The sequence below is a fragment of the Enterobacter cloacae complex sp. HYC042_NIDB genome (assembly GCF_056673315.1).
The window spans coordinates 3200077-3257747 of sequence record NZ_CP109650.1 but is presented as its reverse complement, the minus strand read 5'-3'; the positions used below and the strand labels follow the sequence as shown (position 1 = coordinate 3257747).

At 51.8% G+C, this 57671-nt stretch carries 52 protein-coding genes, 2 tRNA genes and 1 other annotated feature (2 of these 55 only partly in view); of the genes, 37 read left to right on the top strand and 17 right to left on the bottom strand.

What is annotated here, in order from left to right; genetic code table 11:
• The 25 genes from wcaI to ugd all read left to right on the top strand — a co-directional run.
• Positions 1-283: the 3' portion of a colanic acid biosynthesis fucosyltransferase WcaI gene (gene wcaI / locus OKF39_RS15665; RefSeq protein WP_479983127.1), read on the top strand. It extends 941 nt beyond the left edge of the window; 283 of the gene's 1224 nt are visible here — the last part of the coding sequence; its start codon lies beyond the left edge, outside the window; it ends in the stop codon at positions 281-283.
• Between the two features lie 3 nt (positions 284-286).
• Positions 287-1723, top strand: a complete 1437-nt coding sequence (gene cpsB / locus OKF39_RS15660) for a mannose-1-phosphate guanyltransferase (RefSeq protein ID WP_479983126.1) — start codon at positions 287-289, stop codon at positions 1721-1723.
• Between the two features lie 109 nt (positions 1724-1832).
• The gene (cpsG, locus tag OKF39_RS15655; RefSeq protein ID WP_041909126.1) at positions 1833-3203 is read left to right on the top strand and encodes a colanic acid biosynthesis phosphomannomutase CpsG; all 1371 of its coding nucleotides are present in this window, start codon (positions 1833-1835) and stop codon (positions 3201-3203) included.
• A 46-nt stretch (positions 3204-3249) separates the two neighbouring features.
• A complete protein-coding gene (gene wcaJ / locus OKF39_RS15650; protein WP_041909129.1) occupies positions 3250-4644 on the top strand; it encodes an undecaprenyl-phosphate glucose phosphotransferase in 1395 nt (464 codons plus the stop codon).
• A 1-nt stretch (position 4645) separates the two neighbouring features.
• Positions 4646-6124: a colanic acid undecaprenyl disphosphate flippase WzxC gene (gene wzxC / locus OKF39_RS15645; protein ID WP_479983125.1), complete on the top strand. Its 1479-nt coding sequence runs from the start codon at positions 4646-4648 to the stop codon at positions 6122-6124.
• 17 nt (positions 6125-6141) lie between these two features.
• On the top strand, positions 6142-7422 hold the full coding sequence (gene wcaK / locus OKF39_RS15640; RefSeq protein ID WP_063942178.1) for a colanic acid biosynthesis pyruvyl transferase WcaK: 1281 nt from the start codon (positions 6142-6144) through the stop codon (positions 7420-7422).
• Positions 7419-8639 carry a colanic acid biosynthesis glycosyltransferase WcaL gene (gene wcaL / locus OKF39_RS15635; protein WP_479983124.1) on the top strand — a complete coding sequence of 407 codons (1221 nt, stop codon included), beginning with the start codon at positions 7419-7421 and terminating at the stop codon, positions 8637-8639. Before wcaK ends, wcaL begins: the two co-directional genes overlap by 4 nt.
• Before the next feature lie 12 nt (positions 8640-8651).
• Positions 8652-10043: a colanic acid biosynthesis protein WcaM gene (wcaM, locus tag OKF39_RS15630; protein WP_049137378.1), complete on the top strand. Its 1392-nt coding sequence runs from the start codon at positions 8652-8654 to the stop codon at positions 10041-10043.
• Positions 10044-10219: 176 nt separating this feature from the next.
• Entirely contained in the window at positions 10220-11116 is an 897-nt protein-coding gene (galF, locus tag OKF39_RS15625; RefSeq protein ID WP_048957548.1) for a GalU regulator GalF, read from the top strand.
• Positions 11117-11468: 352 nt separating this feature from the next.
• Complete coding sequence (gene rfbB / locus OKF39_RS15620; protein ID WP_479983123.1) at positions 11469-12551, top strand: dTDP-glucose 4,6-dehydratase; 1083 nt, start codon at positions 11469-11471, stop codon at positions 12549-12551.
• A gap of 51 nt (positions 12552-12602) precedes the next feature.
• Positions 12603-13547 (top strand): NAD-dependent epimerase/dehydratase family protein, encoded by a 945-nt coding sequence (locus OKF39_RS15615; protein WP_047367926.1) that lies wholly within the window; start codon positions 12603-12605, stop codon positions 13545-13547.
• Positions 13547-14581, top strand: a complete 1035-nt coding sequence (locus OKF39_RS15610) for an MraY family glycosyltransferase (RefSeq protein ID WP_193066419.1) — start codon at positions 13547-13549, stop codon at positions 14579-14581. The genes OKF39_RS15615 and OKF39_RS15610 overlap by 1 nt, the downstream gene beginning before the upstream one ends.
• The gene (locus OKF39_RS15605; RefSeq protein WP_479983122.1) at positions 14582-15142 is read left to right on the top strand and encodes a PglD-related sugar-binding protein; all 561 of its coding nucleotides are present in this window, start codon (positions 14582-14584) and stop codon (positions 15140-15142) included. It abuts the gene before it with no gap.
• Between the two features lie 38 nt (positions 15143-15180).
• Positions 15181-17067 carry a nucleoside-diphosphate sugar epimerase/dehydratase gene (locus OKF39_RS15600; RefSeq protein WP_047363176.1) on the top strand — a complete coding sequence of 629 codons (1887 nt, stop codon included), beginning with the start codon at positions 15181-15183 and terminating at the stop codon, positions 17065-17067.
• 81 nt (positions 17068-17148) lie between these two features.
• Positions 17149-17688 (top strand): dTDP-4-dehydrorhamnose 3,5-epimerase, encoded by a 540-nt coding sequence (gene rfbC, locus OKF39_RS15595; RefSeq protein ID WP_028013780.1) that lies wholly within the window; start codon positions 17149-17151, stop codon positions 17686-17688.
• Positions 17685-18503 (top strand): NAD-dependent epimerase/dehydratase family protein, encoded by an 819-nt coding sequence (locus OKF39_RS15590; RefSeq protein WP_479983121.1) that lies wholly within the window; start codon positions 17685-17687, stop codon positions 18501-18503. The genes rfbC and OKF39_RS15590 overlap by 4 nt, the downstream gene beginning before the upstream one ends.
• Positions 18496-19755, top strand: a complete 1260-nt coding sequence (wzx, locus tag OKF39_RS15585) for an O45 family O-antigen flippase (protein WP_479983120.1) — start codon at positions 18496-18498, stop codon at positions 19753-19755. The genes OKF39_RS15590 and wzx overlap by 8 nt, the downstream gene beginning before the upstream one ends.
• Positions 19742-20716, top strand: coding sequence for a glycosyltransferase family 2 protein (locus OKF39_RS15580; protein WP_028013777.1), 975 nt, complete (start codon positions 19742-19744; stop codon positions 20714-20716). Before wzx ends, OKF39_RS15580 begins: the two co-directional genes overlap by 14 nt.
• Position 20717: 1 nt before the next feature.
• Positions 20718-21866, top strand: a complete 1149-nt coding sequence (locus tag OKF39_RS15575) for an O-antigen polymerase (RefSeq protein ID WP_479983119.1) — start codon at positions 20718-20720, stop codon at positions 21864-21866.
• A complete protein-coding gene (locus OKF39_RS15570; RefSeq protein ID WP_047363182.1) occupies positions 21859-22395 on the top strand; it encodes a serine O-acetyltransferase in 537 nt (178 codons plus the stop codon). The genes OKF39_RS15575 and OKF39_RS15570 overlap by 8 nt, the downstream gene beginning before the upstream one ends.
• Position 22396: 1 nt before the next feature.
• Positions 22397-23407, top strand: a complete 1011-nt coding sequence (locus tag OKF39_RS15565) for a WaaS/CpsH family glycosyltransferase (RefSeq protein ID WP_049137382.1) — start codon at positions 22397-22399, stop codon at positions 23405-23407.
• A 48-nt stretch (positions 23408-23455) separates the two neighbouring features.
• The gene (gene rfbA, locus OKF39_RS15560) at positions 23456-24328 is read left to right on the top strand and encodes a glucose-1-phosphate thymidylyltransferase RfbA (RefSeq protein ID WP_028013773.1); all 873 of its coding nucleotides are present in this window, start codon (positions 23456-23458) and stop codon (positions 24326-24328) included.
• A 57-nt stretch (positions 24329-24385) separates the two neighbouring features.
• Complete coding sequence (locus tag OKF39_RS15555; RefSeq protein ID WP_248214619.1) at positions 24386-25852, top strand: glycoside hydrolase family 1 protein; 1467 nt, start codon at positions 24386-24388, stop codon at positions 25850-25852.
• A 148-nt stretch (positions 25853-26000) separates the two neighbouring features.
• Positions 26001-27407 (top strand): NADP-dependent phosphogluconate dehydrogenase, encoded by a 1407-nt coding sequence (gene gndA / locus OKF39_RS15550; RefSeq protein WP_028013772.1) that lies wholly within the window; start codon positions 26001-26003, stop codon positions 27405-27407.
• 225 nt (positions 27408-27632) lie between these two features.
• Positions 27633-28799, top strand: a complete 1167-nt coding sequence (gene ugd, locus OKF39_RS15545; RefSeq protein WP_048961289.1) for a UDP-glucose 6-dehydrogenase — start codon at positions 27633-27635, stop codon at positions 28797-28799.
• A 51-nt stretch (positions 28800-28850) separates the two neighbouring features.
• On the opposite strand, the gene OKF39_RS15540 is transcribed toward ugd, so the two are convergent.
• The gene (locus OKF39_RS15540) at positions 28851-29855 is read right to left on the bottom strand and encodes an NAD-dependent epimerase (protein WP_047367916.1); all 1005 of its coding nucleotides are present in this window, start codon (positions 29853-29855) and stop codon (positions 28851-28853) included.
• Between the two features lie 191 nt (positions 29856-30046).
• On the opposite strand from OKF39_RS15540, the gene wzzB reads away from it, so the two are divergent.
• Entirely contained in the window at positions 30047-31027 is a 981-nt protein-coding gene (gene wzzB / locus OKF39_RS15535; protein ID WP_047367915.1) for an LPS O-antigen chain length determinant protein WzzB, read from the top strand.
• 41 nt (positions 31028-31068) lie between these two features.
• On the opposite strand, the gene hisIE is transcribed toward wzzB, so the two are convergent.
• From hisIE to hisL, 9 genes are all read right to left on the bottom strand, one after another.
• On the bottom strand, positions 31069-31680 hold the full coding sequence (hisIE, locus tag OKF39_RS15530; protein WP_479983118.1) for a bifunctional phosphoribosyl-AMP cyclohydrolase/phosphoribosyl-ATP diphosphatase HisIE: 612 nt from the start codon (positions 31678-31680) through the stop codon (positions 31069-31071).
• Positions 31674-32450 carry an imidazole glycerol phosphate synthase subunit HisF gene (gene hisF / locus OKF39_RS15525; RefSeq protein WP_045260395.1) on the bottom strand — a complete coding sequence of 259 codons (777 nt, stop codon included), beginning with the start codon at positions 32448-32450 and terminating at the stop codon, positions 31674-31676. The genes hisIE and hisF overlap by 7 nt, the downstream gene beginning before the upstream one ends.
• Complete coding sequence (hisA, locus tag OKF39_RS15520) at positions 32432-33169, bottom strand: 1-(5-phosphoribosyl)-5-[(5-phosphoribosylamino)methylideneamino]imidazole-4-carboxamide isomerase (RefSeq protein ID WP_063942195.1); 738 nt, start codon at positions 33167-33169, stop codon at positions 32432-32434. Before hisA ends, hisF begins: the two co-directional genes overlap by 19 nt.
• Positions 33169-33759: an imidazole glycerol phosphate synthase subunit HisH gene (hisH, locus tag OKF39_RS15515; protein ID WP_028013765.1), complete on the bottom strand. Its 591-nt coding sequence runs from the start codon at positions 33757-33759 to the stop codon at positions 33169-33171. The genes hisA and hisH overlap by 1 nt, the downstream gene beginning before the upstream one ends.
• The gene (gene hisB, locus OKF39_RS15510; protein WP_028013764.1) at positions 33759-34826 is read right to left on the bottom strand and encodes a bifunctional histidinol-phosphatase/imidazoleglycerol-phosphate dehydratase HisB; all 1068 of its coding nucleotides are present in this window, start codon (positions 34824-34826) and stop codon (positions 33759-33761) included. The genes hisH and hisB overlap by 1 nt, the downstream gene beginning before the upstream one ends.
• Positions 34823-35884 carry a histidinol-phosphate transaminase gene (hisC, locus tag OKF39_RS15505; RefSeq protein ID WP_028013763.1) on the bottom strand — a complete coding sequence of 354 codons (1062 nt, stop codon included), beginning with the start codon at positions 35882-35884 and terminating at the stop codon, positions 34823-34825. Before hisC ends, hisB begins: the two co-directional genes overlap by 4 nt.
• Positions 35881-37185: a histidinol dehydrogenase gene (gene hisD, locus OKF39_RS15500; RefSeq protein ID WP_479983117.1), complete on the bottom strand. Its 1305-nt coding sequence runs from the start codon at positions 37183-37185 to the stop codon at positions 35881-35883. Before hisD ends, hisC begins: the two co-directional genes overlap by 4 nt.
• 5 nt (positions 37186-37190) lie before the next feature.
• Positions 37191-38090, bottom strand: a complete 900-nt coding sequence (hisG, locus tag OKF39_RS15495) for an ATP phosphoribosyltransferase (RefSeq protein ID WP_000886595.1) — start codon at positions 38088-38090, stop codon at positions 37191-37193.
• Positions 38091-38135: 45 nt separating this feature from the next.
• Positions 38136-38259, bottom strand: a sequence feature (His leader region).
• On the bottom strand, positions 38235-38285 hold the full coding sequence (gene hisL, locus OKF39_RS15490) for a his operon leader peptide (RefSeq protein ID WP_001364200.1): 51 nt from the start codon (positions 38283-38285) through the stop codon (positions 38235-38237). Its footprint overlaps the feature before it by 25 nt.
• Positions 38286-38460: 175 nt before the next feature.
• Between hisL and OKF39_RS15485 the strand changes: the two genes are divergently transcribed.
• The 4 genes from OKF39_RS15485 to plaP all read left to right on the top strand — a co-directional run bounded on the left by OKF39_RS15485 (position 38461) and on the right by plaP (position 41886).
• Positions 38461-39285 carry an SDR family oxidoreductase gene (locus tag OKF39_RS15485; RefSeq protein ID WP_028013761.1) on the top strand — a complete coding sequence of 275 codons (825 nt, stop codon included), beginning with the start codon at positions 38461-38463 and terminating at the stop codon, positions 39283-39285.
• Positions 39286-39326: 41 nt separating this feature from the next.
• A complete protein-coding gene (locus OKF39_RS15480) occupies positions 39327-40256 on the top strand; it encodes a LysR substrate-binding domain-containing protein (protein ID WP_049137393.1) in 930 nt (309 codons plus the stop codon).
• A gap of 219 nt (positions 40257-40475) precedes the next feature.
• Positions 40476-40538: a membrane protein YoeI gene (gene yoeI, locus OKF39_RS15475; protein WP_099458931.1), complete on the top strand. Its 63-nt coding sequence runs from the start codon at positions 40476-40478 to the stop codon at positions 40536-40538.
• A complete protein-coding gene (plaP, locus tag OKF39_RS15470; RefSeq protein WP_028013759.1) occupies positions 40528-41886 on the top strand; it encodes a putrescine/proton symporter PlaP in 1359 nt (452 codons plus the stop codon). The genes yoeI and plaP overlap by 11 nt, the downstream gene beginning before the upstream one ends.
• A gap of 59 nt (positions 41887-41945) precedes the next feature.
• Here plaP and sbcB read toward each other — a convergent pair whose 3' ends face one another.
• Positions 41946-43382, bottom strand: coding sequence for an exodeoxyribonuclease I (gene sbcB / locus OKF39_RS15465; protein ID WP_407712863.1), 1437 nt, complete (start codon positions 43380-43382; stop codon positions 41946-41948).
• Positions 43383-43580: 198 nt separating this feature from the next.
• On the opposite strand from sbcB, the gene dacD reads away from it, so the two are divergent.
• From dacD to OKF39_RS15445, 4 genes are all read left to right on the top strand, one after another.
• Entirely contained in the window at positions 43581-44747 is a 1167-nt protein-coding gene (dacD, locus tag OKF39_RS15460; protein ID WP_028013757.1) for a serine-type D-Ala-D-Ala carboxypeptidase DacD, read from the top strand.
• A 119-nt stretch (positions 44748-44866) separates the two neighbouring features.
• Entirely contained in the window at positions 44867-45340 is a 474-nt protein-coding gene (gene sbmC / locus OKF39_RS15455) for a DNA gyrase inhibitor SbmC (RefSeq protein ID WP_028013756.1), read from the top strand.
• A gap of 92 nt (positions 45341-45432) precedes the next feature.
• Positions 45433-46491, top strand: a complete 1059-nt coding sequence (locus tag OKF39_RS15450) for an FUSC family protein (RefSeq protein WP_028013755.1) — start codon at positions 45433-45435, stop codon at positions 46489-46491.
• A 159-nt stretch (positions 46492-46650) separates the two neighbouring features.
• The gene (locus tag OKF39_RS15445) at positions 46651-46986 is read left to right on the top strand and encodes a DUF496 family protein (protein WP_028013754.1); all 336 of its coding nucleotides are present in this window, start codon (positions 46651-46653) and stop codon (positions 46984-46986) included.
• A 164-nt stretch (positions 46987-47150) separates the two neighbouring features.
• On the opposite strand, the gene OKF39_RS15440 is transcribed toward OKF39_RS15445, so the two are convergent.
• A tRNA-Asn gene (locus OKF39_RS15440) sits at positions 47151-47226 on the bottom strand.
• 161 nt (positions 47227-47387) lie between these two features.
• Between OKF39_RS15440 and emmdR the strand changes: the two genes are divergently transcribed.
• Entirely contained in the window at positions 47388-48842 is a 1455-nt protein-coding gene (gene emmdR, locus OKF39_RS15435; RefSeq protein WP_120787280.1) for a multidrug efflux MATE transporter EmmdR, read from the top strand.
• Between the two features lie 103 nt (positions 48843-48945).
• A tRNA-Asn gene (locus tag OKF39_RS15430) sits at positions 48946-49021 on the top strand.
• 142 nt (positions 49022-49163) lie between these two features.
• Here the strand turns inward: OKF39_RS15430 and OKF39_RS15425 are convergent.
• The 3 genes from OKF39_RS15425 to shiA all read right to left on the bottom strand — a co-directional run bounded on the left by OKF39_RS15425 (position 49164) and on the right by shiA (position 53793).
• On the bottom strand, positions 49164-50930 hold the full coding sequence (locus tag OKF39_RS15425; protein ID WP_479983116.1) for an aminopeptidase P family protein: 1767 nt from the start codon (positions 50928-50930) through the stop codon (positions 49164-49166).
• Positions 50931-50948: 18 nt separating this feature from the next.
• Complete coding sequence (locus tag OKF39_RS15420) at positions 50949-52403, bottom strand: AMP nucleosidase (protein WP_041909184.1); 1455 nt, start codon at positions 52401-52403, stop codon at positions 50949-50951.
• Between the two features lie 73 nt (positions 52404-52476).
• Positions 52477-53793, bottom strand: coding sequence for a shikimate transporter (gene shiA / locus OKF39_RS15415; protein ID WP_236298847.1), 1317 nt, complete (start codon positions 53791-53793; stop codon positions 52477-52479).
• A gap of 255 nt (positions 53794-54048) precedes the next feature.
• Here shiA and pagP point away from each other — a divergent pair, with 255 nt between their 5' ends.
• Positions 54049-54624: a lipid IV(A) palmitoyltransferase PagP gene (pagP, locus tag OKF39_RS15410; RefSeq protein ID WP_041909188.1), complete on the top strand. Its 576-nt coding sequence runs from the start codon at positions 54049-54051 to the stop codon at positions 54622-54624.
• On the opposite strand, the gene OKF39_RS15405 is transcribed toward pagP, so the two are convergent.
• The gene (locus OKF39_RS15405; RefSeq protein WP_045629806.1) at positions 54621-55586 is read right to left on the bottom strand and encodes an acyltransferase; all 966 of its coding nucleotides are present in this window, start codon (positions 55584-55586) and stop codon (positions 54621-54623) included. The genes pagP and OKF39_RS15405 overlap by 4 nt on opposite strands.
• Positions 55583-57671 carry the 3' portion of an efflux RND transporter permease subunit gene (locus tag OKF39_RS15400; RefSeq protein WP_479983115.1) on the bottom strand. The gene runs 974 nt beyond the window's last position, so the window shows 2089 of its 3063 coding nt (coding positions 975-3063); its start codon lies off the right edge, out of view; its stop codon occupies positions 55583-55585. The genes OKF39_RS15405 and OKF39_RS15400 overlap by 4 nt, the downstream gene beginning before the upstream one ends.

Here is a 57671-nt window from a genome sequence, read left to right as displayed (position 1 = left end):
CGGCGCGGCGGATGCGGTGCTGCCGTCCAAGCTGACCAACATTCTGGCAGTGGGCGGTAACGCGGTGATTACGGCCGAAGCCGAAACTGAATTAGGCCAGCTGTGTGACGCCTATCCGGGGATTGCCGTGTGCGTGGAGCCGGAATCCGTTCCCGCGCTGGTCACCGGCATTGAACAGGCACTCGCCATGCCAAAAGTGAACACGGTGGCACGTGAATATGCCGAACGCACGCTCGAGAAAGAGAACGTGCTGAGCCAATTTATTGCAGATATACGGGGATAAATCATGAGTCAAACCACTTTGTATCCGGTTGTGATGGCTGGTGGCTCTGGTAGCCGGTTGTGGCCGCTGTCCCGCGTGCTCTATCCAAAACAGTTCCTCTGCCTGAAAGGGGATCTCACCATGCTGCAGACGACGGTAAACCGTCTGCACGGCGTGGAGTGTGAAAGCCCGGTGGTGATTTGTAACGAACAGCACCGCTTTATCGTTGCCGAGCAGCTGCGCCAGCTGAACAAGCTCACGGAAAACATCATCCTGGAGCCTGCCGGACGTAATACCGCGCCCGCGATCGCCCTGGCGGCGCTGGCGGCAAAACGCAGCAGCCCTGACTGTGACCCGCTGATGCTGGTCCTGGCGGCAGATCACGTTATCCAGCAGGAAGACGCATTCCGCGACGCGGTGCGTGCCGCGATCCCTTACGCCGAGAGCGGCAAGCTGGTGACCTTCGGCATCGTGCCGGATCTGCCGGAAACCGGCTACGGTTACATCCGTCGCGGCAGCGTAACTCCGGGTGAGGGCGATAGCGTGGCGTTTGACGTGGCGCAGTTTGTCGAAAAACCGAATCTCGAAACCGCGCAGGCCTATGTCGCCAGCGGTGAATATTACTGGAACAGCGGGATGTTCCTGTTCCGCGCCGGACGCTATCTCGAAGAACTGCGCAAATACCGCCCGGATATTCTGAACGCCTGCGAAAAAGCGATGGCGGTGGTGGACCCGGATCTCGACTTTATCCGCGTGGATGAAGAGGCGTTCCTCGCCTGTCCGGAAGAGTCTATCGACTACGCCGTGATGGAACGCACGGCTGACGCGGTGGTAGTACCGATGGATGCAGGCTGGAGCGACGTTGGCTCCTGGTCCTCCCTGTGGGAGATCAGCGCCCATACCCCGGAGGGTAACGTCCATCACGGCGATGTGATTAGCCACAAAACTGAAAACAGCTACGTTTACGCCGAGTCTGGCCTCGTCACCACCGTCGGGGTGAAGGATCTGGTGGTTGTCCAGACCAAAGACGCGGTGCTGATTGCCGACCGTAATGCCGTGCAGGACGTTAAAAAAGTGGTTGAGAAGATCAAGGCCGATGGCCGTCACGAACACCACATTCACCGTGAAGTGTACCGTCCGTGGGGCAAATATGACTCCATCGACGCGGGTGACCGCTATCAGGTGAAGCGCATCACCGTGAAGCCGGGCGAGGGGCTGTCGGTGCAGATGCACCATCACCGCGCTGAACACTGGGTGGTGGTGGCGGGTACGGCCAAAGTGACCATCGACGACGAAGTGAAGCTGCTGGGTGAAAACGAGTCCATTTATATTCCGCTGGGCGCCACGCACTGTCTGGAAAACCCGGGAAAAATTCCTCTCGACTTAATTGAGGTGCGCTCCGGCTCGTATCTGGAAGAGGACGATATTGTGCGCTTCCAGGATCGCTACGGGCGCGTGTAGCACGCAGCATCATGCCCGGCGGCGCTGCGCCTGCCGGGCCTACGAATGACAAAAATAAATTTGGCCATTAAGTGGTCAGGGCCAACTGTTGCCTGAAAAAGGGGTCATCATGGAAAAATTAACCTGTTTTAAAGCCTACGATATTCGCGGCAAGCTGGGCGAAGAGCTGAATGAAGACATCGCGTGGCGCATCGGTCGCGCGTACGGCGAATATTTAAAACCTAAGACCATCGTGCTGGGCGGCGACGTGCGTCTGACCAGCGAATCCCTGAAGCTGGCGCTGGCAAAAGGGCTGCAGGACGCGGGCGTGGACGTGCTGGACATCGGCCTGTCCGGTACCGAAGAGATCTATTTTGCCACCTTCCACCTCGGCGTGGACGGCGGTATCGAAGTGACGGCCAGCCACAACCCGATGGACTACAACGGCATGAAGCTGGTGCGCAAGGGCGCGCGCCCGATTAGCGGCGACACCGGCCTGCGCGACGTGCAGCGCCTCGCGGAAGCCAACGACTTCCCGCCGGTGAACGACGCGAAGCGCGGCAGCTACAAGCAGATTAACCTGCAGAAAGAGTACATCGACCACCTGCTGGGCTACATCAACGTGGCGAACCTCAAGCCGCTGAAGCTGGTCATCAACTCCGGTAACGGCGCGGCAGGCCCGGTTGTCGATGCGCTGGAAGCCCGCTTTAAGGCGCTGAACGTGCCGGTGACCTTCGTCAAGGTACACAACACGCCGGACGGTAACTTCCCGAACGGTATTCCTAACCCGCTGCTGCCGGAGTGCCGCGACGACACCCGTAACGCGGTGATTGAGCACGGTGCCGATATGGGCATCGCCTTCGACGGCGACTTCGACCGCTGCTTCCTGTTCGATGAGAAAGGGCAGTTTATCGAAGGCTACTACATCGTTGGCCTGCTGGCGGAAGCGTTCCTCGAGAAAAATCCGGGCGCGAAGATCATTCACGATCCGCGTCTTTCCTGGAACACCGTCGACGTGGTGAAGGCCGCGGGCGGCGAGCCGGTGATGTCTAAAACCGGCCATGCCTTCATCAAAGAGCGCATGCGCGAAGAAGACGCTATCTACGGCGGCGAGATGAGCGCCCACCACTATTTCCGTGATTTTGCCTACTGCGACAGCGGGATGATCCCGTGGCTGCTGGTGACCGAGCTGCTGTGCCTGAAGGGGCAGAGCCTGGGCGAGCTGGTGCGCGACCGCATGGCGGCCTTCCCGGCGAGCGGGGAGATCAACAGCAAGCTGGCGCAGCCGGCCGAGGCGATTGCCCGCGTTGAACAGCACTTTGCCATTCACGCGCTGGAGATTGACCGTACGGACGGCATCAGCATGGCGTTCCCGCAGTGGCGCTTTAACCTGCGTTCGTCCAACACCGAGCCGGTGGTGCGCCTGAACGTGGAATCCCGCGCTGATACGGCGCTGATGGAAGCCCGAACGAAGGACATTCTGGCGCTGTTGAATCAGTAACAATTGCCCCTCCCGGCGGGAGGGGGAACCGAATACAGGAACAACGATGACGAATCTAAAAAAACGCGAACGAGCGAGAACGAATGCATCGTTAATCTCTATGGTGCAGCGTTTTTCTGATATCACCATCATGGTCGGTGGATTGTGGGCGGTGTGTCGGATCAGCGGGCTGCCGTTCTTATATATGCATCTTCTGATGGCCCTGATTGCGCTGGTTGTGTTTCAGATGATCGGCGGGATGACCGATTTCTACCGCTCGTGGCGCGGCGTGAAAATGACCACCGAACTGATGCTGCTGCTGCAGAACTGGACTCTGAGCCTGATCTTCAGCGCCGGTCTGGTGGCGTTCAGCCATGATTTTGACAACCGCTTCGTGACCTATCTCTGCTGGTACCTGTTAACCAGCGTCGGCATGGTCGTGTGCCGTTCCCTGATCCGTTTTGGCGCGGGCTGGCTGCGTAACCGCGGCTATAACCGTCGTTTCGTGGCGGTGGCAGGCGATCTGCCCGTCGGCAGGGTGCTGCTCGACAGCTTCCGCAAAGAGCCGTGGTTAGGGTTTGAAGTGGTGGGGATTTACCACGACGCGAAGCCGGGCGGCGTGCCTGCGGACTGGGCGGGCAATTACGCGCAGCTGATTGAAGACGCGAAGGCCGGAAAAATTCATAACGTCTATATCGCCATGCAGATGAAAGACGAAACCCGCATCAAGCAGCTGATGCGCGAGCTGGCGGACACCACCTGTTCGGTGATCCTGATCCCGGACGTGTTTACCTTCAACATTCTGCATTCCCGCATTGAAGAGGTGAACGGCGTACCGGTGGTACCGCTGTACGACACGCCGCTGTCGGGTATCAACCGCGTGCTCAAGCGCGTGGAAGATATCGTACTCTCTTCCCTGATTTTACTGCTCATTTCCCCAGTGCTGTGCTGCATCGCCCTGGCGGTGAAGCTGAGCTCTCCCGGCCCGGTTATCTTCCGTCAGACCCGCTACGGCATGGACGGTAAACCGATCATGGTGTGGAAATTCCGCTCCATGAAGGTGATGGAGAACGACAAGGTGGTGACCCAGGCGACGCAGAACGATCCGCGCGTCACCCGCGTGGGGAACTTCCTGCGCCGCACTTCGCTTGACGAGCTGCCGCAGTTCATCAACGTCTTTACCGGCGGCATGTCGATTGTTGGCCCGCGTCCGCACGCGGTGGCGCATAACGAGCAGTACCGTTCGCTGATTGAGGGCTACATGCTGCGCCATAAGGTGAAGCCGGGCATCACCGGCTGGGCGCAGATCAACGGCTGGCGCGGCGAGACCGACACGCTGGAAAAAATGGAAAAACGCATCGAGTTCGATCTGGAGTACATCCGCGAGTGGAGCCTCTGGTTCGATATCAAGATTGTTTTTCTGACCATCTTCAAAGGTTTCGTGAACAAAGCGGCGTACTAAGATGAGCTTACGTGAAAAAACCATCAGCGGCGCCAAGTGGTCAGCGATGGCGACCATCGTCATCATTGGCCTCGGCCTGGTGCAGATGACGGTGCTGGCGCGCATTATCGATAACCACCAGTTCGGCCTGCTGACCGTCTCGCTGGTGATTATCGCGCTGGCCGACACGCTGTCTGACTTTGGTATCGCCAACTCGATTATCCAGCGTAAAGAGATTAGCCATCTCGAGCTGACCACGCTCTACTGGCTGAACGTGGGGCTGGGGATTTTCGTGTTTGTGCTGGTGTTCCTGCTGAGCGACACCATCGCCAGCGTGCTGCACAACCCGGATCTCGCCCCGCTGATGCGTACGTTGTCCTTTGCATTCGTAGTGATCCCGCACGGGCAGCAGTTCCGCGCGCTGATGCAGAAAGAGCTGGAGTTCAACAAGATCGGCATGATCGAGACCAGCGCGGTGCTGGCGGGCTTTACCTTTACCGTGGTGAGCGCCCATTTCTGGCCGCTGGCGATGACCGCCATCCTCGGTTACCTGGTTAACTCTGCCGTGCGTACGCTGCTGTTCGGCTACTTTGGCCGCAAGATTTATCGTCCGGGGCTGCATTTCTCTCTCGCGTCCGTCTCGTCCAACCTGCGCTTTGGCGCGTGGCTGACGGCGGACAGCATTATTAACTATGTGAACACCAACCTCTCGACGCTGGTACTGGCGCGCATCCTGGGCGCGAGCGTGGCGGGGGGCTACAACCTGGCCTATAACGTTGCGGTTGTTCCTCCTATGAAGCTGAACCCCATTATCACTCGCGTGCTGTTCCCGGCGTTCGCCAAGATTCAGGACGACACCGAGAAGCTGCGCGTCAACTTCTACAAGCTGCTTTCCGTGGTGGGGATTATCAACTTCCCGGTGCTGCTGGGGCTGATGGTGGTTTCCAGTAACTTCGTGCCGCTGGTGTTTGGCGAGAAGTGGAACGGCATTATCCCGATCCTGCAGCTGCTGTGCGTGGTGGGGCTGCTGCGCTCCGTGGGCAATCCGATTGGTTCTCTGCTGATGGCGAAGGCGCGCGTGGATATCAGCTTTAAATTCAACGTGTTCAAAACTTTCCTGTTTATTCCGGCGATTATCGTCGGCGGGCATATGGCGGGCGCCATCGGCGTCACGCTGGGCTTCCTGCTGGTGCAGATCGTCAATACCGTTCTGAGCTACTTCATCATGATCAAACCGGTGCTGGGCTCCAGCTACCGTCAGTACATCCTGAGCCTGTGGCTGCCGTTCTATCTCTCATTGCCGACCCTGGCGGTGAGCTACGGTCTGAGCATTATCCTCAGCGGGCATCTGCCGCTGGCCGCGCTGCTGGCGGTGCAGGTTGCCGCGGGCGCGCTGGCGTTTGGCGTGATGATTGTGCTGTCGCGCAACGCGCTGGTGGTAGAGATGAAGCGCCAGTTTTGCCGTAACGAAAAAATGAAAACGCTGCTTCGCGCAGGCTAGTTCTTTAAGAGGCCATTATGAAATTATTAATTCTTGGCAACCATACCTGCGGCAACCGTGGCGACAGCGCCATCCTGCGCGGTTTACTGGATGCAATTAACACCCTTAAGCCTGAGACTGAAGTGGACGTGATGAGCCGTTATCCGGTCAGCTCATCCTGGTTACTGAACCGCCCGGTGATGGGCGACCCGCTTTACAGCCAGATGAAACAGCACAATAACGCCGCGGGCGTGATGGGGCGCGTGAAGAAAGTGCTGCGCCGTCGCTACCAGCATCAGGTGCTGCTTTCCCGCGTCACCGACACCGGCAGGCTGCGCAACATCGCGATCGCGCAGGGCTTTACCGATTTCGTGCGTCTGCTTTCCGGCTATGACGCCATTATTCAGGTCGGCGGCTCGTTCTTCGTCGATCTCTACGGCGTGCCGCAGTTTGAGCATGCGCTGTGCACGTTCATGGCGAAAAAGCCGCTGTTTATGATCGGCCACAGCGTCGGGCCGTTCCAGGATCCGCAGTTCAACCAGCTCGCAAATTATGTGTTTGGCCACTGCGACGCGCTGATCCTGCGCGAATCGGTCAGCCTCGACATGATGAAGCGTAGCGAAATTGACACCTCTAAAGTAGAACACGGCGTGGATACCGCCTGGCTGGTGGATCACCAGGACGATAACTTCCAGCCGAGTTACGCGGTGCAGCACTGGCTCGACGTGACGGCGAAACAGAAGACCGTCGCGATTACCCTGCGCGAGCTGGCGCCCTTTGATAAGCGTTTAGGTACGACCCAGGCGGCGTATGAGAAAGCCTTCGCCGACGTGGTGAACCGCGTGCTGGACAGCGGGTACCAGGTGCTGGCGCTCTCAACCTGCACCGGCATCGACAGCTACAACAAAGACGACCGTATGGTGGCGCTGAACCTGCGCAACCTGGTGAACGACCCGTCCCGCTACCACGTGGTGATGGACGAGCTGAACGACCTGGAGATGGGCAAACTGCTCGCAGCCTGCGACCTGACCGTGGGTACCCGTCTGCACTCGGCAATTATCTCCATGAACTTTGGCACGCCGGCCATCGCCATTAACTATGAGCACAAGTCCGCCGGGATTATGCAGCAGCTTGGTATGCCGGAGATGGCCGTGGATATTCGTCATCTGCTGGACGGATCGCTCGGTGCAATGGTGGGGGACACCCTGGGTCAACTGCCCGCGATCAATGAACGCCTGGCGGTGGCGGTGAAAGCCGAGCGCGAGAAGGGCATTGACATGGTGAAGTCGGTACTTGACCGCGTGCGGGAGGGGAAATGAAGGTTGGTTTCTTCTTACTGAAATTTCCGCTGTCGTCTGAGACCTTTGTACTGAACCAAATTACCGCGTTTATCGATATGGGATATGACGTGGAGATCGTCGCCCTGCAAAAGGGCGACACCAAAAATACCCATGCGGCGTATGCCCAGTATGGGCTGGAGGCGAAGACCCGCTGGCTGCAGGACGAACCGGCCGGGAAGCTGAGCAAGCTACGTTACCGGGCCAGCCAGACGTTACGCGGGATCCACCGCGCGTCGACGTGGCGCGCGCTGAACGTTTCCCGCTATGGATCAGAATCTCGCAATTTAATTCTGTCGGCCATCTGCGGGCAAACGGCGCAGCCGTATCGTGCCGACGTGTTTATCGCCCACTTTGGCCCGGCGGGGGTCACCGCCGCGAAACTGCGTGAGCTTGGTGTAATTGACGGAAAAATTGCGACCATCTTCCACGGTATCGACATTTCCAGCCGTGAGGTGCTGAACCACTACACGCCGGAGTATCAGGAGCTTTTCCGCCGCGGCGACATGATGCTGCCCATCAGCGACCTGTGGGCCGGACGACTGAAAAGCATGGGCTGTCCGGGGGAGAAAATTGCCGTGTCGCGTATGGGCGTGGATTTAACGCGCTTCACTCGCCGCCCGGTTAAGGTGCCGGGAAAACCGCTGCAGATCATCTCCGTAGCCCGTCTGACCGAGAAGAAAGGTCTGCACGTGGCCATCGAAGCCTGCCGACAGCTGAAGGCGCGCGGGGTGGCGTTCCACTATCGCATTCTCGGCATTGGCCCGTGGGAACGTCGTCTGCGCACGCTTATCGAACAGTATCAGCTGGACGATGTCGTGGAGATGCCGGGCTTCAAGCCGAACCATGAGGTTAAAGCCATGCTCGATGAGGCTGACGTGTTCCTGCTGCCTTCGGTAACGGGCGCCGATGGCGATATGGAAGGCATTCCGGTGGCGCTGATGGAGGCGATGGCCGTTGGGATCCCGGTGGTATCGACGCTGCACAGCGGGATCCCGGAGCTGATCAAATCTGATCATTCCGGCTGGCTGGTGCCGGAGAATAACGCGATGGCTCTTGCGGATCGATTGGCTGCCTTCAGCGACATCGACCAGCAGGCGCTGGAGCCTGTGCTCCAGAATGCCCGACAAAAAGTTGAAACCGATTTTAACCAGCAGGTAATCAATCGCCAGTTAGCGAGCCTGCTGCAAACGCTGTAACGCCGAGGTTGTATGCTGAAAAAGATTACCCGACGCACCTTTGTCTCTTCTCTGTCTGTTCTGGCGGCCTCGCCGCTGCTGTCGTCCCGCATGGCGCGGGCGGCAAGCGGAAAGACGGTCTCCATTAATCAGTACAATAACAACGACTGGATCGCCGCTTTTAAGCAGGCGTTTAAGGACGGTGACACCGTCGTTGTCCCGGCCGGACTTACCTGCGAAAACATCAATACGGGCATTTTCATTCCCGACGGTAAAACGCTGCTGATCCGCGGAGCGTTGACCGGCAACGGACGTGGGCGTTTTGTGCTGCAGGAAGGCTGCAAAGTGATCGGTGAAGGCAGCGGGCGCACGGAGAACATCACGCTCGACATTCGCGGCTCGGACTGCGCGATCAAAGGGCTGGCAATGAGCGGATTTGGGCCGGTGACGCAGATCTACATTGGCGGCAAGAAACCTCGCGTGATGCGCAATCTGGTGATTGATAACATCAGCGTGAGCCAGGCTAACTACGCCATCCTGCGCCAGGGCTTTCACAATCAGGTTGATGGCGCCCGGATCACCAACAGCAAATTCAGCCATCTGCAGGGCGATGCGATCGAGTGGAACGTGGCCATCAATGACCGCAATATTCTGATCTCCGATCATGTGATCGATAACATCAACTGCACCAACGGCAAGATCAACTGGGGCATCGGCATCGGCCTCGCCGGCAGCACCTACGATAACGACTACCCGGAAAAGCAAACCGTGAAGAACTTCGTGGTGGCAAATATCACCGGCAGCAACTGTCGCCAGCTGGTGCACGTTGAGAACGGGAAACACTTTGTTATCCGCAATATAAAGGCCAAAAATATTACCCCCGATTTCAGTAAAAAGGCGGGTATAGACAATGCGACGGTCGCCATTTATGGCTGTGATAATTTCATTATTGATAATGTCGACATGGTCAATAGTGCCGGAATGTTAATCGGCTATGGCGTAATTAAAGGCGATTATTTGTCCATCCCGCAGAACTTCAAGCTCAACAATATTCACCTCGATAATCGCCAGCTAGCGTATAAGCTGCGCGGAATTCAAATTTCATCCGGTAATGCGACCTCCTTTGTAGCGATCACCAACGTGGAGATGAAGCGGGCGACGCTTGAGCTGCACAATAAGCCGCAGCATCTTTTCTTACGTAATATCAATGTGATGCAGGAGGCAGCTATTGGCCCCGCGCTGAAGATCAACTTCGACCTGCGTAAAGATGTGCGGGGTAAATTTATGGCCAAAGACGAAACCTTGCTGTCGCTGGCGAACATTAAAGCGGTGAATGAGAAGGGGCAGAGTTCGGTGGATATTGACCGGGTGGATCAGCAGGTAGTGAATGTGGAAAGGCTGAATTTTGCGCTTCCGCACAGATAATCGACAACTTTCTTTTTTGAGACTATTCCTGGCACAGAAGTGTGATCTATTCAGATTGCAACTACAGAAATTTGTGGGGCTAAGGCGTAACATTGCCAGAGGATTACGGCAAATCATGCTGGCGAAAACAGGTTTAAGAGCTATAATTCGTCAACCATTTTAAGGTGGAAGAAATAATGATTAATTTGAAAGCAGTCATTCCGGTAGCAGGCCTGGGCATGCATATGCTGCCCGCCACTAAAGCCATTCCTAAAGAGATGCTGCCGATCGTCGACAAACCGATGATTCAATACATCGTCGACGAGATTGTTGCTGCAGGGATCAAAGAAATCGTCCTGGTTACCCATTCGTCCAAGAATGCGGTTGAGAACCATTTCGACACCTCTTACGAACTCGAAGCGTTGCTTGAGCAGCGCGTCAAACGCCAGCTGCTGGCAGAAGTGCAGTCTATCTGTCCGCCAGGCGTAACCATTATGAACGTGCGTCAGGCACAGCCGCTGGGTCTGGGTCACTCGATTTTGTGTGCCCGTCCGGTAGTGGGTGATAACCCATTCATCGTTGTTCTTCCGGACATCATCATCGATACCGCTTCAGCCGATCCGCTGCGTTACAACCTGGCGGCAATGGTGGCTCGTTTCAATGAAACCGGCCGTAGCCAGGTGCTGGCGAAACGCATGAAGGGCGATCTTTCCGAGTACTCCGTTATCCAGACAAAAGAAGCGCTGGAGACGGAAGGGCAGGTGAGCCGCATCGTTGAGTTCATCGAAAAACCCGATCAGCCGCAGACGCTGGATTCGGATCTGATGGCGGTTGGCCGTTATGTTCTGAATGCCGATATCTGGGCGGAGCTGGAAAAAACTGAGCCAGGCGCCTGGGATCGTATCCAGTTGACCGATGCAATTGCAGCACTGGCGAAAAAACAGTCCGTTGACGCGATGCTGATGACAGGTGACAGCTACGACTGCGGTAAGAAACTGGGATACATGCAGGCGTTTGTGAACTATGGGCTGCGCAACCTGAAGGAAGGGGCGAAGTTCAGAAACCGGATTGAGAAGCTGTTGGCTAACGACTGATATTCCTTCCGCGTCCAGAACAAACGGCAGTTATCATTTTTGGTGTTGAGACATAACCAAAATGATAACTGCCGTTTTTTGTTATTAATTTTAATGATTACATAGGGTTATCTGATTCAAATCTCAGCAGCTTTGTAGCGATTTGTGCTTGTTTCTCTGGTCGTTTAGGACGACAATTAACGCCTGTTTTTGTCTGTAACCAGACAAGCAAAATCATTAATCAAACATCGCTCAGTGCACTGGTAGCTGTTAAGCCAGGGGCGGTAGCGTGCTCAATTTCTGAAACCATTATTAAACACTCAGGTTTCAGAACCCCAGTATCCAGACATATACACTAGACGGAACAGATAACGTGAAAATTCTTGTGACGGGCGGGGCTGGTTTTATCGGCTCAGCGGTTGTGCGACATATTATTAAAAATACACAGGACGATGTCGTCAATGTTGATAAGCTCACCTATGCCGGAAATCTGGAGTCGCTAACAGAAGTTAGTGATAGCAACCGATATGCCTTTGAGCATGCCGATATTTGCGACAAAGACGCCATGGATCGGATCTTTGCAAATCATAAGCCTGATGCGGTAATGCATCTGGCTGCTGAAAGCCACGTTGACCGTTCTATTACGGGCCCGGCTGCGTTTATCGAAACCAATATCGTCGGCACTTATGTGCTTCTGGAAGCCGCCCGTGCGTACTGGTCCACGCTTGATGAGCAGGCGAAGAAAGCGTTTCGTTTCCATCACATCTCTACCGACGAAGTGTATGGAGATTTGCCGCATCCTGATGAGCATCCTGCATCAACTGAGCTGCCACTCTTTACTGAAACTACCGCGTATGCGCCCAGCAGTCCGTATTCAGCGTCAAAAGCCTCCAGCGATCATCTCGTTCGTGCCTGGATGCGTACCTACGGTTTCCCGACCATCGTCACCAACTGTTCAAATAACTATGGCCCTTACCATTTCCCGGAAAAACTGATTCCGTTGGTTATCCTGAATGCATTGGACGGCAAAGCGCTGCCTATTTACGGCAAGGGCGATCAAATCCGCGACTGGCTCTATGTTGAAGACCATGCGCGTGCACTCTATACCGTGGTCACCCAAGGGAAACCGGGGGAGACGTACAACATTGGTGGACATAACGAAAAGCAAAACCTGGATGTGGTGCATACGATTTGCGATCTGCTGGATGAGATTGTGCCTAAAGAGGGGTCGTATCGCGATCAGATTACCTATGTTGCTGACCGTCCGGGCCATGACCGCCGCTATGCGATTGATGCTGAGAAAATTGGACTTGAGCTTGGCTGGAAGCCTGCGGAAACATTTGAAAGTGGGATTCGTAAAACAGTTGAATGGTATTTGGCGAACACGACATGGGTAGAAAACGTTAAAAACGGGAATTATAAGACCTGGATTGTACAAAATTATCAAAATCGTTAAGGGCTGTCCGCCTCGATATTTATATGGTTAATTAGCTGATAGGGGACGACAATGAAAATTTTAGTGACTGGGGGAACTGGATTTCTCGGTACTGCTTTAGTCAAAACGTTAAGATCAGCAGGTCACCAGGTAATTTTCACTACGCGTCGAGAAGAAAATATTGAACAGGGAATGTATAATCTTGGCGATATTTCGGCTCAAACGAATTGGACTACGCTTTTACAAGGTTGTGATACTGTCATTCATACCGCAGGAAGAGCTCATATCCTTAAAGATGATGCTGAAGATGCGCTGACAGAATTTCGTCGTGTCAACCATGATGCGACAATGAAATTAGCTAATGACGCTGCAAACTGTGGCGTAAAACATTTCATCTTCGTCAGTTCAATTGGAGTAAATGGTAATTCCACATCGGGAATCCCTTTCAGTGAATCGACACCTGCCAGACCAACGTCAGATTATGCTATTTCCAAGCTGGAAGCCGAGGAAAGCCTTCTCAAGGCATTTTCAGGTAGTAATATGGCAATAACAATCGTTCGTCCGGCTTTAATATGTGGTCCAAATGCTCCGGGTAATATTCAACGCTTATTAAAGTTAGTGTCTAAAAACCTGCCTCTGCCTTTTAAGTCAGTAAAAAATAAGCGCGCCCTTGTTTCACTGGACAATGTTGTGAGCTTTATAAGCGAATGTACAACAAATGAAAAGTCAAAAAATGAACTTTATCTTTTGGCTGACCAGGAGCATCCTTCAACTGAAGAAATGATTACGGCATTTTCTACCGGGATGGGCATGACAGCGCGGATTGTTTATTTCCCTCGGGCATTACTTAAAATTTTTCTTTCAGCAATGAGGAAAAAAAGTATATATGACCAACTGTATGGCGATTTGGAAGTCGACTCAACGAAATCAAGGGAACAGCTTCAATGGACTCCACCCGTTACGTTGCAGGAAACGATGGTAAAAACAGCGAAGAATTTTATTGAAGGTAAAAAATAATGTTGTATCTGGGGATTGTCGTTTTTGCATTCTTTATCTCATGCGCGATGACCTGGGGTTTAAGGTTGTACGCCATCAAGAATAATGTGATTGATCAGCCAAACCAAAGAAGCTCACATAGTGTGCCGACGCCCCGCGGTGGAGGGGTTGCTATAGTATTAACATTATTAGCTGCATTACTATGGTTGGTACTGACAAAACATATCTCTTATGAGACATTTTTAGGCTTCTTCGTGCCGGGCTTATTGATTGCGGTTATCGGTTTTCTCGATGATCATGGACACATTGCTGCGCGCTGGCGTTTGCTGATGCATTTCTTAGCAGCAGCAATAGGTCTCTATTTCTTAGGAACGTTTCCGGATATTGATATATTTGGCTATGTCGTATCTTTGTCATGGTTTGGAATAATCATAGGAAGCGTCTATCTTGTGTGGATGTTGAATCTATATAACTTTATGGATGGCATTAATGGTCTTGCAAGCTCTCAAGCCATTACTTTTTCTCTGTGCAGTGTCGTTATAATAACGCTTAGCCAAAACCCTGGTTCTCCTGATGCGATGACGATGATTGCACTGGCTCTCGCTGGGGCTGCCGCAGGATTCATTGTGTGGAACTTCCCTGTGGCAAGGATCTTCATGGGGGATGCTGGAAGTGGTTTTTTAGGTATTACTATTGGCCTGATGATTCTTTATTTTGCAAAGCTAGATTCACATGTCTTGTTCGCTGAACTTTGTCTGCTTGGTATTTTTATTGTGGATGCAACTACTACCTTGCTTAGAAGATTACTGGCTGGTAAAAAAGTTTATGAAGCACATGCAAGCCATTGCTATCAAATTCTTGCCCGCAAATATAAGAGCCATGTTCCGGTAACATTGGCGGCGATTGCAATAAATATTGTGTGGTTGTTCCCAATTGCATACTTAATCATTTCTGCAAAAATTGATGGAATTGTTGGCATCATCATCGCGTGGCTACCATTGATATTTATCGCTTTCAAATGTGGGGCTGGAGTCAAAGACAAAGAGAATGCATAAATGAATGATCTGATAATTATAGGAGCTGGAGGGCATGGACGTACGCTGTACGAAACTGCTAGACTTTTGGGATATGAAAATATTGTATTCCTCGATGATAATGAATCGTGCTTAAATACTTCAGAGATTCATGTTATTGGGAAAACATCAGATCTTAATCTCTATGCGGACACTGCCAAACATATTGCTATAGGCATTGGCAATAATAAGCTAAGAGAAGTATTCCACCATCAGCTTCAAAGTTTAAGTATTACTCCTACAACGCTGGTACACCCCTTTGCATTTGTGAGTCCGTCCGCTACCTTGGGGAGCGGGAGCGTAGTTTTAGCCGGTGCAGTTATTGGCGCAAACTCAACCTTAGGAGCAGGTACGATAGTTAATAGTCATTCGACGGTGGATCATGATTCGACTCTTGGTGATTTTGCCCACTTAGGGGTTGGCGTGCATCTTGCCGGTGGTGCGAGTATTGGGAGATCGGCTTTTCTGCAAGCGGGAACAGTGGGTGGATATAGTGCAACAGTGGATGAGCATGCCATATGCCCTCCCGGTACTATTTTATAAATTAATAGCAAGCTTTAACGAGGCGACTAGTTTTTAGTATGCTAACTTATTTAATTTCTTTGCCAAGACCAATAAAACGGATTATTACACTCTCCATTGATGTTGTTTTGTTAACGTGTGCATTTTGGTTTGCATTTTGGGTTCGTATTGATTCTATGACACCGTTAACTAGCGTATCCCACTGGTTACTGCTCACATCAATAATAGTAATTACTCTTGCCATCTTTGTAAAACTTGGACTTTATAGAGCTGTAATACGTTACATAACCGCGAAAATACTGCTTGTTGTTTCTCTTGGAATGCTAATTTCGTCGTTACTCCTGATTATTGCCGCTTTTTACACAAACCTCTATCTTCCAAGAACCATCCCCTTTATTTATTTCTCGTTCGGGGTATTGCTTGTGGCGGGCTCGCGCCTTGGAATGAGAATGCTAGTTAATCGTGGCTTAAAATTGGGAACCCGCGTCATCATATATGGGGCCGGAGCTTCAGGACGACAGTTACTTCCCGCGTTGAGTCAGATGGATGAATACTATCCCGTTGCGTTTGTTGACGACAATCGCTCATTACAGGGGCAGGTTATCCATGGTGTAAGTGTGTTTTCGCCAGAAAAATTGGCATGGCTAATCGAGAAGTATGAGGCTAAGAAAATTCTGCTGGCGATGCCAAGTGCCAGCCGTGCGAGAAAAAATGAGGTGATTTCTACCCTCGAAGGACTACCTTGTGAGGTGCTTTCGATTCCGGGAATGGTTGACTTGGTTGAAGGAAAAGCGAGAATCGATGCTTTACGTAAAGTAGTAATTACCGATCTGTTAGGTCGCGACCCTGTTTCACCGATCCCTGAATTAGTCTCAAAGAATATTCTTGATAAAACGGTCATGGTCACTGGCGCAGGAGGGTCTATTGGTTCTGAACTATGCCGACAAATAATCAAAAATAAACCTTCACAACTAATTCTTTTCGAGTTATCAGAATACTCACTTTATTCTATCGATTCTGAGCTAAGAAATTTAATTCTGACACAATCCTTGAATACTAAGATTTACCCAATTTTAGGTAACGTTCAGGATATGGAACATCTTGAAAGGCTAATCAAGGCATTTAACGTTGAGACTATATACCATGCGGCAGCCTATAAGCATGTTCCGCTAGTTGAATTCAATGTTATTGACGGTGTCCGTAACAATATCTTTGGAACTTTGTGCTGCGCTCAAGCTGCCGAAAATTGTGGCGTCGAAAGTTTTGTTCTTATCTCTACAGATAAAGCTGTGCGGCCAACAAACACAATGGGTGCAACAAAGCGTATGGCGGAGCTGATTCTGCAGGCCCTGGCATCAGAATCGAGTAAAACCTGCTTCAGCATGGTCCGGTTCGGGAATGTGTTAGGTTCGTCCGGTTCGGTTGTCCCCCTATTTGAAAAACAAATCGCTGCTGGTGGTCCGGTAACATTAACGCACCCTGATATCACCCGTTATTTCATGACCATTCCTGAAGCAGCGCAGCTTGTGATCCAGGCTGGAGCAATGGGTAGTGGGGGAGATGTTTTTGTGCTGGATATGGGCGACCCGGTTAAAATTATTGATCTCGCCCACCGCATGATTGCCTTGCAGGGACTTTCCGTCCGTGATGATAAAAATCCTTATGGTGATATTGCTATCAAAACGACGGGACTGCGGCCTGGTGAGAAGCTTTATGAAGAGCTTTTAATAGGCGATAACGTCTCTATAACACAACATCCACGAATTAAAACGGCTAATGAAGTCATGCTTCCGTGGAGTGAAATGAAAAATATTCTTGCAGAATTGGATATCTCATGTCGCAACTTTGATTATGAACGGGTGCGCAAAATATTGCTAAATGCACCTACTGCATTTAATCCTACTGATGACATCTGTGACTTACTCTGGAAAGAAAACAACAGTTAAGTATTTTAAGTCAGTACCAAAATCTGAAATTAACTCACAAAGTAGATGGGAAAGGGATTCTTTCCCACCGAAGGATTTATAATGAACGTAATTCAAACACCTTTAAAAGATTGTGTGATCATTGAGCCTAAGGTTTTTGGTGATTCTCGCGGTTTTTTTCTTGAAGCCTGGCATAAAGAAAAATATGAAGATGCAGGAATTAAAGGTACTTTTGTACAGGATAATCGCTCACGTTCGAGTCGAAATGTTCTACGTGGACTGCATTTCCAGAAAACGAAGCCTCAGGGTAAATTAGTTAGCGTAATCAGCGGTGAAGTTTATGATGTTGCAGTGGATCTTCGCCAAGATTCTGATACGTTTGGCCAATATGTTGGTGTACTTCTTTCAGGCGAGAAGAATAACCAGTTGTACGTTCCTCCTGGGTTTGCCCATGGATTCTGCGTATTAAGCGATTATGCCGATTTCCACTATAAGTGTACTGATTTTTACGATCCAAAGGATGAAGGTGGGATTATCTGGAATGATCCGGATATTGCCATTGACTGGCCGATAACATCACCACTCCTCTCTGAAAAAGACATCAAATTAATTACACTCGCTGAGTATAAGAAAACGTTATGAAAGCACATTATACAGTGATCGGTGGACGTGGTTTCATTGGTAGTGAAATCGTGGAAAACCTTCTGGCTAAGGGGGAAAAAGTTGAAGTCCCGCCACGCGATGATGAGACTCTTTTTGATAGAGATCTGGGCATTGTCATCTATGCTGCTGGCAATGGTGATTGTGCAAACACACCATTTGATGTATATAAATCAAACACCGAGTTGCTGGCATCAATTTTGGAACGCGCTGAGTTCTCGAAATTAATCTATATTTCATCAACGCGCGTATATATGGAACAAGATAGCGCGTCGGAAAATGATAATCTTACGGTATGCAGCAGCGATAACCGAAGACTTTTTAACCTTACTAAACTGGTAAGTGAAGAGTTATGCCTTAAAAGCAGCCGAGATACGATTATTGTCAGACCTAGTAACGTTTACGGTTTGGCGTTAAAAAGTAAGTTATTCCTGCCAAGCATAATAAGAAATGCAATTTCGAATAAACATATTGATATGTATGTTGCGCCTGCATATGCAAAAGATTATGTTTCAGTTACGGATGTTGCAGAAATGATTTACCTCATCAGCAGTAAGAATGAACATCACATCTATAACATTGCTTCTGGTGTAAATACCAAAGCATCTGATATTGCAGATTTAATTGCAAGTAAAACTGGCTGTACGATCAAATGGCATGAAGGTTTCAAAGGTGAGTATTTCCCTCCTACGGATAATACCAGAACTATAAATGAGTTCGGCCATGTCTATAAAAATGTATTGTCTGATATAGAAATAATGATCGATAACTTTAAAAAGAATATGACAGATGTCTAATTTTTTCTTATCAGCCATTAAAAAAAATGTGGCGGATGAAGATAAAAGAAAAGTCTTTGTGAACTTTTTTTATCTTAGCCTCGAGAGAATCACTCAACTCGTTATCATTATTATTATTAACAGATTATTGATAAATCATTATAATTTTGGTGATTTCAGTAGCTGGCAATACTCTCTCGTTATTCTGGCTATATTCATGACAGGCACATGGATCTGTGGGGCTGAGGTGGTTATTCCTAAATTGCTGGATGCACCATCAAAAATAAACTCCACTATGAGCAACGTGATTTTATTGCGTCTAGCGGCAGGAGTTTTCGTTGCATTGTGCATGGTGGCATGGGGAATCTTTGCTGCCAGTGGACTGTCCAGACAGTTTATTATTGGTTTGGCCATATCTGTTGCATTACGAGAAACTTTTATTGTAGGTTTAACATGGTACCAAAGCCAGGCTCGTCTCAAGTTACCTTGCCTCGTGCTGATGTTCGCTGCAATAATTAAACTCATTGTCATTTATATTGGTGTAAGAAATCAATTGCCAATAAATTATCTTTGGGTGGCATGGGTTATTGAATCACTTTTACCTTGTGGCTTTATCTTTTATACTTTCAGAAAAGCTACAGGATTTAAATTCGTGAAGGTTGATTCTGAGATTTTTTCGTATTTTAAGATTGGTGTCGCCGTATGGTTTTGTTTGATTATGCAGCAGGTCACCATGAAATTTGATCGAGTATATCTCGAAGGAAAAATTTCTGGAGAAACGTATTCGAACTATGCAGCAGCACTTCAGTTAGTCGATAACTGGTATGCAATATGTATTCTGTTTGTTCAGGCAATCGCACCAATTTTTATATTTAAATTTATTGATATTACAATAATAAAAAGAAAATTGCCGTTCTGTATTTTCGCTACGCTTTCAGTAACCTGTGCTGGCGCACTGTTTACAACAATTCTTGCCGACATGATTATTCACGTCCTTTATGGTGCAAAACTCGTTTACGCATATAGTTATTTAAAAACATTTGTCTGGTTAACACCAATATTAGCTATAGATCAGTTGCTCAGTATGGTTCTAATTAGAATGAAGCAGTTAAAAAAATTAGCTATTAAGTGGTTGATAGCCTTCTGCCTGGTAGTGGCTATTGTTCCTGCCATTTTTCATTATATGGGGGTGAGTAACATCGTCATCGGTTTAGCAGTAGTCTACGCCTTTAATATAATTTATTCTACGAGGTGCATTAGTGCAGTACAATGATAAGATTTCAATAGTGGTCCCTGCTTACTGTGAACCATCGAAAGTTAAGCGCTTCATGGATGCTATACTGAATATTGATTATCCAAACAACCTTGTCGAATTAATCCTTATTGACGATTGTAGTCCGATTTCACTTGCAGAAATCGCAGGCTCGTATGCGGAAGCGTTTAAAGATAAGATAAATTTTTTATTCCACAGGAACCAAATAAATTCTGGCAGGGCAATTTCCCGTAACGTGGGTATTTCTCTCGCGACAAATTCGTTGATAATGTTTATTGATATCGACAACCTGCTTGAACCTAACGCATTAAAAAAGATCGTTTCTTTTTTCCATGACAAGAGCTATACAGCAGCCAGAATTAACATACGAATCGATCCCGCCAGACTCAACACCAGCAATTATCTCCGCTATTTTGACAGTCGTTATTTGGGGGCGCGTAACATGCCTGAAGGAATTATAAGCACTCGTTTCTTCGCAAGTGACGGCATTATCCTGACGCGAGATATAATTGACACAATTGGCGGTTTTGATGAAACTTTCTATCATTACGGCTGTGAAGATGAGGAACTTGGCATCCGAGTTTCAAAAGCAAAGTATGACTTTTATTTTTTACCCGATGCAAGAGCAGAAGACAGTGATACCCCAACTTTGCGCAGAGCTTCGGAAAGAATGGTTGTATATGCATCAAAATCGTTCCCTGTTTTGAAAGAAAAACATCCGGAATGCGTGAAGGACAGTCTCTTTTCATCTTACGAAGTGATGTTGGAAGATACAAAACTCCTTAGTAAACTACTCATAAAGGCTATACATATTCTTCCAATAACAACGACACGAAAAATTCTGCTCTGCTTGTGTGATAAATTAGATTCAAAAACGATTAAAATACCCGATTTTGTATATAAAGTCGTATTGGCACTTTCATATATTGAAGGTGGAAGACTTCGACAGCTGAGGATGTAGGATGAGTATTTTTTTATTGTCCCCAGGGTTTGTATATGCTTCAATTTGGTTGTTTACAATTTTCTTATATTCGCTTGGATTGACGACTAATATTAGCCCTCTCTCAAGTGAGATGATGGTGTTTTTGTCAATCAATGTTGTTCTGGGGTTGATTTTTTCACTTCCATTTATCACTCCTGGCAGTATTAATCATGTTCGTCTTAAAGATATTATGCCATCTTGGCGGGCGACAAAAATATGGCTCATCATTTGGTGCTTTGCAATAATACCTGATGTGGTTGTTGCTGGTGGGATCCCAATGATTATGCAATTTAGGGGCGGCTATAACTATACCGAGTTCGGAATACCAACATATCATGGCATAGTTAATATGCTATTCCTTTTTGTTTTTCCGTCACTATATTATCATTTTCTTTTATCAAAACGGAAAAGTATACTTCTGGTAATTCTGTTAATGAGCATCTGGGAAATGCTGGTCTTCAGACGTGGTATTCTGATGTCTGGTCTCGTAGAAATATTCTTTTTATTCTTTATTTATAAAAAATTCACGAAAAAGATGTTTGTTTATACTGTATTGTCAGTTGTGACAATAGTTCTACTTTTTGGAGCAGTAGGAGATATCAGGGGCGCAGAAAATCCGTATCAATATTTGTTGTCACCACAAGGCCAATTTTTGTCGAGTCTGCCTTCAGGATTTACATGGTTTTATGTCTATGTTACTGCGGGTCTTGCAAATCTCGCCTATAACTTTGCGGATATAGTGCCGGTATACGATTTTACAAGTTTCCAGGATCTTTTCCCCAGTGTTATCCGGAATCTCATTTATAGTGATTTAGGATTCCACGATACCATGGCATTAGTAGATGATAATGCCAACGTTTCAACAATGTTTGAAAAGCTAATGCCCGATCTTGGCATCGCGGGCTCCCTAATTGTGGTTACATGCTTACTTCTGCTTTTCAGTATTGCCTACAAGAATTTGCTAAAGTCATATCGTTTAAGTTTATTTCCTTATGCGATTGCAATGCAGTGCGCAATATTTAGTGGCTTTTATAATTTATTTTTTATACAGACATATTTCTTACTTTTCATTGTAACTCTTGTTCTTGTGAGAATTAAAATATTTACAGGGAGTCATCCTAATGTTTGAGTTAGTTAAGGAAGATGTACGGAGATATTACAAACTGAGTGGGCGTAATAAATCAAAAGTTTCTCTTTTAGGTATAATTTCAGCTTTTATCGGAATGAAAATGACTCCAGTTATTTTATACCGCATGAGTCATTTTTGCTATAAGAAAAGAATCCCTGTTTTAGGAAAGATTTTTTCGCTAATAAATTTTATTGTTTTTGGGGTTGAAATTGCGTCAAACTGCGAAATAGGTGGTGGTTTTTTTATACCACACTCGCAGGGTATTGTTATTGGCGCATCTAAAATTGGTGTTAACGCAACAATATACCAGCAAGTTACGCTGGGTGCGAAAAATATCGATATTCCATTCAATCACGCTAATCGCCCTGTTTTAGGTGATAATGTAGTAATTGCATCAGGGGCTAAGGTTCTTGGTGGTATTCGAATTGGTGACAATGTTATTGTCGCGGCTAACGCTGTTGTAATGCATTCCTGTGATGACAATGTGCTACTTGTAGGCATTCCGGCCATTGTGAAGAAGAGTATTTAAAATGAAAGTGCTGTTTTTATGTCCTCGCTTTTTTAATTATGAGACCGAAATATCTGATGGATTAAGGCGAGCCGGTGCCACCGTTGATTATTTCGATGAAAAGCCATTTAATAACGTCTTTTTTAAAATTTTACTTAGGCTCTGGAAAGATAATAATTTCCTTAAACGCATTTCAGACGCGTATTTTGAGAGGATATTGCTTCAAACAAGAGATGATTACGACTATGTTATAGTGCTTAAAGGTGAGTCTCTCGATAGAAAAAATCTACTTAAATTCAAAAATAAATATAAGAGTGCTCAATTCATTTACTACGCGTGGGATTCTATTAAAAATTACCCTCATATTCAGGAGTATCTAAACTTATTTGACCGAGTGTTTACCTTTGATGACAATGATGCTCGAGAATATGATTTTATGGATCATTTGCCATTGTTTTATTCCCCTGATTTTGTAAGCACAGCGACAAGAAAAACAGCAAAGAACGTTAAGCCAAGTATTGCATTCCTCGGTACCGTACATAGTGACAGATACAAGCTATTAGGGGAAATTTATGAGAAATATAAAAATGAATATGATTTAAGGTTTGTGCTTTATTTTCCTTCTATTGTTGTATTGGCTGGTTTTATTCTTACCAATATAAAAGATGTCATTAAATACAGACTCTTTAGTTTTACACTTCGCTCTAGAAATAAAAAACAGATTGCGTCATTCTTCTCTGGTGCTGATGCTGTGCTTGACATCCAGCATCCCCGGCAGACAGGTTTGACGATGAGAACAATAGAATGCTTACCTCTAAAGAGGAAGTTCATAACTACTAATAGCAGAGTTAAGGACTACGACTTTTATGCATCTGAAAATTTTTATTTTATAGACCGCAAAAATATTTATATAGACTCTGCTTTTTTTGATATCCCGTATGATGAAAAGCATACGGATGCAATTTCGCGTTATAGCGTAGACTCATGGGTAAAAACATTGTGCTCAACTGATATCAGAAAAGATGTTGTTTAATTGAAAGATATTAATTCTAATTTAGCTTAAGAGTATTGAGGTAGTAGAATGAAGGGTATTATTCTTGCTGGCGGTTCAGGAACACGTTTACACCCAATTACACGTGGAGTCTCTAAACAACTTTTACCCATTTATGATAAACCTATGGTTTATTATCCAATGTCGGTGCTTATGCTTGCGGGTATCCGTGATATTCTCTTAATCACAACACCTGAAGATCTGCCTTCTTTTAAACGTTTGTTAGGAGATGGTAGTCGTTTCGGAATTAATTTGTCCTATGAAATTCAGCCGTCTCCTGATGGCCTTGCGCAAGCATTCATTATTGGTGAAGAGTTTATCTCTGGTGATAAATGTGCCTTAGTATTAGGTGATAATATTTTCTTCGGGCAGAGTTTTGGTAGGAAACTTGAATCGGTTGTTTCAGGTAATGCCGGGGCTACTGTTTTTGGCTACCAGGTAATGGATCCAGAGCGTTTTGGTGTTGTAGAGTTTGATGAAAACTTCAAGGCATTAAGTATAGAAGAAAAACCAGCTGCACCTAAATCCAACTGGGCTGTTACTGGCCTATATTTTTATGATGCAAACGTGGTTGATATGGCAAAACGCGTTAAACCATCAGCACGCGGTGAACTTGAAATTACTACGCTGAATGAGATGTATCTCGAACAGGGAAATCTTCAGGTAGAATTACTGGGACGAGGCTTTGCATGGCTCGATACCGGTACCCATGACAGTTTAATCGAAGCATCACAATTTATTCATACTATTGAGAAGCGACAAGGGTTCAAAATCGCCTGCCTGGAGGAAATTGCTTACCGTAACGGTTGGCTCACTGAGAGTGAGGTCCTGACCTACGGGAATGAAATGAGCAAGACCAATTACGGCCAGTATTTGCTCAATTTAATAAAAAATAGCAAATAGCGATTCATAAAATTTACAATATCATACCCTTATTAGCTATCAGGTTTTGATTATAAAATGAAAGCAAAATATTTTTTCCTTACCTCTGCGCTTCTTTTACCTCCTGCATTCTCTGGTGAAAAACAGCAATGTGATTTTCTCTGGGGCACGGCATCCTCATCTTACCAGGTTGAAGGTGGCTGGAATGAGAGTGGAAAAGGTCCTTCAAATTGGGATTATTTTACTCATAATGAAGTAACAAAATATACTATTGGTACCGTTGAAAATGGAGATGTTGCAGCCAATCAAATTTCTCGGGATGTCTATCTAAAAGATATACAACTCATGAAAGAATTAGGTGTCAATTCGTACCGCTTCTCCATATCCTGGTCCAGGGTCATGCCTGACGGTGTAACGGTAAATAAAAAGGGATTAGAATATTACAACCAACTTATTGCTGACTTAAAAGAAGCTAATATTGAGCCGGTGATTACACTTTACCACTGGGACATGCCATTAGCGCTTTATAAAAAAGGTAGTTGGTCTAACCCTGAATCACCAGTGTGGTTCGAAAAATTTGCACAAGTAATTTTTGAGAATTTTGGTAATAAAAGTCATAATTTTATTACCTTTAATGAGCCAGAAGGCTATGTTTTTACTCTTGAACCCCTTGCAGCAAATCTCATTGAAAAAAAACCAGACGGATACCGTGACGTTTTGTCCGTAGCGTCTCGTGGAAAACAAGCGGTAGCATTACACAACCTTTTGATTGCAAATGCGATGGTGGTACGTAATTACCATAAGGCTAAATATGACGGACGTATTGGCATTGCGTTAAACTTATCTCCTTGCATCGATAATGGACATCCAAATAGTACTACTGAGCAGTTATGTAACGATCTCCACAACAACTGGATTCTCGATGCTCTATATAAGGGAAAATATCCAGATTCAGTATTGAAAATGTATCAATCAGCATATCCTAAATTTAAGCCCACATCTCAAGATATGCAATTGATTACCCAAGGAAAACCTGATTTCATCGGCGTAAATTATTATGGTCCAACATTGGTTAGGCATGATAAATCTGAACCGTTTGAAATAGGTAATGTCCCTAACCCAGATAAAAAACCATCCGTCAACGGACCTGTTTCTCCTGAGGCGTTGGTTACAATGATGAAAAAGATTGATGCCGAATATGCTCATCCTACCTTCATTATTACTGAGAATGGTGCAGGTTTTGGTTTAGCTGATGAAAAACTTAAGGAAGGGGTCATTTCTGATAAGTTGAGAGCAGACTATCTCAAGAGACATGTTACTGCCGTTATGAATGCCAAAAAGGAAGGATTGGATATTCAGGGCTATCTATTTTGGAGCTTGCTCGATAATTTCGAATGGTTATGGGGTTACAAAAATAGGTTTGGAATAATTGGTGTCGATTTCGATGATAAGAATTTGAAACGTATACCTAAGTTAAGCTATTATATTTACCAGAAAACTATTAAAGAATATAAAAAGCAATGTATTTCAACGACGCAAAAATGACCACTTGATAAAGCCATGCTTTTGTTATGGCTAAAGTGTATTAATGACCATAATTACCTACCTCTGCTCTCGATTTCTGAGTTAAGATTATTCGATAATATATCCACCGGGAAGTACCTGGTGGGACCACACCTGACAGGAGTATGTAATGTCCAAGCAACAGATCGGCGTTGTCGGTATGGCAGTGATGGGGCGCAACCTGGCGCTCAACATCGAAAGCCGTGGTTATACCGTCTCCGTTTTCAACCGCTCCCGTGATAAGACTGAAGAAGTGATTGCCGAGAACCCAGGCAAGAAGCTGGTTCCTTTCTATACGGTGAAAGAGTTCGTTGAGTCTCTGGAAACGCCTCGTCGAATCCTGCTAATGGTGAAAGCGGGCGCAGGTACCGATGCAGCTATCGACTCCCTGAAGCCTTACCTCGAAAAAGGCGACATCATCATTGATGGCGGTAACACCTTCTTCCAGGACACCATTCGTCGTAACCGTGAATTGTCCGCTGAAGGCTTCAACTTCATCGGTACCGGTGTTTCCGGTGGTGAAGAGGGTGCGCTGAAAGGCCCATCTATCATGCCTGGTGGCCAGAAAGAAGCGTACGAACTGGTTGCGCCTATTCTGACTAAAATCGCTGCTGTTGCGGAAGATGGCGAGCCGTGTGTGACTTATATCGGTCCGGACGGTGCGGGTCACTATGTAAAAATGGTGCACAACGGCATCGAATACGGCGATATGCAGCTGATCGCAGAAGCATACTCCCTGCTGAAAGGCGGCCTGAATCTCTCTAATGAAGAGCTGGCTGAAACCTTTACCGAGTGGAACAAAGGCGAGTTGAACAGCTACCTGATCGACATCACCAAAGATATCTTCACGAAAAAAGATGAAGAGGGTAAATACCTGGTTGATGTGATCCTGGATGAAGCAGCGAACAAAGGTACCGGTAAATGGACCAGCCAGAGCTCTCTGGATCTGGGTGAGCCGCTGTCTCTGATCACCGAATCCGTCTTTGCGCGTTATATCTCTTCTCTGAAAGAGCAGCGCGTTGCTGCTTCTAAAGTGCTGTCAGGCCCACAGGCTAAACCAGCCGGTGACAAAGCTGAGTTCGTCGAGAAAGTTCGTCGCGCCCTGTACCTGGGTAAAATCGTCTCCTACGCGCAGGGCTTCTCACAGCTGCGTGCGGCGTCTGACGAGAATAACTGGGACCTGAACTACGGCGAGATCGCGAAGATCTTCCGCGCGGGTTGCATCATTCGTGCGCAGTTCCTGCAGAAAATCACCGATGCCTATGCTGAAAACGCAGGTATCGCTAACCTTCTGCTGGCACCGTACTTTAAGAAGATTGCAGACGAGTACCAGCAGGCGCTGCGTGACGTGGTTGCCTACGCTGTACAGAACGGTATCCCGGTTCCAACCTTCTCCGCTGCGGTGGCGTATTACGATAGCTACCGCGCTGCCGTTCTGCCTGCCAACCTGATTCAGGCACAGCGTGACTATTTCGGCGCGCATACTTACAAGCGCACGGATAAAGAAGGCGTGTTCCACACCGAATGGATGGAATAAGTTAACTTACTCGCTTTCATCAAACCCGGAGCCTGTCTCCGGGTTTTTTTATGCAAAAAATGCCGCGCATTATTCGAAGTAGTCTGAATCTCATCCCCCTCGTTGTGATTACTCCTGGTTTGCCTTGACAGTGCTGTTTGCCAGGAGGTACAAAGCCCAACAGTTATGTTTATCGCGATGGTCTGCTGGCCATCAATACAGTTAACTAAAAGAAGTCATTAGCGAATGAAAATAACAATTTCCGGAACAGGGTATGTCGGTCTTTCTAACGGCATTCTGATTGCTCAGAACCATGAAGTGGTTGCGCTGGATATCGTGCAGGCCAAAGTGGATATGCTCAATCAGAAGAAATCGCCGATTGTCGACAAAGAAATCCAGGACTATCTCAGCAACAAACCGCTGAATTTCCGCGCCACGACAGATAAAGAAGATGCATACCGCGATGCGGATTACGTCATCATTGCGACGCCTACTGACTACGATCCAAAAACCAATTACTTCAACACCTCAACCGTAGAAGCGGTTATCAAAGATGTTATTGCGGTCAATCCTGATGCGGTGATGGTTATTAAATCAACCATTCCTGTCGGCTTTACCAAATCCATCAAAGAAAAGTTTGGTATCGATAATATTTTCTTCTCGCCTGAGTTCCTGCGTGAGGGGAGAGCGCTTTATGATAACCTGCATCCTTCCCGTATCGTTATTGGCGAACGCTCTGATCGCGCTGAACGTTTCGCTGCGCTGCTTCAGGAAGGCGCAGTGAAGAAAGATATTCCGGTGCTGTTCACAGACTCCACCGAAGCGGAGGCGATTAAGCTTTTCGCAAACACCTATCTGGCAATGCGAGTCGCGTACTTCAATGAGCTCGACAGCTATGCAGAAAGTCTTGGGCTTAACACCCGCCAGATTATTGAAGGGGTTTGCCTCGACCCGCGTATTGGTAACCACTACAACAACCCGTCATTTGGCTACGGCGGTTATTGCCTGCCAAAAGATACCAAGCAGCTGCTGGCAAACTACCAGGCTGTACCGAATAATCTCATTTCTGCGATTGTTGACGCTAACCGTACGCGTAAAGATTTCATCTCCGATTCTATTCTTGCGCGCCAGCCGAAAGTGGTCGGCGTGTATCGTCTGATCATGAAGAGCGGTTCCGATAACTTCCGCGCCTCTTCCATTCAGGGGATCATGAAGCGCATCAAGGCGAAAGGCGTTGAGGTTATTATTTATGAACCGGCCATGCAGGAAGATCAGTTCTTCAATTCCCGCGTGATCCGCGATCTGGATGCTTTTAAGAAGGAAGCGGATGTCATCATCTCGAACCGTATGGCCGAAGAGCTGGCTGACGTCGCTGACAAAGTCTATACCCGCGATCTGTTCGGTAGCGACTAATTCTCTTACGTTAAAATAAAAAACCCGGCTGATTTGCCGGGTTTTTTATTTTCAGACCTTGTAAAACTCGCGGTACCAGTCAACGAAGTTCTTCACGCCGTCTTTAACCGAGGTTTGCGGTTTGAAACCGATCACGTCATAGAGCGCTTTCGTGTCGGCGCTGGTTTCCAGGACGTCGCCCGGCTGGAGTGGCAACATATTTTTCTCGGCTTTCTTACCTAGCGCCTCTTCCAGCGCGGTGATGTAGTCCATCAGTTCTACCGGCGAACTGTTACCGATGTTGTAAACGCGGTAAGGTGCTGAACTGGTTGCCGGTGAGCCAGTCTCGACGGTCCAGTTTGCGTCAGGATGGGGAATAACATCCTGCAGGCGGATAATTGCTTCAGCGATATCATCGATGTAGGTGAAATCGCGCTTCATCTTGCCGTAGTTATAGACATCGATGCTTTTGCCTTCAATCATCGCCTTAGTAAACTTAAACAGCGCCATGTCCGGGCGTCCCCACGGACCGTATACGGTAAAGAAGCGCAATCCGGTGGTCGGCAGGTTGTAGAGATGCGAATAGGTGTGCGACATCAGCTCATTGGCTTTTTTGGTCGCGGCATAGAGTGAAACCGGGTGATCTACGGAATCGGCAGTGGAGAAGGGCATCTTACGGTTGAGGCCATATACGGAGCTGGATGAGGCATACAGCAAATGCTGAACGTGGTTATGGCGGCAGCCTTCCAGCACGTTGAGGTGGCCAATAAGGTTGGCATCGGCGTACGCATGCGGGTTTTCCAGGGAGTAGCGTACGCCTGCCTGTGCGGCCAGGTGAATAACGCGATCGAACTTCTCGTCAGCGAAAAGCGCAGCCATACCTTCCCGGTCAGCTAATTCCATCTTGTGGAAGGTGAATCGCTCAGATTGTAGCCGTTCCAGACGTGCCAGCTTTAAATTAACATCGTAATAGTCGTTCAGGTTATCAATACCGACAACCTCATGACCGCCCTCAATGAGGCGTTTGCTGACATTCGAACCGATAAAACCCGCTGCACCCGTTACCAGAAATTTCATATCTTTCCTCAAATACCTAACGCTTACAGATGCGATAACGCATCACATAGTGACTATGATAGCGCGAAGGGGGCGAGTTACATAACGCATCTTTCCGATATAACTCATCGGATTCTTATAGAAAAATCCTCAGCAATATATACACTATGCAAACATAATAATTTTCCCCCTTTTTATCTGTTAGGGATTGTATGACGCAAAACAACAATAGTCCGGTCAGCCGAAGCAATGACCCTGAGCACATTGATTTACTTGCATTAATGCTACAGCTGTGGCGTGGGAAGTGGACGATAGCAATTTTTGTTTTTGTTTTTATTGCCATGGCGATAGGATATCTATCAGTCGCAAAGGAAAAGTGGACCTCACGGGCGATTATTGCACAACCAGATGCGGCCCAGATAGCGACTTATTCAAATGCATTGAACATCCTCTACGGCAGCGCTGCCCCTTCGATGCTGGACATTCAAACGCGCGCTATTGGACGTTTTAACTCTTCTTTCTCAGCGTTATCGCAGGCGCTGGACAATCAGGACGTGCCAGAAAAACTGACCATTGAGCCTGCTGTTAAAGGGGAAACGTTGCCATTAACCGTCTCCTATATCAGCACTTCTGCTGAAGCGGCTCAAAAGCAGTTAGCGCAGTACATTCAGCAAGTAGATGAACAGACGGCAAAAGAACTTGCCCTTGACCTCAAGGACAATATCAAGGAACAGATTAAATCCCTGAACGATTCTCTGGTAAGCCAGGAAAAGGTCGCTCAAGAGCAGAAAGAGCTGCGAATCAAACAGATTGCTGAGGCGCTGAAAAATGCTGAGGCGGCGAAAATTACCTCGCCGCGCATTCAGCAAACCCAGGATGTGACTCAGGAAACGATGTTTCTGCTGGGAAGCGACGGTCTGAAATCGATGATTGACAATGAAGCGTCACGCCCGCTGGTCTTTTCTGCTGCTTACTATCAGACCAGACAAAACTTGCTGGATATTCAAAATCTGAACGTAAACCCGGATACTATCCACGTCTACCGTTACGTTATGAAACCAAATCTGCCTGTACATCGTGACAGCCCCAAAAAACCAATCATTCTGACTCTTGCCGTGCTGCTGGGCTTGATGATGGGTTCTGTAGTGGTACTGGCGCGTAACGCATTACGCAACTATAAGCCAAAAGCCTGATTTGCAGATTAAAAAAAAACCGGGGAAATTCCCCGGTTTTTTTATTTATGACGCTTTCGAAGATTCTCAATCACCGTCGTCAAATCCAGCTCCTGATCCTGCAGCAGCACCAGCAGGTGATACATCAAATCCGACGCTTCATTCGTCAACTCTTCCCGGTCATGTACCGTCGCGGCCAGCGCCGTCTCAACGCCTTCTTCACCCACCTTCTGCGCAATACGCTTAGTCCCGCTGGCATAGAGCTTCGCGGTATAGGAGCTCTCAGGATCCGCGGATTTACGCTCCGCCAGGAGTTGCTCAAGCTGATACAGGAACAGCCACTGGTGACTCGCCTCGCCGAAGCAGCTGCTGGTGCCTTTATGGCAGGTTGGGCCGATTGGGTTCACCAGCACCAGCAGGGTGTCGTTATCGCAGTCTGGCGTCATGCTGACCACGTTCAGGAAGTGCCCCGAGGTTTCCCCTTTGGTCCACAGGCGCTGCTTCGTGCGCGAGAAAAACGTCACTTTGCCGCTGTCGATCGTTTTTGTCAGCGCGTCCTGGTTCATATACCCCAGCATCAGAACTTCGCCTGAGACGGCATGCTGTACAACCACCGGCAATAATCCGTCAGTTTTTTCCCAGTCCAGCTGCGCCTGTTGTTGCTCTGTTAACATACCCTGATCTCCACGCCCTGGTCGGCCAGGTACGTTTTTAACTCGCCAATATTGATAATCTGTTTGTGGAACACGGACGCGGCCAGCGCGCCGTCCACGTTCGCATCGCGGAAGGCTTCCAGGAAGTGTTCCATGGTGCCCGCGCCGCCGGAGGCAATCAGCGGAACGTGGCAGACCGCGCGAACTTTCTTCAGCTGCTCGAGATCGTAACCGTTACGCACGCCGTCCTGGTTCATCATGTTCAGCACAATCTCACCTGCGCCGCGCTTCTGCACTTCCTGCACCCAGTCGAGCGTTTCCCACTGCGTCACCCGCGTCCGGCTTTCATCGCCGGTATATTGGTTAACGTGATATTTGCCGGTCGCGGCGTCGAACCAGGTATCGATCCCTACCACTATGCACTGCACACCAAAGCGATCGGCCAGGCGGGTAATCAGTTCCGGCTCGGCCAGAGCAGGGGAGTTGATGGAAATCTTATCGGCGCCAAAAGAGAGAATTTTGGCGGCGTCATCAGCAGACTTAATCCCGCCCGCCACGCAGAACGGAATATCAATCACTTCCGCCACGCGCGCAACCCAGCTTTTATCGACCACGCGGCCATCGCTGGAGGCGGTGATATCATAGAAGACCAGTTCGTCAGCGCCTTCATCGGCATAGCGTTTTGCCAGCGGGACGATATCGCCAATGATCTCGTGGTTGCGGAACTGCACGCCTTTCACAACCTGACCATCGCGCACGTCAAGACAAGGAATTATCCGTTTTGCCAGCATTGAATCGCCTCCGTCACCGTAAATTTACCTTCCAGCAGGGCCCGGCCCACAATCACGCCCTGTACCCCCGTTCCGCGCAGCGCGGCGATATCGGCTAAGTCACCGATGCCGCCAGATGACTGGAATGCCACCTGCGGATAACGGGCGCAAACTTCTTCATATAAAGAAACGTTGGAACCCGCCAGCGTGCCGTCGCGCGAGATGTCCGTGCACAGCACGTGCTTCAGGCCCACAGGGAGATACGTCTCGACCAGCGCTTCCAGCGTTACGCCGGAATTTTCCTGCCAGCCGCTGACCGCCACCTGCTTATTACCCTGCTCGTCAATGCGCACGTCCAGCGCCAGTACCAGGGCGTCGGCGCCAAAGCGGCGGAACCAGCCTTTCACCGTCTCAGGATCTTTCACGGCGGTTGAACCGACCACCACGCGCGCCACGCCCGCATCCAGCAGAGCCGCCACGTCGTCTTCGGTGCGTACGCCGCCGCCTACCTGCACGGGCACGTCAACACCAGCAACCAGTTTTTTCAGCAGCGGGATCTGGCGCTTCGCCGGATCTTTCGCGCCCGTTAAATCCACCAGATGCAGCACCTGTGCACCCTGGGCGGCATAATCCTGCAGGCGCGGCAGCGGGTCCTTTCCGTAGTCGCGCTGTTGACCGTAATCGCCCTGATGAAGACGGACAACCGTGCCGTCGATTAAATCTAAAGCGGGAATAATCATCACATCTCCAGGAAGTTTTTCAGCAGCTGCGCGCCCGCGGCGCCAGAGCGTTCCGGGTGAAACTGCACGCCGAAGAAATTGTCTTTCTGCACCGCCGCGGTAAACGCCTCGCCGTAAGTGCACTGGGCGATGGTATTGACGTTCACCGGCATAGCGTAACTGTGCACGAAGTAAAAGTACGCGCCGTCTTCGATGCCGCGAAACAGCCGGTCACCCGCTTTGGCGTAAACGCGGTTCCAGCCCATATGCGGAAGAGGCAGGCCGTGGTCGGTCATTTTCGGTACGTCTTCGTCGATAATGCCCAGCAGGTCAACGCCGTTACTCTCTTCGCTGCGGCGGCCAAGAAGCTGCATGCCCAGGCAAATCCCCAGCACCGGCTGGGTACAGGCTTTGATCAAATCGACCAGATCGCGTTCGCGAATCTGGTCCATCGCCGCCTGTGCGGTGCCAACGCCCGGCAGGAAAAGCTTGTCAGCGCGCAATACAATGTCCGGATCGCGGCTCACCACCGGCTCATAGCCGTGGCGCGCGATGGCCGATTTCACGGAGTTGAGGTTGGCGCATCCGGTATCCAGAATCACCACGTTCATTACAGCACTCCTTTCGACGAGGGCAGGGCATCGCCTTCCACGCGGATCGCCTGGCGAAGCGTACGGCCAAAGGCTTTAAACAGGCTCTCCACGCGGTGGTGATCGTTTTTGCCTTTGGTTTTCAGGTGCAGCGTCAGTCCCATGGTGTAGGACAGGGAACGGAAGAAGTGCTCCACCATTTCGGTGCTGAGATCGCCGACGCGCTGGTAGGTGAAATCAGCTTTGTATTCCAGATGCGGACGACCCGAGATGTCCATGGCGCAGCGCGCCAGGCACTCGTCCATCGGCAGGACGAAGCCGAAACGGTTGATGCCGCGCTTGTCGCCGAGCGCCAGCTTCAGGGCTTCACCCAGCGCCAGGCCGGTATCTTCCACGGTGTGGTGATCGTCAATATAAAGGTCGCCTTTTACCGCGATCTCCATGCGGAAACCGCCGTGGGTGGCAATCTGGTCCAGCATGTGGTCAAAGAAACCGACGCCGGTGTGGATCTTGCTGCCGCCTTCACGGTCCAGCCATACCTTTACATCAATCTGCGTCTCTTTGGTGTTACGCTCAACGTGAGAATAGCGGTCGCGTTTTGTCAGTTGCTCGCCAATCTTTGCCCAGTTAAGGTCGTTACGATCGTAGCGCAGCCCCGCGATGCCCATGTTTTCCGCCAGCGTAATATCGGTGATGCGATCGCCGATGACGTAGCTGTTGGTTTTATCCAGCATATCTTCGGCCAGATAGCGCTCAACCAGCTTCACCTTTGGCTTACGGCAGTCGCACTCGTCGGCTGGCATGTGCGGGCAAATCAGCACTTCATCAAATACCACGCCCTGAGAGGTCAGCACCTGCATCATCAGGTTATGCGGGCCGTCAAAGTCCGCCTGCGGGAAACTGTCCGTACCCAGACCGTCCTGGTTGGTGATCATTACCAGCTTATAGCCCGCTTTCTGAAGCTTAAGCAGCACCGGGATGACGTCCGGTTCAAAAGCCAGCTTGTCGAAACGATCGACCTGGAAATCGGCTGGTGGCTCCGAAATAAGGGTGCCATCACGATCGATGAAAAGGATCTTCTGGGTCATACTTTCTCCGCTTTCAGGGCGTCAATGACGCGCTGGCTCTCTGCGCGGGTGCCTACGGTGATACGTAAACAGCCACTCAGGGAAGGTTGTTTATTCTGGTCTCGTAAGATAATGCCCTGATCCCATAAAGATTTAAATACGGCACTGGAGGCGGTGAAGCGCGCCAGGATGTAGTTGGTTTCCGAGTCGAACACCTGCTCGACGCAAGGGATGTCTTTCAGCGCGGTGACAAGGTACTGACGTTCCTCCAGGATCTGCGCCACGCGTTCGCGCATCGCGTTGATACCCTGAGGCGTCAGCGCCTGTGCCGCAATATCGGCAACCGGCGTTGAGAGCGGGTACGGGGCGATCACTTTCAGCAGCAGGTCGATGACCTCTTTATTCGCCAGCGTAAACCCGCAGCGCAGGCCCGCGAGGGCGAAGGCTTTTGACAACGTGCGCAGCACAACGAGATGCGGATACTCTTCCAGCCAGCCCGTCAGTGTCGCCTGCGGGCAGAACTCGATGTAGGCTTCGTCGGCCACTACCAGCGCTTTACCACGGGTCATCTCCAACAGGGTGCGGATATCCTGCGGGTTAATAATCTGCCCGGTTGGGTTATTTGGGCTGCAGACGAAGACGACCTTCACGCCGTCGAGATTGTCGGCAATGCCCTGTAAATCGAGCTGCCAGTTCTCCAGCGCCTGGACGTTGCGGCACGCCACGCCGAAGGTTTCGGCGCTGACGCTGTACATTCCGTACGTGGGCTGGCAGTACATCACCGCGTCTTTGCCCGGCTCGCAGAACGCGCGGATCAGCAGCTCAATGCCCTCATCCGCGCCGCGGCTGACCAGTACCTGCTCCGGCTTCACACCCGCGTACTGGGCGTAGTTTTCAATCACCGCTTTTGGCTGACACTCCGGATAGCGGTTCAGCGTTTGCTGCGACAGCTCAAACTGCACCGCAGTCGGGAATTCGTTGGCGTTCAGCCAGACGTCCCCGTTTCCGCCCAGACGACGCGCAGACTGGTAAGGCGTCAGGCGGCGGACATTTTCGCGGGCTAATTCTTCAATGTTCATGCTTGCTCCTTCAGGGCGGCAACGCGCAGCGTCACGGCGTTTTTGTGGGCGGTCAGACGCTCGGCGGCGGCCAGGGTTTCAATAGTAGAAGCCAGTGAAGCAAACCCCTCGCGGGACAGCTCCTGCACGGTCATGCGTTTCTGGAAATCCGCCAGGCCGAGGCTGGAACAGGTAGAGGTGTAGCCATACGTTGGCAGCACGTGGTTGGTGCCGGAGGCGTAATCCCCTGCGGACTCCGGTGACCAGTCGCCGAGGAACACCGAGCCCGCGCTGGTGATGCTGTCGACCAGATCGCGCGCGTTGCGGGTCTGAATAATCAGGTGCTCCGGGCCGTACTGGTTGGAGATGGCAATGCACTGCTCGAGATCGCGCGCCACAATCAGGCGGCTGGCCGCTAACGCCTGACGTGCCGTGTCGGCGCGGGGCAGGTCGGCAAGCTGGCGTTCAACGGCTTCGCCCACGCGTTTCGCCATATCGGCATCCGGCGTCAGCAGGATGACCTGCGAGTCCGGGCCGTGTTCCGCCTGTGAAAGCAGGTCGGAGGCCACGAAGTCCGGCGTTGCGCCGCTGTCGGCAATGACCAGCACTTCAGACGGACCGGCAGGCATATCGATGGCCGCGCCGTCGAGACGCTGGCTGACCTGGCGCTTGGCTTCGGTCACATACGCATTGCCCGGGCCAAATATTTTGTCGACTTTAGGAATGGACTCTGTCCCGAACGCCAGGGCGGAAATCGCCTGCGCGCCGCCCACTTTATAAACCGCCTGCACGCCGCAGAGTTTTGCCGCGTAGAGGATCTCATCGGCGATCGGTGGCGGAGAGCACAGCACTACTTTCTGGCATCCGGCGATACGCGCCGGCGTGGCGAGCATTAATACGGTCGAAAACAGCGGCGCTGAACCACCAGGGATATAAAGCCCCACTGACGCAACCGGGCGCGTCACCTGCTGGCAACGCACGCCGGGCAGGGTTTCGACATCCACGGTCTGCAGCTTCTGCGCGGTGTGGAAGGTATCAATGTTTTTCACCGCGACGGCCATCGCCTGCTTGATGTCGTCACCCAGACGATTACTGGCATCAATGATTTCCTGCTCCGTAACCTGCAATGCGCCGACTTCCGTCTTATCAAACTTTGTACTGTATTCACGCAGCGCGTCATCGCCGCGGGCTTTAACGTTATCCAGGATCTCCGCCACGGTGCGTGAGATGCTCTCAGAGGCGGAAATTGCCGGGCGCATCAGCAGCTCGCGCTGTTGCTCGTCGCTACAGGTATTCCAGTCGATGATTGTGTTAAAGCTCATGGCCATTACTCCATCATCTTCTCAATTGGCAGCACCAGGATGGAGCTTGCGCCCAGCGCCTTCAGTTTTTCCATGGTTTCCCAGAACAGGGTTTCGCTGCTCACCATGTGCATCGCCACGCGCTGCTGATCGCCCGCCAGCGGCAGGATGGTTGGGCGCTCAGCGCCCGGCAGCAGGGCAATCACTTCATCAAGACGCTCGGTTGGGGCGTGCATCATGATGTATTTGGACTCACGCGCCTGAATCACGCCCTGAATACGGGTCAGCAGCTTGTCGATCAGCTGCTGTTTGGCGTCGGCCATCTCGCCGTCGCGCTGAATCAGGCACGCTTTAGAGCGGTAGATGACTTCCACTTCGCGTAGCCCGTTCGCTTCCAGGGTGGCACCAGTGGAGACGAGGTCACAGATGGCGTCCGCCAGACCCGCACGCGGTGCCACTTCAACGGAGCCGTTAAGCAGGCAGGATTTAAACTGCACGCCTTTCTGGTCGAGATAACGCTTCAACAGGTGAGGGTAAGAGGTGGCGATACGTTTGCCGTTCAGCGCGGCCGGGCCGTCCCACGCTTCATCAACCGGCGTTGCCAGCGACAGGCGGCAGCCGCCGAAGTCCAGACGACGCAGGGTGAAGTAACGCGGGTCTTCACCCTGCGCGCGGCGGGTCAGCAGCTCTTCTTCCAGCACGTTTTCACCGATGATGCCGAGGTCAACGACGCCGTCCATCACAAGGCCGGGAATATCGTCATCACGCACGCGCAGAATGTCGATCGGCATGTTTTCAGCCAGAGCAATCAGGCGCTGGGTGTGCAGGTTGATTTTGATCCCGCAGCGGGCCAGCAGTTCGCGTGAATCGTCACTCAAACGGCCTGATTTTTGAATAGCTATGCGTAAACGTGAGTTATCTAACATTCTTTATTCCTCGTTAACCTGTTTTAACCTGTCTGAATTTGGTCCAAAAAAAAGCCCCCGGAAGAAGATCTTCCGGGGGCTTTTTCATGCGTTCATGCACCACTGGAAGATCCAAACGTCTTCCAGCACACATCGCCTGAAAGACTAGTCAGGATGATGGTGATGATGGTGGTGTTTAAATTGAACGCGTGTCATATAAATTCTCGATGAATGCTTATTCATTTGATGTCTTTTAACCTAAACCAGTTGTACGACATATTGCAAGGGCTTTTTTTGATCATTAATTCATTTCATATTGATGCTATGAATTGTGTGTTCTGCCGGGCTGGCGTAGCCTTATGAAAGACGAGTGAGAGTCAGGAGAATTCGCATGAAAAAGGTCGCGATTGTCGGTTTAGGATGGCTGGGAATGCCGCTGGCGATGTCATTAGCCGCGAAAGGCTGGCAGGTGACCGGGAGCAAGACCACCCGGGATGGGGTCGAAGCGGCACGCATGTGCGGTATTGATGGCGTTGAACTGCGTCTGGAGCCGGAGCTGGTGTGTGATGCGGACGATCTGGACACGCTGATGAACGTAGATGCGCTGGTGATTACGCTACCCGCACGGCGCAGTGGCCCGGGCGAATCATTCTACCTGCAGGCGATGCAGGAGATTGTCGACAGCGCGCTGGCGCATCACGTCCCGCGCATAATTTTTACCAGCTCGACGTCGGTTTATGGCGATGCTGAGGGCGTGGTGAAAGAGAGTTCCGAGCGCCGTCCCGTAACCGCGAGCGGTCAGGTCCTGAAAGAGCTGGAAGACTGGCTGCATAACCTTCCCGGCACGCAGGTCGATATCGTTCGTCTGGCGGGGCTGGTTGGCCCGGGGCGTCATCCGGGGCGCTTCTTTGCCGGTAAGACGGCACCAGACGGTCAACATGGCGTGAATCTTGTGCATCTTGAAGATGTTATTGGCGCGATTGAGCTACTCTTACAGGCTCCAAAAGGCGGACACATCTATAATATATGTGCACCGTCTCATCCGGCGCGCAGCACGTTTTACCCGCTCATGGCACGCCAGCTTGGGTTGGCTCCGCCGGTTTTTGGTGAGGCAAAGAACGAAAGTAAAGGCAAAATTGTTGATGGCAATCGCATTTGCCATGAGCTGGGGTTTGAGTATCAGTATCCCGATCCGCTGGTGATGCCCATGGAATAAACCCCGCAGCGGAGACAATCGCACACCAGAAGGGGGCGAGCATGAAACCGCTGCTGGATGTTCTTATTATTCTGGATGCACTGGAAAAAGAGGGGAGCTTTGCGGCTGCCTCGGCAAAGCTTTACAAAACCCCTTCGGCCCTGAGCTACACCGTTCAAAAACTGGAAAGCGATCTTAACATACAGATCCTCGATCGCTCCGGGCACCGCGCGCGGTTTACCCGCACCGGGCAGATGCTGCTGGAAAAAGGTCGTGACGTTCTTCATACCGTTCGCGAGCTGGAAAAGCAGGCCGTCAAGCTCCATCAGGGATGGGAGAATGAGCTGGTGATTGGCGTGGATGATACCTTTCCGTTTTCTCTGCTGACGCCGCTCATTGAAGCGTTTTACCAGCATCACAGCGTCACCCGGCTGATCTTCATCAACGGGGTGCTGGGCGGCTCCTGGGAGGCTTTAACCCAGGGCAGGGCGGACATCTTTGTCGGTGCCCTGCACGAGCCTCCCCAGTTGAGTGACTTTGGTTTTGCCCGCCTGGGCGTGCTGGAGCAGGTATTTGCCGTGGCGCCCCATCATCCGCTGGCTCAGGAGCCTGATCCTCTTAACCGCCGCGTTATTAAGGGGTACCGCGCAATAGTAGTCGGGGACAGCTCGCGCCCCGAATGTGCGGTTTCCTCGCAGCTGCTGGATGAGCAGGAGGCCATTACCGTTTTTGACTTTAAAACCAAGCTGGAGCTGCAAATTAGCGGTCTGGGCTGCGGCTATTTGCCGCGCTATCTGGCGCAGCGCTTTATTGATAGCGGTGCGCTTGTTGAAAAACAGGTGCTTGCGCAAAGCAGTAACGAATCGGTGTGGGTCGGCTGGAATGAACAAACCGCCGGGCTGGCCAGCGCCTGGTGGCGGGACGAAATTTTAGCAAATAGTGCTATCGCTGCAGTTTACTCTCAGGGGAGCGCCGAGAAATCAGCCAGTTAGAAAAAAGAAAATGACCCGGTGCGTTGCAAAGTATTGCCTTTTGTATCCGATGTGGGGCAAAATGCCGCCGCTGCAACCAAATGAATAATCGACGATATAAAAGGCGTCGGTTATTTTTTTTTGCATGTACGAAACGAAACTAAAAACCAAGAGGCCGGGCTTCGTACCGGATAGATATTTACTAAAATCCGACAGTTGTTGTCGCTGAGGAAGAAAGAAATGGGGCAATTTTTCGCTTACGTGGCGGTTATCACCGTAAAGGAGAATAACTATGTCGCATAACGCAACTCCAAACACCTCTCGCGTGGAATTACGTAAAACGCTTACGTTGATTCCGGTTGTTATGATGGGCCTTGCCTATATGCAACCGATGACGCTGTTCGATACATTCGGTATCGTATCGGGCCTCACTGACGGTCATGTGCCGACGGCTTACGGCTTTGCGCTGATTGCAATCCTCTTTACCGCGCTGAGCTACGGTAAACTGGTGCGTCGCTATCCGTCTGCAGGTTCCGCCTACACCTATGCCCAGAAATCCATCAGCCCGACGGTTGGCTTTATGGTGGGCTGGTCTTCGCTGCTCGACTACCTGTTCGCGCCGATGATCAACATTCTGCTGGCAAAAATCTATTTTGAAGCGCTGGTGCCATCGATTCCCTCGTGGATCTTCGTCGTGGCGCTGGTAGCCTTTATGACGGCCTTTAACCTGCGCAGCATCAAGTCCGTTGCCAACTTTAACTCCGTTATCGTTGTGCTTCAGGTTGTCCTGATTGCCGTGATTCTTGGCATGGTGATCTATGGCGTATTCCACGGCGAAGGCGCGGGCACCCTGGCGAGCAGCAAACCGTTCTGGTCTGGTGATGCGCATGTGATCCCGATGATTACCGGGGCGACGATTCTGTGCTTCTCCTTTACCGGTTTCGACGGGATTAGCAACCTGTCTGAGGAAACGAAGGATGCAGAGCGCGTGATCCCGCGTGCCATCTTCCTGACGGCGCTGATTGGCGGTCTGATCTTTATTTTCTCGACCTATTTCCTGCAGCTGTACTTCCCGGATATCTCGCGCTTCAAGGATCCGGATGCGTCTCAGCCGGAAATCATGCTCTATGTGGCGGGTAAAGCGTTCCAGGTCGGCGCGCTGATCTTCTCCACCATCACCGTACTGGCGTCCGGTATGGCCGCGCATGCAGGCGTTGCGCGTCTGATGTACGTAATGGGTCGTGATGGCGTATTCCCGAAAAGCTTCTTCGGCTACGTGCATCCAACCTGGCGTACCCCGGCGATGAACATTATCCTTGTCGGTGCGATCGCGCTTCTGGCGATTAACTTTGACCTGGTGATGGCAACGGCGCTGATTAACTTCGGTGCGCTGGTGGCGTTCACCTTTGTTAACCTGTCGGTTATCTCTCAGTTCTGGATCCGTGAAAAGCGTAACAAGACGCTGAAAGATCACTTCCAGTATCTGTTCCTGCCGATGTGCGGTGCCCTGACCGTGGGCGCGCTGTGGGTTAACCTGGAAGAGAGCTCGATGGTGCTTGGCCTGATTTGGGCAGGTATCGGTCTGGTGTACCTGGCCTGCGTTACGAAGAGCTTCCGTAACCCGGTTCCTCAGTACGAAGACGTTGCTTAAGTCTTAACGTCTCAAAAAAAAACCGGAGACCCTTGTCTCCGGTTTTTTTATATCTCACTTCAGACTATCTCTTGCGCGTACTGGAACAGGGCTTTTAACAGGATCTGTTTTTCTGCGTTGCCTTCATACTGGTTGTATAACGACTCAAGCTCCTGCGCGTAATGCTGCAGATACTCTGGCGTAAACACGTTTCGACGGTGCTGCAGCCAGCGCGCCTGTTCTGCTTCATCCAGCGTGCCGGGATAATTGCGCGCCCGGTAGTTAAACATCAGCTTTTCGATGCGCTTATCGGCGAAAGTGATGTCCAACGCAGGTAAGTTACGCGGCTCGGTTTGCAGAACAATATTCATGGCTGCGCGGTCGGCATCGCTGAAGAAGCCGTTGTAGAGCTGGGCATCCACGTTTTCGGACGGCACGAACGGCTCCGCCTCGGCAAAGATGGCGACCACTTTCTCGCGCACCTGCGGGTTATCGCGAAGCACTTTCAGGTTATCCAGGCAGTGCTGACGGTTAATGCCCAGCCTGTCGGCATCTTCCGGACGCAGCGTGTTCGCCTGCGCCAGCACCGGACATTTATTGATATGCACCAGTTTAACCGGCACCGCAGGCAGATCCCCGAGTTCATTTTTCGGGGTGTAAAGCCGTTCGCGCAGGGTATCGCTGTCAAGCTCCAGCAGCGGCGAAACATCGCCCGCCAGGTCCACCATGATAACCGCATTACGGTTATCCGGGTGCCACGCCAGCGGCGCAACCCAGCTGGTATTGCCGCGCCAGGCGCCAAACATGCCGGAGATATGCACCAGGGGCTTCATCTGCGGTACGTCGATAAGGGTCATGAGCTTCTGCTTGCTTCGGTGGCTCAGCAGATATTCAAACAGCCGGGGCTGTGCGGTTTTCACCAGCTTCGCCATGGCAATGGTGGCATAAACGTCTGCCATCGCATCGTGGGCATTGCTGTGCTCGATGCCGTTGGCGCGCGTCAGGTGTTCCAGCCGGAAGCTGGTCAGCCCTTCCTCATTTTCCGGCCAGTTAATGCCTTCAGGGCGCAGGGCATAACAGGCGCGCATGATGTCGAGCAGATCCCAGCGTGAATTGCGGTTCTGCCAGCTCCAGGCGTACGGATCGTAGAAGTTGCGATAGAAGATGTTGCGCGTCACTTCATCATCGAAGCGGATGTTGTTGTAACCGACCACGCAGGTATTAGGCACGGTAAACAGATCGTGGATGCGGCGGGCGAACTCTGCTTCGTTAACGCCTTTTTCCCGCGCTTCCTGCGGTGTGATCCCGGTGACCATCACCGCGCCGGGCTGCGGCAGGTAATCATCCGCTGGCTTGCAGTAAAAGACCTCAGGCTCGCCGATGATGTTGAATTCGTCATCTGTGCGGATGGCGGCAAACTGCGCCGGCCGGTCCAGCGCCGGATGCGTGCCAAAGGTTTCGTAGTCGTGGAATAAAAAAGTCGGGCGTGCGGCAGAGTCAGACACCAGTAATACCATCCTGTTAAAAAATGACGTCACTATGGTAAACGATCGTGCGGGTCAGACCGAATAAAAAGCGCCGCCGCGGCGCAAATTTGCGCGCCAGCTTCAGAGAAAAACCTGCGTTCTGTCACATTTTTTTGCAATTAAGCCAGGTAACGACATCAGAAGTCCCGTAAAAAGGTCATCGATTTTTAATGACCTGAGGATATACCGTTGAAACGCCGTCTGTTTATTGCTGTTTCTTTACTCGCATCGAGTGTCTCATCTGCTTTTGCGGCCGAACCACTGGACTTTTCGCCGCAGCCTCCGGCCATTCAGGCTGGCTCCTGGGTGCTGATGGATTACACGACTGGTCAAATTTTAACGGCGGGCAACGAACATCAGCAACGTAACCCGGCGAGCCTCACCAAGCTGATGACGGGCTATGTGGTGGATCGGGCCATTGACAGCCATCGCATTTCGCCGGATGACATTGTCACCGTAGGGCGTGACGCGTGGGCAAAGGGCAACCCGGTTTTTGACGGTTCGTCGCTGATGTTTCTGAAAGAGGGCGATCGCGTCACCGTGCGTGACTTAAGCCGCGGTCTGATTGTCGATTCCGGCAACGATGCCTGCGTGGCGCTGGCCGATCACGTGGCGGGCGGGCAGCCGCAGTTTGTGAAGATGATGAACGACTACGTGCAGAAGCTGAACCTGCGTGATACGCACTTTGAAACCGTCCACGGTCTGGACGCGCCGGGCCAGCACAGCTCGGCCTATGACCTGGCCGTGCTCTCCCGGGCCATCATTCACGGTGAGCCAGAGTTTTATCATATGTACAGCGAAAAGAGTCTCACCTGGAACGGCATCACCCAGCAAAACCGTAACGGCCTGCTGTGGGATAAAACCATGAACGTGGACGGCCTGAAAACGGGGCATACCTCAGGAGCAGGCTTTAACCTTATTGCCTCCGCGGTGGACGGTCAGCGTCGTTTGATTGCGGTGGTGATGGGCGCGGACAGCCCGAAAGGGCGCGAGGACCAGGCGCGTAAGCTACTGCACTGGGGACAACAGAACTTCGATACGGTGCAGATCCTGCATAACGGTAAAAAAGTCGGAACAGAGCGTATCTGGTACGGCGATAAAGAACAGGTGAAACTGGGCACCGACCAGGACTTCTGGCTGGCCCTGCCGAAAGCGGAAGTACCGAACATCAAAGCCAAATACGTGCTGGATAAAAAAGAGCTGGAAGCACCGATTGCCGCGCATCAGCGGGTCGGGGAGATCCAGCTCTATGACCGCGACAAGGTCGTGGCGCACTGGCCTCTGGTCACTCTGGAAGCCGTTGATAAGGGAGGCGTATTCTCACGCCTGAGCGATTATCTTCACCACACGCTTTAACCGCTGATGGGCAGACTGGCAGGGTTGCGAGTCTGCTCACATAATAAACACTCCTCGTTTGCCGATAATAGAAATCCTGCTTTACAGTGTATAAATATACAGTGCTAATCGGAGGCAGCATGGACTACAGCATCAAGCAGCAACAGAAACGTAAGATTGCGGGTTTTCATCTTGTTGGGCCGTGGGAAAAAACGGTCAAGCAGGGCTTTGAACAGCTGGTCATGTGGGTAGACGGGCGTCACATTGAGCCGCTGGAGTGGGTGGCGGTCTATTACGATAACCCCGATGAGGTTCCGGCAGAAAAACTGCGCTGCGATACGGCCGTTACCGTACCGGATGATTTCGTCATCCCGGAAAACAGCGAAGGGGTGATGATGACGGAAATCGCGGCCGGTGATTATGCCGTGGCGACGGCGCGCGTGGAAAACTACGACTTTGCAACCCCGTGGTATCAGTTCTTTAATTCCCTGCTGCAGGATAATAAATACCAGATGGCGCTTAAGCCCTGCTTTGAGCGCTATCTCAATGATGGCAACGCGGACGGCTACTGGGATATTGAAATGTTTATCGCGGTAGAGCACAAAACGGTTTAAGCCTGCTTAATGAAGGGTTTTTCAGCCGGGAGCGATCCGCCCGGCTGAAAACACAGTACAATTGTGATTTGCCGTGTTGCTGGAGAGCGGGTGTGCGTCCCGACAAATCATTAACCCCTTTTGAAATTCGCTTATATAAACATTACCGCGTGGTGCACGGGTGTCGCATCGCGCTGGCGTTCGTGTTGACCTTTGTACTGGTCAGGTTGCTGGATATACCGGAAGGAACGTGGCCGCTGATCACGCTGGTGGTGGTGATGGGGCCAATCTCATTTTGGGGAAACGTTGTCCCGCGCGCCTTCGAGCGAATAGGTGGTACCGTGCTTGGCTCTGCCCTGGGGCTGATTGCCCTGAAGCTTGAGCTCATCTCATTTCCAGTGATGCTGGCATGGTGCGGTGCCGCCATGTTCCTGTGCGGCTGGCTGGCGCTGGGCAAACGGCCTTATCAGGCGCTGCTGATTGGTATCACTCTCGCGGTCGTGGTCGGCGCGCCAGCAGGGGATATGACCACGGCAATGTGGCGAAGCGGGGATGTTATTCTGGGCTCGCTGCTCGCCATGCTGTTTACCGGCATCTGGCCGCAGCGGGCTTTTCTGCACTGGCGTATCCAGATGGCTAACTACGTCACGGCGTTTAACCGCGTCTACCAGGCGGGGTTTTCACCGAATCTGGTTGAACGTCCCCGGCTGGAAAAGCATCTGCAAACCATCCTCAACGACGTGGTCAAAATGCGCGGCCTGATAGTACCAGCCAGTAAAGAGACCCATATTCAGAAAGCGATTTTCGAAGCTATCCAGACGGTCAGCCGCAATCTGGTGTGCATGCTTGAACTGCAAATCAACGCGCACTGGGCCACGCGTCCCAGCCATCTGTTGATGCTTAACGCCCAGACCCTCAAAGAGACGCAGATGATGACGCAGCAGACCCTGCTGACCATCGCCCATGCGCTCTATGAAGGCAACCCGCAGCCCGTTCTGGCGAACAGCGAGCGTCTCAATGAAATCGTGGCGGAACTGAAGCAGTTAATCAACGAGCGGCAGGGCGATAACGTGGCGGAAACGCCCATTCACGGCTATGTCTGGCTGAGCCTGGAGCTGGCGCGACAGCTTGAACTGCTATCGCACCTGATTTGTCGGGCGCTGCGCAAATAAAACGCGGATGTGACGCCTGCTGCTTCGATTCAGCAGCAATTGGGGTTATGATACCTTTAAACGATATAGCCATTGTCATTCGCAGCCGCTGTCAGTAAGGTTATTGTTACAACGGTTGCTTTAACGAATCCGAATCTCACATTATCAGGGGTGTAAAAAATGGAAACTATCAAGCCTTCGTTCCAGGATGTTCTGGAATTCGTCCGCCTGTTCCGCCGCAAAAACAAACTGCAGCGTGAAATCCAGGACGTTGAGAAGAAGATCCGTGACAACCAGAAACGTGTTCTGCTGCTCGACAACCTGAGCGACTACATCAAGCCGGGCATGAGCGTTGAAGCTATTCAGGGCATCATCGCCAGCATGAAGAGCGACTATGAAGACCGCGTTGATGATTACATCATCAAAAATGCTGAGCTGTCCAAAGAGCGTCGCGACATCTCTAAAAAGCTGAAAGTGATGGGCGAAATCAAAAACGCCGAAGCTAAAAGCGAATAATCGCAGCGAATTGTGAAAAAGGCTCTCTGGTGACAGGGAGCCTTTTTTATTTGACGATCAACGGTCCGCTGATTTGTAGGTCGGGTCAGGCGCAGCCACCAGCCGACAATTCTACCCGACGCAGAAAAGCAAAAAGCCTGCTTCAAAAGCAGGCTTTTCAAATTTGGCTCCTCTGACTGGACTCGAACCAGTGACATACGGATTAACAGTCCGCCGTTCTACCGACTGAACTACAGAGGAATCGTTGTGGAGGCTTATCTTAGCGGCGAAAAAACTTTTGTCAAACCTGATCTTAGGGAAAATCGACTGATTGCCGATTCTGTCGTCAGTTTGTTGTAAATACACACATCTTTTTCAGGAAAATACTTTGCAGGATTAGCATTTCTCCCCCATCATTTGAAATGGAGTTTCAACTATTCTCGCTAAGGTCCATTTTGAACGTCACTGCCCCTCTGCGCCAGGCGATCGTGCGCACGCCATGGTACGCAAAACGTAAAAGCTATCGTGTTCTGTTCTGGCGTGAAATCACCCCTCTTGCCGTGCCTATTTTCCTGGAAAATACCTGCGTTCTGCTGATGGGAGTGCTGAGCACCTTCCTGGTGAGCTGGCTGGGGAAAGAGGCGATGGCGGGGGTCGGGCTGGCAGACAGCTTTAACATGGTGGTGATGTCATTCTTTGCCGCCATCGATCTCGGGACGACGGTTGTGGTGGCCTTTAGTCTCGGCAAGCTGGATCCCAAACGCGCGCGCGAGGCTGCACGTCAGTCGCTGATGATCATGACCCTCTTTTCGATTGTTCTGGCGGCGGTGATCCACTATTTCGGTAAAGAGATTATCGATTTTGTCGCCGGGGAAGCCACGAACGAGGTCAAAGACCTGGCGCTGACCTATCTCGAAATGACCGTCTTAAGCTATCCTGCGGCGGCCATCGCGTTGATTGGCAGCGGCGCGCTGCGCGGGGCAGGTAACACCAAAATCCCGCTGCTGATCAACGGTGGGATGAATATCCTGAATATCATCATCAGCAGCGTGCTGATCTACGGCGCGTTCTCGTGGGATGGTCTGGGGTTCGTCGGTGCCGGGCTGGGATTAACCATATCACGCTATATCGGTGCGGCGGCCATCATCGGGGTGCTGATGACGGGGATTACCCCCTCGCTGCGTCTCACGCTTAAGAGCTACTTCCGGCCCTTTAATTTCGCCATTATCTGGGAAGTGATGGGGATTGGTATTCCCGCGAGCATTGAATCCGTGTTGTTCAACGGCGGGAAGCTGCTCACGCAGATGTTTGTCGCAGGAATGGGCACCGACGTTATCGCCGGTAACTTTATCGCCTTCTCCATCGCCTCGCTGATTAACCTGCCGGGTAACGCCCTTGGGTCGGCATCAACCATCATCACGGGGAAACGTCTCGGGAAAGGGCAGATAGGCCAGGCGGAGCGGCAGCTGCGCCATGTGTTCTGGCTGTCGACGATTGGGCTGACGCTGATCGCCTGGGGCACCGCGCCGTTTGCCGGGCTGATGGCCGCGTTCTATACCCACGAAGATGACGTGAAAGAGGTGGTGAAGATCCTTATCTGGCTCAACGCCGCCTTTATGCCCATCTGGGCGGCATCCTGGGTGTTACCTGCCGGGCTGAAAGGGGCGCGTGATGCCCGTTTTGCCATGTGGGTGTCCATGCTTGGCATGTGGGGGTGTCGCGTTGTGGCGGGCTATACGCTGGGCGTGGTGCTGGGCTGGGGCGTGGTGGGCGTCTGGCTGGGGATGTTCCTTGACTGGGCCGTACGCGGGGCGCTGTTCTACTGGCGCATGGTCAGCGGGCGCTGGCTGTGGAAATATCCGCGACAAAATGCCTGACAATTGCGCGAAATGGAGAATAATTCGGCAAACGATCGGAAATATGCATTCTGCCTTTGACATCATCGGGGAGCATCGATAATATGCGCCCCGTTCACACGATTCCTCTGTAGTTCAGTCGGTAGAACGGCGGACTGTTAATCCGTATGTCACTGGTTCGAGTCCAGTCAGAGGAGCCAAATTTGAAAAGCCTGCTTTTAAAGCAGGCTTTTTGCTTTTCTGCGCAAGGTAAATGCAAAACGGCAACCTTGTTGCCGTTTTTAGTGTTTTCACCCTCTCCCGTGGGAGAGGGATGGGGTGAGGGCATCAGACCGCACGAAATTACACACGAACCGGCGCCGTCGCCGCCTCCAGCCACGAACGCGCCTCGCTATTAACCAGCGGTGACAGCGCCTCACGTACCTGCTGATGATACTCATCCAGCCACTGCTTTTCCTGCTCGCTCAACAGATCCAGCTCGACCTGGCTTAAATCAATCGGGATCAGCGTCAGAGAAGCAAACTTGCAAAACCCCGGACGGCTCTCCACTATCTCCACCTGGTTTTCAATGCGAATACCGTGGCTATCGCCCAGATAGTATCCCGGTTCAATCGTCATGATATTGCCTGCCACCAGCGGCCACGGGTTGACCTTTTTGGCGATGCGATGCGGGTTTTCGTGGATCAGAAGCTGGTGGCCCACGCCGTGCCCGGTACCGTGATCGTAATCCAGCCCCATCTCCCACAGCGGACGACGCGCGAAAGCATCCAGCTGGTGCCCCTGCGTACCGGAAGGGAACTGCAGGGTAATCAGCGACAGGAAGCCTCTCAGCACGGCGGTGTAGTGCAGACGCTGCTGCGAGGGGACATTCCCCCACGCCAGCGTGCGCGTGGCATCGGTGGTGCCGTTAGCGTACTGACCGCCCGAATCGTTCAGGTAAAAATGGTCATGACCGATGGGCTTGTTGCTGGCCTCGCTTGAATGATAGTGGCACATCGCCGCATTGCTCGAAGAGGCGGAAATGGTCGCGAAACTCTGCTCGATAAAACCTGACTGCTGTTTGCGAAATGCCAGCTGCTGCGCCTGCACTTCCAGCTCCGTTAGCGGTTGTCCCGCCGCCGCACGCAGCGGCACTTCGCGGCTCAGCCAGGCCAGGAAGTTGACCCACGCGGCGCCGTCCTGGAGATGGCACTCGCGATACCCTGCCAGCTCGACCGGGTTTTTGGTAGCCTTAATGAGGGTAATGGGATCGGTTCGCCAGACAATTTCACCGCGCGGTTCAATGGCAAAGCGCAGGGCCACCGGCGCGGAGTCGGCATCAACCATCACCCGCTTCCCTTCAGCAAGTTGCTGACAGCGCTTAATAAAGGTGTCCTGTGGCGCAATCGTGAAGGCGTTCAGAACTGCATCAGGGAGTTCTGCGAGCTTATTATCGTTAACAAACCACTCAACGCGGCTGTCGCGACCGAGCAGGGCAAATGAGAGCGGTACCGGACTGGTGGGGATATCTGAGCCGCGCACGTTGAGCAGCCACGCAATGTTATCCGGCAGCGTAACGGCCAGGTAGTCAGCGTTGTTCGCGGCCAGCACGGCGGCAACGCGCTGACGTTTGTCTTCGCTGCTTTCACCGCTTATCGCAACCGGCATCTCACGGATAAGCCCCGCCGGTGCGGCAGGGCGATCGGTCCATAAGGCGTCAAACGGTGACGCGTTCAGCGGCACGAGCGCGCACGGTGTGGCAGACAGCTGCGTAAACTCGGTATTCGTCATCAGCATTGGGTCAAAACCAATGCGCGTGCCCGCCGCGACGTTTGCCGTCAGCCAGTCTGCCAGCGGCTCGTTGTGCAGATGGTGGATCTCAACCTCATCCATATTCACCTGAACGCGGGCCTGCACCTGATAGCGCCCGTCGACGAACAGCAGCGCTTTATCCCTCAGTACCAGCGCGACGCCAGCAGAGCCGTTAAAGCCTGTCAGCCAGGCCAGCTTTTCGTCGTTCGACGCGCAATTCTCGCTTTGCCAGGCATCGGTGCGCGGAACGATCATCCCGTCGAGGCTGTTTTCCTGAAGCCACTGACGCAGGGCAGAGAGCGGAGTAGGGGTGTGCATGGTTTTTCCTTATTGTTATTAGCGGAACGGCGGCTCGTTGAAGGTGCGCAGCTTGCGCGAATGCAGTCGGTCGCCTTCCGCCCGCAGCAGGTCGATGGCGCGAATGCCGATCTGCAAATGTTCGGAAATCGCCCCTTCATAGAAACGGTTGGCCTGACCCGGCAGCTTAATTTCGCCGTGCAGCGGCTTATCGGACACGCACAGCAGCGTGCCGTAAGGAACGCGGAAGCGATACCCCTGGGCGGCGATGGTGGCGCTCTCCATATCAATCGCCACCGCTCGGCTCAGGTTGAAGCGCAGCGCGGAGGCGGAGTAACGCAGCTCCCAGTTGCGGTCATCCGTCGTCACTACCGTACCGGTACGCAGGCGCTGCTTCACCTCTTCACCCGGCATGCCGCTCACCTCTTTGGTGGCGTCATACAGCGCGCGCTGTACTTCGGCGATGCTCGGGATTGGGATATCCGGCGGCAGTACCGCATCCAGCACGTGGTCGTCGCGCAGATAGGCGTGGGCCAGCACGTAATCGCCAATCAGCTGGCTTTCGCGCAGGCCGCCGCAGTGGCCAATCATCAGCCACACGTCGGGGCGCAGCACCGCCAGATGGTCACAGATGGTTTTGGCGTTCGACGGGCCGACGCCGATGTTGATCAGGGTGATCCCCTGACCGTCGGCGGTGATCAGGTGCCAGGCGGGCATCTGGTGTTTTTTCCACGCCAGATCGGAGATGGCCTGCTCGGGGGCTTCGGTCTCGGCGGTGATCCAGATCCCGCCCGCGCAGGAGAGGGCGATATATGGACTGTCCGGATCGAGGATTTGGCTACAGCCCCAGCGAACAAACTCGTCCACGTAGCGGGTGTAGTTGGTAAACAGCACAAACGGCTGGAAATGCTCGGCGGGCGTGCCGGTGTAGTGGCGCAGGCGCGCCAGGGAGAAATCCACCCGACGGGCGTCAAAGTGCGACAGGGGGGAAAACTCTGCCGGGTGATAAATCCCGTCAGCCGTCTCATCGCCAATCTGTGACAGCTCGGTCGTTGGGAAGTGGCGGGTCAGTCCCGCGCTCATGGAGCGGTCAAGAGTCAGCGCCGAACCGTCAATCACGTACGGATACGGGATCTCGTGCTGTGAAGGCTCCACGGCAATGTGCGCGCCGTAATCCTGATACAACAGCGTTAGCTGCTCTTCCAGATAGGGGCGGAACAGTGCAGGGCGGGTGACGGTGGTGCTGTAGCAGCCGGAGTGGGTAAAACGGGCGTAGGCGCGGGTTTTCGGCGTCGTGCTGGCGCTGCCGTCCCAGGTTACAGAGAGCGATGGATAAACAAAAAGGCCTTCGTTTCTGGCCTTTTGATCGGGAAGTTTCCCCGTTTCGATGTATTCGCTGATGGCGCTGCGCAGCGCGTTGACGGACTGTTCATACAGCGCGTCGAGTTTTTCCAGCGCCTGAGCCGGGGTCAGGCTGGAGCCCTTATTATTCATCTCTGTCTCCTTGTTCCACAGGTGTGCGACTCTATCCGATAGTATGTCACACGCCTGTGAAACAAAAGGGAGATCAGGCGTGGCTCGTCTCTTTCATCAGAAGCGCCGTCGCTGCCGACAGCAGGCAGCCGGCCAGCAGATAAATCGCCACGCTGTGCCAGTTACCGCCGGAGAAGGTCACCAGCGCGGCGGCAATAAACGGCGTAAACCCGCCGCCGACCACGCTTGCCACCTGGTAGCCCACGCCCGCGCCGCTGTAGCGGTAGCTGGCACCGAACAGTTCGGTAAACATCGGCTGCTGCACGCAGACCACCATATCGTGGGCGATGTTGGCGAGCATAATGGCGAAGAAGACAATCCAGAACACAGACTGAGCCTCCAGCGCCATAAAGAACGGCCAGGCGCTGAGGGTGCCAATCAGCGCCCCGGTGATATAGACGCGGCGGCGACCAAACCGGTCCGCCAGCCAGGCGAAGCAGGGGATGGTCAGACAGCTGATCCCGCCGACCAGCAGGCCAATATTCAGGAACAGTTCGCGCGGCAGGCCGAGATTCTGCGTCGAGTAGTTCAGCGCAAAGGCGGTGACGATATACATCGTCAGCAGCTCGCACAGGCGCAGGGCGATAATTTTCAGAAAAGCGCCAGGGTGCCGAATCAGGGCTTCCATCACCGGCAGCCGTTTTTTGACGGACGGCTCCTCACGCTGTTGCTGTTCGAACTCTGCCGACTCATCCATCCCGTTGCGGATCCACAGGGCGGCAATCACCAGCACGATGCTGAAGATAAACGGGATGCGCCAGCCCCAGCTCAGAAACTGCTCGTCGGTGGTGAGCTGGCTGATTAACGATACCAGCCCGGTGGAAAGCAACAGCCCGACGCCGTACCCGACCTGCACGCCGCTGCTGTAAAACGCTTTCTTGTTTTTTGGCGCGCTCTCAACGGATAACAGCGCCGCGCCGCCCCATTCGCCGCCCACGGCGAAGCCCTGAATGGCGCGCAGCGTCACCAGCAGCACAGGCGCCCACCAGCCAATAGCGGAAAACGAAGGAAGAATGCCAATCAGCGCGGTGGCGATCCCCATCATCCAGACGGTAAGCATCAGCATCCGCTTGCGGCCAAGCCGGTCGCCGAAGTGGCCGAAAATCACCCCGCCCAGCGGGCGAAACAGAAAGCCGACGCCGAAGGTGGCAAACGCGGCAAGCGTGCCCATCGCGGGGCTAACCTGGGGAAAAAACTCGCGGTTAAACACCAGCGCGGCGGTAATGCCGTAAAGCAGAAAATCATACCAGTCGACGACGGCACCCGCGAAGCTGCCGAGTGCAGCGCGGCGGGCGCGATTGAGCGAAGGTGTCTCCTCGTTGGGACGATCGGAGATGAGGGTGGAGTCCATAGTTATCCTGTCCGTACTGTTTTTTATTATTGGTATAAGAAAAGGTCACTCACATAGCTGCCGTCATATAAACGGAACCTATGAGACTACCGCGACAAAACGCCTGAGAAAACGTTTTTATCTTTCCGGAAGGCGCTGAATAAATAAATTTCATTTTCCCCTGCCTCGAGATAAATCAGTCTGTTTGGCTCCGGTTCGTGCTGAATGGATTACAGTAATAGATACCGCTGCGTGACTAAAGCTGAGGGAAAAACGATGCAACGTAACTTTTCGGCATTCTGGATGGTCCTGTTTTTATTCGCCGCACCGCTTCATGCCGAGCCGAAAGTCTATGGCGAACAGCGTATTAGCGGCTGGTGGAATGCGCTGACGGATGATATCTCCCAGACCTGGGAAGAGCCGCAACGTTACGATTTGTACCTGCCGTTTCTGAGCTGGCACGCCCGCTTTATGTACGACAAAGAAAAAACCGACGAGTACAACGAAATGCCGTGGGGCGGCGGCCTGGGCGTGTCCCGCTATAACGAAGAGGGCAACTGGAGCGCGCTTTTCGCAATGATGTTCAAGGACTCGCACAACGAATGGCAGCCCGCGATGGGCTATGGCTGGGAGAAGGGCTGGTATCTGGATAATGCCAAAGATTTCCGCCTTGGGCTCGGTGCCGCCGCGGGCATCACGGCGCGAGATGATTTTGCAAACTATGTGCCTCTGCCGTTCATCTTCCCGCTGTTTTCAGCTGGCTATAAGCGCGTTACCGTCCAGTTCACCTATATTCCCGGAACGTATAACAACGGCAACGTGCTCTTTGCCTGGCTGCGCTTAGGCTTTTAAAGGGTGATCACCTTTTTTGCCACGGCGTTAGACAATACCAGCATGGAGAAGAGAACAGAGGTGACGAACGTAAGCACAATCAGCGCCAGCTTCATGCCGAGAGAGGTCACCGGTATCAGCGCCGTCAGCAGATGAAACACCGAGTAATGCACAATATACACGCCGGTCATCGTTTTGCTGATGGCGGCCAGAATGGACTCCTTTAATTCAGCATTGCGGCGAAAGCGAACGCCGTTCGCCGCAATCACCAGGGCAATAATCAGGATGTAGATCTGCGAGCCGGTGAGAATAAAGGCGTTTCTGTCGGCCTTAAACAGGGCAAAAAAGAAGTGGCGCTCGTAAAACCAGGTGAAGAGATAGATAAACGGGATGGCGACAACCGCCGCCCGGACCACATTTTTGCGGCTTATCCACTCAGCGACTTTTGGGTCGCAGAAGAGCTGCCCGGTCAGATAAAACAGCAGCCATGTCCACAGCCGATACTGCGGCGAAAGCGAAAGGACGTGCGTTTCAGGATAAAGCGCTGATAGTAGATCGTATCCGTAGGAAAAGCACAGCAGAGCAGCAATCGCGCCGCAGAACAGCGATCTCCGCTGGCTAAGCCACTCCACCGCCGGGTGGAAGGTGTAAATCACGACAAAGGCGAACACGAACCAGGGCTGAATTAAATACCCGCGCTGATAAGGCTCCCACAGGTAGTAGATCGTTATCCAGAACAGAAAAACAATCACCAGACTTTTTATTTTACCCAGCTGCCATCGCGTGCCGTGCCGGGATTGCCCGTCGAGATAGCCCGACACCACAAAAAACAGCGGCGTGGCGATGGTCGAGATAAAGGTTAAAAAGCCCAGGATCCAGTGATAGTCATAGTCATAATGATCCCAGGTATTGTAGATGGTGAAGAAGGTGACCGCCGTCATACAGCCCAGCGTCTTGATAATGTTCAGCCCTGTCGCATTCATTGTTGTTTGGCTTCGTCCTTACGATGGAAACACGCATAGATCACGGGGAGTACCAGTAGCGTCAGGATTGTAGCAAACCCCAGTCCAAACATAATCACAACGGCCATGCTCTGGAAGAAAACATCCAGCAGCAGCGGTGCCAGGCCAAGTACGGTCGTGAACGCGGTGAGCAGGATAGGGCGCAGGCGCGAGGTAGCGGCATAAACGATCGCGCTGTGCTGATTCTTGTGCGTTTTCTGCTGTTCGATCTCTTCCACCAGCACGATGCCGTTGCGGATGAGCATTCCGCTCAGGCTCAGCAGACCAATTAGCGCCATAAAGCCAAAGGGAATGCCGGTAATTAAAAATCCTGGCGTGACGCCAATCAACGCCAGCGGTACGGTTAGCCAGATCGCGACGGCATTTTTTACCGAGCTGAACATCAGCACCGTAATAACAAACATCACCAGATACCCGAGAGGTAGCGTAGTGAACAGCCCTTGCTGCGCTTCGCTGGAGTTTTCCGCGTCGCCCCCCCACTCGATGCTGTAGCCGTGTGGCAGGGGAAGGGCATCCACCTGCGGCTTCACGCGGGCGAGAATATCACCGGAGGTTTGCTGGCTCAGCGGGTCCGGATCCGTCTGAACCGTCAGTACCCGCGAGCGGTCGCGTCGAAGGATGAGCGGATCTTCCCACTCCAGCGTGAAGCTGCTGACGACGTTACTCAGCGGGATATACTGCTGCCGCGCCTGGCTCCACACCAGCACGTTGTTCAGGTGGCTGGCGTCCAGCCTTTCGCTTTCCGGAGGCCTCACCACCACGGGCAGCAGGTCACTGCCTTCCCGATACAACCCCGCCCGGCTGCCGGAGAAATTCATCTCCAGCGCGTTGTCGACGTCCTGCTTATCCACGCCAAGCTCGCGTCCCAGCGCGGCGACGTACTGCGGACGGATCACTTTGCTGCGGTTTTGCCAGTCGTTTCGGACGCTCCCCGTGGCCGGGTCGCGCGCCAGGATATCGTCCACCTGGCTGGCAATCAGACGCAGCCTGTCAGGATCCGGGCCTTTAATGCGCACTTCAATGGCGCTGTCGCCGGAGGGCCCAAACATCACCCGTTTCGTGCTGGCGTTGACCTGCGGGTAGTTACGCGCGATGTACTCATCCACGTAGCGCGTCAGCGCGGAGATGCTGCGCTGGTCATCCATTCGCACCATGATCTGCGCGTAGTTGCTGTATTGCCGCTGTCCGCTGTAGGTCAGAATAAAGCGCATGCTCCCCTGACCGATGGCCGAGACGGTGGTTTCCACGCCGGGCCGTCCCTTGATGGTTTTCTCAATGTCGCCGGTCATTTTCTCGGTCCATTTGATATCGGTCCCGTAGGGTAACCAGAGGTCGACAAAGAAAATCGGCGTATTGGACGACGGGAAAAAGTTTTGCCGCACCGCGCCAAACCCCCAGACAGACGCGGCCAGCAGGGCGGCCATCACTACCAGCGTCGGCGCTTTATGGTGCAGCAGTGCGTTCAGCAGGTGCTGGTAGAGGCGGTAGAGACGTTTGTCGTAAGGATCTGACTCGTCAGTGGCGTCCGACGCGCTGTCGTTTTTAAACAACCACCACTTAATCAGCACCGGGGTGAGGGTGAGCGCCGAGAACCAGCTCAGCATCAGGGAAATCAGCAGCACCTGGAACAGAGATTTACAGTATTCCCCGGTGGAATCCTGCGATAGCCCGATAGGGGCAAACGCAAGGATGGCGATCACCGTCGCCCCCAGCAGCGGCAGGGCGGAGCGGCGGATGATGTTGTTTACGGCGGTTAACAGCGGGGAGCCCTGCTGCCTGGCAATCAACACCCCTTCGACAATCACGATGGCGTTATCCACCAGCATGCTGAGGGCGATAATCAGCGCCCCGAGCGAGATGCGCTGTAGCTCAATGCCACACAGATACATAATCAGCAGCGTGCCCAGCACGTTAAGGGCGAGAGAAACCGCGATGATGATCCCGCTGCGTACCCCCATAAAGATCAGCAGCACGCCAATGACAATCGCCAGCGCCATCAGGAAGTTAATAATAAAACCGTTAACAGAATGGCCCACTTCGGCTGCC

What these genes read in the sequence shown, in the direction of transcription:
- OKF39_RS15615 (WP_047367926.1), top strand. Translation starts at nt 12,603, where the DNA reads ATGAAAATTTTAGTGACTGGGGGAACTGGATTTCTCGGTACTGCTTTA.
- wcaK (WP_063942178.1), top strand. Translation starts at nt 6,142, where the DNA reads ATGAAATTATTAATTCTTGGCAACCATACCTGCGGCAACCGTGGCGAC.
- OKF39_RS15590 (WP_479983121.1), top strand. Translation starts at nt 17,685, where the DNA reads ATGAAAGCACATTATACAGTGATCGGTGGACGTGGTTTCATTGGTAGT.
- ugd (WP_048961289.1), top strand. Translation starts at nt 27,633, where the DNA reads ATGAAAATAACAATTTCCGGAACAGGGTATGTCGGTCTTTCTAACGGC.
- wzx (WP_479983120.1), top strand. Translation starts at nt 18,496, where the DNA reads ATGTCTAATTTTTTCTTATCAGCCATTAAAAAAAATGTGGCGGATGAA.
- sbcB (WP_407712863.1), bottom strand. Translation starts at nt 43,382, where the DNA reads ATGGTATTACTGGTGTCTGACTCTGCCGCACGCCCGACTTTTTTATTC.
- OKF39_RS15605 (WP_479983122.1), top strand. Translation starts at nt 14,582, where the DNA reads ATGAATGATCTGATAATTATAGGAGCTGGAGGGCATGGACGTACGCTG.
- hisA (WP_063942195.1), bottom strand. Translation starts at nt 33,169, where the DNA reads ATGATTATTCCCGCTTTAGATTTAATCGACGGCACGGTTGTCCGTCTT.
- OKF39_RS15420 (WP_041909184.1), bottom strand. Translation starts at nt 52,403, where the DNA reads ATGAATAATAAGGGCTCCAGCCTGACCCCGGCTCAGGCGCTGGAAAAA.
- OKF39_RS15425 (WP_479983116.1), bottom strand. Translation starts at nt 50,930, where the DNA reads ATGCACACCCCTACTCCGCTCTCTGCCCTGCGTCAGTGGCTTCAGGAA.
- OKF39_RS15485 (WP_028013761.1), top strand. Translation starts at nt 38,461, where the DNA reads ATGAAAAAGGTCGCGATTGTCGGTTTAGGATGGCTGGGAATGCCGCTG.
- wcaJ (WP_041909129.1), top strand. Translation starts at nt 3,250, where the DNA reads ATGACGAATCTAAAAAAACGCGAACGAGCGAGAACGAATGCATCGTTA.
- OKF39_RS15565 (WP_049137382.1), top strand. Translation starts at nt 22,397, where the DNA reads ATGAAAGTGCTGTTTTTATGTCCTCGCTTTTTTAATTATGAGACCGAA.
- rfbC (WP_028013780.1), top strand. Translation starts at nt 17,149, where the DNA reads ATGAACGTAATTCAAACACCTTTAAAAGATTGTGTGATCATTGAGCCT.
- plaP (WP_028013759.1), top strand. Translation starts at nt 40,528, where the DNA reads ATGTCGCATAACGCAACTCCAAACACCTCTCGCGTGGAATTACGTAAA.
- OKF39_RS15405 (WP_045629806.1), bottom strand. Translation starts at nt 55,586, where the DNA reads ATGAATGCGACAGGGCTGAACATTATCAAGACGCTGGGCTGTATGACG.
- hisC (WP_028013763.1), bottom strand. Translation starts at nt 35,884, where the DNA reads ATGAACATTGAAGAATTAGCCCGCGAAAATGTCCGCCGCCTGACGCCT.
- hisG (WP_000886595.1), bottom strand. Translation starts at nt 38,090, where the DNA reads ATGTTAGATAACTCACGTTTACGCATAGCTATTCAAAAATCAGGCCGT.
- pagP (WP_041909188.1), top strand. Translation starts at nt 54,049, where the DNA reads ATGCAACGTAACTTTTCGGCATTCTGGATGGTCCTGTTTTTATTCGCC.
- OKF39_RS15575 (WP_479983119.1), top strand. Translation starts at nt 20,718, where the DNA reads ATGAGTATTTTTTTATTGTCCCCAGGGTTTGTATATGCTTCAATTTGG.
- gndA (WP_028013772.1), top strand. Translation starts at nt 26,001, where the DNA reads ATGTCCAAGCAACAGATCGGCGTTGTCGGTATGGCAGTGATGGGGCGC.
- OKF39_RS15445 (WP_028013754.1), top strand. Translation starts at nt 46,651, where the DNA reads ATGGAAACTATCAAGCCTTCGTTCCAGGATGTTCTGGAATTCGTCCGC.
- OKF39_RS15480 (WP_049137393.1), top strand. Translation starts at nt 39,327, where the DNA reads ATGAAACCGCTGCTGGATGTTCTTATTATTCTGGATGCACTGGAAAAA.
- wcaL (WP_479983124.1), top strand. Translation starts at nt 7,419, where the DNA reads ATGAAGGTTGGTTTCTTCTTACTGAAATTTCCGCTGTCGTCTGAGACC.
- OKF39_RS15610 (WP_193066419.1), top strand. Translation starts at nt 13,547, where the DNA reads ATGTTGTATCTGGGGATTGTCGTTTTTGCATTCTTTATCTCATGCGCG.
- cpsG (WP_041909126.1), top strand. Translation starts at nt 1,833, where the DNA reads ATGGAAAAATTAACCTGTTTTAAAGCCTACGATATTCGCGGCAAGCTG.
- emmdR (WP_120787280.1), top strand. Translation starts at nt 47,388, where the DNA reads ATGGAGTTTCAACTATTCTCGCTAAGGTCCATTTTGAACGTCACTGCC.
- OKF39_RS15570 (WP_047363182.1), top strand. Translation starts at nt 21,859, where the DNA reads ATGTTTGAGTTAGTTAAGGAAGATGTACGGAGATATTACAAACTGAGT.
- cpsB (WP_479983126.1), top strand. Translation starts at nt 287, where the DNA reads ATGAGTCAAACCACTTTGTATCCGGTTGTGATGGCTGGTGGCTCTGGT.
- OKF39_RS15600 (WP_047363176.1), top strand. Translation starts at nt 15,181, where the DNA reads ATGCTAACTTATTTAATTTCTTTGCCAAGACCAATAAAACGGATTATT.
- hisB (WP_028013764.1), bottom strand. Translation starts at nt 34,826, where the DNA reads ATGACCCAGAAGATCCTTTTCATCGATCGTGATGGCACCCTTATTTCG.
- hisF (WP_045260395.1), bottom strand. Translation starts at nt 32,450, where the DNA reads ATGCTGGCAAAACGGATAATTCCTTGTCTTGACGTGCGCGATGGTCAG.
- hisH (WP_028013765.1), bottom strand. Translation starts at nt 33,759, where the DNA reads ATGAACGTGGTGATTCTGGATACCGGATGCGCCAACCTCAACTCCGTG.
- hisD (WP_479983117.1), bottom strand. Translation starts at nt 37,185, where the DNA reads ATGAGCTTTAACACAATCATCGACTGGAATACCTGTAGCGACGAGCAA.
- sbmC (WP_028013756.1), top strand. Translation starts at nt 44,867, where the DNA reads ATGGACTACAGCATCAAGCAGCAACAGAAACGTAAGATTGCGGGTTTT.
- galF (WP_048957548.1), top strand. Translation starts at nt 10,220, where the DNA reads ATGATTAATTTGAAAGCAGTCATTCCGGTAGCAGGCCTGGGCATGCAT.
- rfbA (WP_028013773.1), top strand. Translation starts at nt 23,456, where the DNA reads ATGAAGGGTATTATTCTTGCTGGCGGTTCAGGAACACGTTTACACCCA.
- wzxC (WP_479983125.1), top strand. Translation starts at nt 4,646, where the DNA reads ATGAGCTTACGTGAAAAAACCATCAGCGGCGCCAAGTGGTCAGCGATG.
- OKF39_RS15540 (WP_047367916.1), bottom strand. Translation starts at nt 29,855, where the DNA reads ATGAAATTTCTGGTAACGGGTGCAGCGGGTTTTATCGGTTCGAATGTC.
- OKF39_RS15555 (WP_248214619.1), top strand. Translation starts at nt 24,386, where the DNA reads ATGAAAGCAAAATATTTTTTCCTTACCTCTGCGCTTCTTTTACCTCCT.
- shiA (WP_236298847.1), bottom strand. Translation starts at nt 53,793, where the DNA reads ATGGACTCCACCCTCATCTCCGATCGTCCCAACGAGGAGACACCTTCG.
- hisIE (WP_479983118.1), bottom strand. Translation starts at nt 31,680, where the DNA reads ATGTTAACAGAGCAACAACAGGCGCAGCTGGACTGGGAAAAAACTGAC.
- wzzB (WP_047367915.1), top strand. Translation starts at nt 30,047, where the DNA reads ATGACGCAAAACAACAATAGTCCGGTCAGCCGAAGCAATGACCCTGAG.
- wcaM (WP_049137378.1), top strand. Translation starts at nt 8,652, where the DNA reads ATGCTGAAAAAGATTACCCGACGCACCTTTGTCTCTTCTCTGTCTGTT.